Source organism: Streptomyces sp. MBT65 (assembly GCF_016612545.1).
In the GTDB taxonomy this organism is placed as follows: Bacteria; Actinomycetota; Actinomycetes; order Streptomycetales; family Streptomycetaceae; genus Streptomyces.
Genome location: NZ_JAENRY010000063.1, coordinates 1 through 57,017 on the forward strand (window position 1 = coordinate 1; position 57,017 = coordinate 57,017).

Annotated in this window: 53 protein-coding genes (1 of these 53 running past the window's edge); 13 read left to right on the forward strand and 40 right to left on the reverse strand. The window is 70.4% G+C overall.

The annotated features are described in order from the left end of the window. Positions 1-121: 121 nt before the first annotated feature. From JHN63_RS16565 to proS, 15 genes are all read right to left on the reverse strand, one after another. Entirely contained in the window at positions 122-1,747 is a 1,626-nt protein-coding gene (locus tag JHN63_RS16565) for a YifB family Mg chelatase-like AAA ATPase (RefSeq protein WP_200681837.1), read from the reverse strand. A gap of 1 nt (position 1,748) precedes the next feature. Further along, on the reverse strand, positions 1,749-2,111 hold the full coding sequence (locus tag JHN63_RS16570) for a YraN family protein (RefSeq protein WP_200681838.1): 363 nt from the start codon (positions 2,109-2,111) through the stop codon (positions 1,749-1,751). A 143-nt stretch (positions 2,112-2,254) separates the two neighbouring features. Then, positions 2,255-2,563, reverse strand: coding sequence for a DUF2469 domain-containing protein (locus JHN63_RS16575; RefSeq protein WP_003965949.1), 309 nt, complete (start codon positions 2,561-2,563; stop codon positions 2,255-2,257). 56 nt (positions 2,564-2,619) lie between these two features. Next, complete coding sequence (locus JHN63_RS16580) at positions 2,620-3,159, reverse strand: NUDIX hydrolase (RefSeq protein ID WP_200681839.1); 540 nt, start codon at positions 3,157-3,159, stop codon at positions 2,620-2,622. Further along, entirely contained in the window at positions 3,149-3,928 is a 780-nt protein-coding gene (lepB, locus tag JHN63_RS16585; RefSeq protein ID WP_200681840.1) for a signal peptidase I, read from the reverse strand. Before lepB (JHN63_RS16585) ends, JHN63_RS16580 begins: the two co-directional genes overlap by 11 nt. A 78-nt stretch (positions 3,929-4,006) precedes the next feature. Beyond that, positions 4,007-4,981, reverse strand: coding sequence for a signal peptidase I (lepB, locus tag JHN63_RS16590; protein WP_200681841.1), 975 nt, complete (start codon positions 4,979-4,981; stop codon positions 4,007-4,009). Further along, a complete protein-coding gene (gene lepB, locus JHN63_RS16595) occupies positions 4,869-5,981 on the reverse strand; it encodes a signal peptidase I (RefSeq protein WP_200681842.1) in 1,113 nt (370 codons plus the stop codon). The genes lepB (JHN63_RS16590) and lepB (JHN63_RS16595) overlap by 113 nt, the downstream gene beginning before the upstream one ends. Next, positions 5,974-6,690, reverse strand: coding sequence for a signal peptidase I (gene lepB, locus JHN63_RS16600; RefSeq protein WP_200681843.1), 717 nt, complete (start codon positions 6,688-6,690; stop codon positions 5,974-5,976). Before lepB (JHN63_RS16600) ends, lepB (JHN63_RS16595) begins: the two co-directional genes overlap by 8 nt. A gap of 45 nt (positions 6,691-6,735) precedes the next feature. Further along, complete coding sequence (gene rplS / locus JHN63_RS16605) at positions 6,736-7,086, reverse strand: 50S ribosomal protein L19 (protein ID WP_148010680.1); 351 nt, start codon at positions 7,084-7,086, stop codon at positions 6,736-6,738. A gap of 133 nt (positions 7,087-7,219) precedes the next feature. Further along, positions 7,220-8,053, reverse strand: a complete 834-nt coding sequence (gene trmD, locus JHN63_RS16610) for a tRNA (guanosine(37)-N1)-methyltransferase TrmD (protein WP_200681844.1) — start codon at positions 8,051-8,053, stop codon at positions 7,220-7,222. Beyond that, positions 8,050-8,640, reverse strand: coding sequence for a ribosome maturation factor RimM (rimM, locus tag JHN63_RS16615; protein ID WP_200681845.1), 591 nt, complete (start codon positions 8,638-8,640; stop codon positions 8,050-8,052). Before rimM ends, trmD begins: the two co-directional genes overlap by 4 nt. Positions 8,641-8,722: 82 nt before the next feature. Continuing rightward, positions 8,723-8,962 (reverse strand): RNA-binding protein, encoded by a 240-nt coding sequence (locus JHN63_RS16620; protein ID WP_005479813.1) that lies wholly within the window; start codon positions 8,960-8,962, stop codon positions 8,723-8,725. Positions 8,963-8,964: 2 nt separating this feature from the next. Then, the gene (gene rpsP, locus JHN63_RS16625) at positions 8,965-9,384 is read right to left on the reverse strand and encodes a 30S ribosomal protein S16 (RefSeq protein WP_200681846.1); all 420 of its coding nucleotides are present in this window, start codon (positions 9,382-9,384) and stop codon (positions 8,965-8,967) included. Between the two features lie 287 nt (positions 9,385-9,671). Continuing rightward, positions 9,672-10,268 (reverse strand): hypothetical protein, encoded by a 597-nt coding sequence (locus JHN63_RS16630; protein WP_019058697.1) that lies wholly within the window; start codon positions 10,266-10,268, stop codon positions 9,672-9,674. 260 nt (positions 10,269-10,528) lie between these two features. Further along, positions 10,529-11,944, reverse strand: a complete 1,416-nt coding sequence (gene proS, locus JHN63_RS16635; RefSeq protein ID WP_200681847.1) for a proline--tRNA ligase — start codon at positions 11,942-11,944, stop codon at positions 10,529-10,531. Between the two features lie 198 nt (positions 11,945-12,142). On the opposite strand from proS, the gene JHN63_RS16640 reads away from it, so the two are divergent. After that, positions 12,143-13,000: a class I SAM-dependent methyltransferase gene (locus JHN63_RS16640; RefSeq protein WP_200681848.1), complete on the forward strand. Its 858-nt coding sequence runs from the start codon at positions 12,143-12,145 to the stop codon at positions 12,998-13,000. 33 nt (positions 13,001-13,033) lie between these two features. Here JHN63_RS16640 and ftsH read toward each other — a convergent pair whose 3' ends face one another. The 6 genes from ftsH to JHN63_RS16670 form a co-directional block, all read right to left on the reverse strand. After that, positions 13,034-14,971 carry an ATP-dependent zinc metalloprotease FtsH gene (gene ftsH / locus JHN63_RS16645; protein WP_200681849.1) on the reverse strand — a complete coding sequence of 646 codons (1,938 nt, stop codon included), beginning with the start codon at positions 14,969-14,971 and terminating at the stop codon, positions 13,034-13,036. A gap of 147 nt (positions 14,972-15,118) precedes the next feature. After that, positions 15,119-16,675 carry a signal recognition particle protein gene (gene ffh, locus JHN63_RS16650; protein WP_200681850.1) on the reverse strand — a complete coding sequence of 519 codons (1,557 nt, stop codon included), beginning with the start codon at positions 16,673-16,675 and terminating at the stop codon, positions 15,119-15,121. A gap of 81 nt (positions 16,676-16,756) precedes the next feature. After that, the gene (locus tag JHN63_RS16655; protein WP_200681851.1) at positions 16,757-19,207 is read right to left on the reverse strand and encodes a [protein-PII] uridylyltransferase; all 2,451 of its coding nucleotides are present in this window, start codon (positions 19,205-19,207) and stop codon (positions 16,757-16,759) included. A gap of 25 nt (positions 19,208-19,232) precedes the next feature. Further along, entirely contained in the window at positions 19,233-19,571 is a 339-nt protein-coding gene (locus JHN63_RS16660) for a P-II family nitrogen regulator (RefSeq protein WP_003997576.1), read from the reverse strand. Further along, entirely contained in the window at positions 19,568-20,902 is a 1,335-nt protein-coding gene (locus JHN63_RS16665; RefSeq protein WP_200681852.1) for an ammonium transporter, read from the reverse strand. Before JHN63_RS16665 ends, JHN63_RS16660 begins: the two co-directional genes overlap by 4 nt. A gap of 561 nt (positions 20,903-21,463) precedes the next feature. After that, a complete protein-coding gene (locus JHN63_RS16670) occupies positions 21,464-22,948 on the reverse strand; it encodes a hypothetical protein (RefSeq protein ID WP_200681853.1) in 1,485 nt (494 codons plus the stop codon). A 446-nt stretch (positions 22,949-23,394) separates the two neighbouring features. Between JHN63_RS16670 and JHN63_RS16675 the strand changes: the two genes are divergently transcribed. Continuing rightward, positions 23,395-24,060: a bifunctional DNA primase/polymerase gene (locus JHN63_RS16675; RefSeq protein WP_200681854.1), complete on the forward strand. Its 666-nt coding sequence runs from the start codon at positions 23,395-23,397 to the stop codon at positions 24,058-24,060. A 185-nt stretch (positions 24,061-24,245) separates the two neighbouring features. Here JHN63_RS16675 and ftsY read toward each other — a convergent pair whose 3' ends face one another. After that, positions 24,246-25,448: a signal recognition particle-docking protein FtsY gene (gene ftsY, locus JHN63_RS16680; RefSeq protein ID WP_200681855.1), complete on the reverse strand. Its 1,203-nt coding sequence runs from the start codon at positions 25,446-25,448 to the stop codon at positions 24,246-24,248. A gap of 360 nt (positions 25,449-25,808) precedes the next feature. On the opposite strand from ftsY, the gene JHN63_RS16685 reads away from it, so the two are divergent. Beyond that, positions 25,809-26,780: an LLM class flavin-dependent oxidoreductase gene (locus JHN63_RS16685; RefSeq protein ID WP_200681856.1), complete on the forward strand. Its 972-nt coding sequence runs from the start codon at positions 25,809-25,811 to the stop codon at positions 26,778-26,780. Between the two features lie 70 nt (positions 26,781-26,850). Then, positions 26,851-27,210, forward strand: coding sequence for a hypothetical protein (locus JHN63_RS16690; protein WP_234477108.1), 360 nt, complete (start codon positions 26,851-26,853; stop codon positions 27,208-27,210). A 105-nt stretch (positions 27,211-27,315) separates the two neighbouring features. Here JHN63_RS16690 and JHN63_RS16695 read toward each other — a convergent pair whose 3' ends face one another. The 4 genes from JHN63_RS16695 to JHN63_RS16710 all read right to left on the reverse strand — a co-directional run bounded on the left by JHN63_RS16695 (position 27,316) and on the right by JHN63_RS16710 (position 33,689). Continuing rightward, on the reverse strand, positions 27,316-28,737 hold the full coding sequence (locus tag JHN63_RS16695; protein ID WP_200681858.1) for a sugar porter family MFS transporter: 1,422 nt from the start codon (positions 28,735-28,737) through the stop codon (positions 27,316-27,318). 228 nt (positions 28,738-28,965) lie between these two features. Continuing rightward, a complete protein-coding gene (smc, locus tag JHN63_RS16700) occupies positions 28,966-32,595 on the reverse strand; it encodes a chromosome segregation protein SMC (protein WP_200681859.1) in 3,630 nt (1,209 codons plus the stop codon). 216 nt (positions 32,596-32,811) lie between these two features. Then, positions 32,812-33,015: a hypothetical protein gene (locus tag JHN63_RS16705; protein ID WP_019058680.1), complete on the reverse strand. Its 204-nt coding sequence runs from the start codon at positions 33,013-33,015 to the stop codon at positions 32,812-32,814. A 392-nt stretch (positions 33,016-33,407) separates the two neighbouring features. Beyond that, the gene (locus tag JHN63_RS16710) at positions 33,408-33,689 is read right to left on the reverse strand and encodes an acylphosphatase (protein WP_200681860.1); all 282 of its coding nucleotides are present in this window, start codon (positions 33,687-33,689) and stop codon (positions 33,408-33,410) included. A gap of 155 nt (positions 33,690-33,844) precedes the next feature. Between JHN63_RS16710 and JHN63_RS16715 the strand changes: the two genes are divergently transcribed. Next, positions 33,845-35,104, forward strand: coding sequence for a CAP domain-containing protein (locus JHN63_RS16715; protein ID WP_200681861.1), 1,260 nt, complete (start codon positions 33,845-33,847; stop codon positions 35,102-35,104). A gap of 93 nt (positions 35,105-35,197) precedes the next feature. Continuing rightward, on the forward strand, positions 35,198-35,599 hold the full coding sequence (locus JHN63_RS16720) for a helix-turn-helix domain-containing protein (protein WP_200681862.1): 402 nt from the start codon (positions 35,198-35,200) through the stop codon (positions 35,597-35,599). Between the two features lie 207 nt (positions 35,600-35,806). Here JHN63_RS16720 and mutM read toward each other — a convergent pair whose 3' ends face one another. The 8 genes from mutM to recG form a co-directional block, all read right to left on the reverse strand. Next, complete coding sequence (mutM, locus tag JHN63_RS16725; RefSeq protein WP_200681863.1) at positions 35,807-36,661, reverse strand: bifunctional DNA-formamidopyrimidine glycosylase/DNA-(apurinic or apyrimidinic site) lyase; 855 nt, start codon at positions 36,659-36,661, stop codon at positions 35,807-35,809. Positions 36,662-36,740: 79 nt separating this feature from the next. Beyond that, positions 36,741-37,583, reverse strand: a complete 843-nt coding sequence (gene rnc / locus JHN63_RS16730; RefSeq protein WP_234477117.1) for a ribonuclease III — start codon at positions 37,581-37,583, stop codon at positions 36,741-36,743. Between the two features lie 19 nt (positions 37,584-37,602). Then, positions 37,603-37,776 carry a 50S ribosomal protein L32 gene (gene rpmF / locus JHN63_RS16735; protein ID WP_015657589.1) on the reverse strand — a complete coding sequence of 58 codons (174 nt, stop codon included), beginning with the start codon at positions 37,774-37,776 and terminating at the stop codon, positions 37,603-37,605. Positions 37,777-37,778: 2 nt separating this feature from the next. Further along, on the reverse strand, positions 37,779-38,432 hold the full coding sequence (locus JHN63_RS16740; protein WP_200681865.1) for a DUF177 domain-containing protein: 654 nt from the start codon (positions 38,430-38,432) through the stop codon (positions 37,779-37,781). Positions 38,433-38,566: 134 nt separating this feature from the next. Then, a complete protein-coding gene (locus tag JHN63_RS16745; protein ID WP_200681866.1) occupies positions 38,567-39,643 on the reverse strand; it encodes an ATP synthase F0 subunit B in 1,077 nt (358 codons plus the stop codon). A gap of 99 nt (positions 39,644-39,742) precedes the next feature. Next, entirely contained in the window at positions 39,743-40,222 is a 480-nt protein-coding gene (coaD, locus tag JHN63_RS16750; protein WP_200681885.1) for a pantetheine-phosphate adenylyltransferase, read from the reverse strand. A 26-nt stretch (positions 40,223-40,248) separates the two neighbouring features. Next, complete coding sequence (gene rsmD, locus JHN63_RS16755) at positions 40,249-40,836, reverse strand: 16S rRNA (guanine(966)-N(2))-methyltransferase RsmD (protein ID WP_200681867.1); 588 nt, start codon at positions 40,834-40,836, stop codon at positions 40,249-40,251. 113 nt (positions 40,837-40,949) lie between these two features. Beyond that, the gene (recG, locus tag JHN63_RS16760; RefSeq protein ID WP_200681868.1) at positions 40,950-43,157 is read right to left on the reverse strand and encodes an ATP-dependent DNA helicase RecG; all 2,208 of its coding nucleotides are present in this window, start codon (positions 43,155-43,157) and stop codon (positions 40,950-40,952) included. A gap of 168 nt (positions 43,158-43,325) precedes the next feature. On the opposite strand from recG, the gene JHN63_RS16765 reads away from it, so the two are divergent. Beyond that, a complete protein-coding gene (locus JHN63_RS16765) occupies positions 43,326-45,152 on the forward strand; it encodes an HSP90 family protein (protein ID WP_200681869.1) in 1,827 nt (608 codons plus the stop codon). Further along, entirely contained in the window at positions 45,152-48,091 is a 2,940-nt protein-coding gene (locus JHN63_RS16770; RefSeq protein ID WP_200681870.1) for a tetratricopeptide repeat protein, read from the forward strand. Before JHN63_RS16765 ends, JHN63_RS16770 begins: the two co-directional genes overlap by 1 nt. 21 nt (positions 48,092-48,112) lie before the next feature. On the opposite strand, the gene JHN63_RS16775 is transcribed toward JHN63_RS16770, so the two are convergent. Beyond that, positions 48,113-49,852 (reverse strand): DAK2 domain-containing protein, encoded by a 1,740-nt coding sequence (locus JHN63_RS16775; RefSeq protein ID WP_200681886.1) that lies wholly within the window; start codon positions 49,850-49,852, stop codon positions 48,113-48,115. Positions 49,853-50,109: 257 nt separating this feature from the next. Here JHN63_RS16775 and rpmB point away from each other — a divergent pair, with 257 nt between their 5' ends. Next, positions 50,110-50,295, forward strand: a complete 186-nt coding sequence (gene rpmB, locus JHN63_RS16780; protein WP_003973430.1) for a 50S ribosomal protein L28 — start codon at positions 50,110-50,112, stop codon at positions 50,293-50,295. Positions 50,296-50,439: 144 nt separating this feature from the next. Here rpmB and thiD read toward each other — a convergent pair whose 3' ends face one another. Together thiD and JHN63_RS16790 are read right to left on the reverse strand one after the other, a co-directional pair. After that, positions 50,440-51,234, reverse strand: a complete 795-nt coding sequence (gene thiD / locus JHN63_RS16785; RefSeq protein ID WP_200681871.1) for a bifunctional hydroxymethylpyrimidine kinase/phosphomethylpyrimidine kinase — start codon at positions 51,232-51,234, stop codon at positions 50,440-50,442. After that, on the reverse strand, positions 51,231-52,196 hold the full coding sequence (locus JHN63_RS16790) for a thiamine-phosphate kinase (RefSeq protein ID WP_200681872.1): 966 nt from the start codon (positions 52,194-52,196) through the stop codon (positions 51,231-51,233). The genes thiD and JHN63_RS16790 overlap by 4 nt, the downstream gene beginning before the upstream one ends. Positions 52,197-52,399: 203 nt before the next feature. Here JHN63_RS16790 and JHN63_RS16795 point away from each other — a divergent pair, with 203 nt between their 5' ends. Continuing rightward, positions 52,400-52,633 carry an Lrp/AsnC family transcriptional regulator gene (locus JHN63_RS16795; protein WP_003997603.1) on the forward strand — a complete coding sequence of 78 codons (234 nt, stop codon included), beginning with the start codon at positions 52,400-52,402 and terminating at the stop codon, positions 52,631-52,633. Between the two features lie 20 nt (positions 52,634-52,653). Further along, complete coding sequence (locus tag JHN63_RS16800; protein ID WP_200681873.1) at positions 52,654-53,145, forward strand: DUF3515 domain-containing protein; 492 nt, start codon at positions 52,654-52,656, stop codon at positions 53,143-53,145. A 19-nt stretch (positions 53,146-53,164) separates the two neighbouring features. Here JHN63_RS16800 and JHN63_RS16805 read toward each other — a convergent pair whose 3' ends face one another. From JHN63_RS16805 to JHN63_RS16815, 3 genes are read right to left on the reverse strand one after another with little or no spacing between them, the layout of a single operon-like run. After that, entirely contained in the window at positions 53,165-54,322 is a 1,158-nt protein-coding gene (locus JHN63_RS16805) for a D-alanine--D-alanine ligase family protein (RefSeq protein ID WP_200681874.1), read from the reverse strand. 59 nt (positions 54,323-54,381) lie between these two features. Next, entirely contained in the window at positions 54,382-55,392 is a 1,011-nt protein-coding gene (locus tag JHN63_RS16810) for an NAD(P)H-dependent glycerol-3-phosphate dehydrogenase (RefSeq protein ID WP_200681875.1), read from the reverse strand. Then, positions 55,389-56,198, reverse strand: a complete 810-nt coding sequence (locus JHN63_RS16815) for a 1-acyl-sn-glycerol-3-phosphate acyltransferase (protein WP_200681876.1) — start codon at positions 56,196-56,198, stop codon at positions 55,389-55,391. The genes JHN63_RS16810 and JHN63_RS16815 overlap by 4 nt, the downstream gene beginning before the upstream one ends. Before the next feature lie 144 nt (positions 56,199-56,342). Between JHN63_RS16815 and cofC the strand changes: the two genes are divergently transcribed. Continuing rightward, entirely contained in the window at positions 56,343-56,981 is a 639-nt protein-coding gene (gene cofC / locus JHN63_RS16820) for a 2-phospho-L-lactate guanylyltransferase (RefSeq protein ID WP_200681877.1), read from the forward strand. Between the two features lie 29 nt (positions 56,982-57,010). Continuing rightward, positions 57,011-57,017, forward strand: partial view of a hypothetical protein gene (locus JHN63_RS16825; protein ID WP_033282688.1) — the start only. The gene runs 197 nt beyond the window's last position; only the first 7 of its 204 coding nucleotides appear in the window; the start codon lies at positions 57,011-57,013; the stop codon falls past the right edge of the window.

The window sequence follows — 57,017 nt, forward strand, 5'->3', positions numbered from 1 at the left end:
CCATCAGCCCCGGCCCGACCACGGCTCCCGGCCCAGCCACCGACCCCCGCCCAGGCACCAGCCCCCCTCCGGTCATCAGTCCCACTCACGTCACCAACCCGGGTCCGGTCATCACCCCCGCTCACGTCATCGCCCCGATAGCCATAGGCACCCCCCGCGGCACCCCCGTACGCAGTTGCAGCGCGAGGGCGACATCCGTCGTGCCGGGGCGGTCGTGGCCGACCAGATCCGCGACCGTCCAGGCGACGCGCAGGACCCGGTCGAGCCCCCGCGCGGTGAGCGCGCCGCGCTCCAGGCTGCGCTCGGCCTCGTCCATCGCACCGCGTTCGGCGTGCCAGCGGCTGCGCAGTTCGCGGCCGGGGACCTCGCTGTTGGTGCGCCACGGTGTGTCCGCGAGCCGGGCCGCTGCCCGCTCCCTGGCCACCCGGACGCGGTCCGCGACCGTCGCGGTGGACTCGCCCCGCGAGCCGCGTCCGGTGAGCTGGTCGCGCGTGACGCGGTCCACCTCCACCCGGAGGTCCACCCGGTCGAGCAGTGGTCCGGAGAGCCGGGCCTGATACCTCCGGATCGACATCGGCGCGCACTCGCACAGGTCGTCGGCCTGCGAGAAACGGCCGCACGGACAGGGGTTGGCCGCGAGCACCATCAGGAACCTCGCCGGGAACCGGACGACACCCGCACTGCGCGCGATCACCACATGGCCGGCCTCCAGGGGCTGCCGCAGCGCATCGAGGGCCTGGCCGCTGAATTCTGGGGTTTCGTCAAGAAAAAGCACCCCTCGATGTGAAAGCGACACCGCCCCGGGGCGCGCGATCCCCTGTCCGCCCCCGACGAGGGCCTGCATCGTGGCCGAGTGGTGCGGGGCGCAGTAGGGGGCGGTGTCGATCAGGGGTTTGCCAGGCGGCAGCAGGCCCGCCACCGAGTGCACCGCCGTGACCTCCAGGGATTCCTGCCGGCCGAGCCTGGGCAGCACGGCGGGCAGACGTTCCGCGAGCATCGTCTTGCCGGCCCCCGGCGGGCCTTCGAGGAACAGATGATGGCCGCCGGCCGCCGAGACCTCGACCGCCGTCCGCGCCGAGTACTGGCCGACCACATCCGCGAGATCGTGCCCCGCGTCGTGCTGGGCGGCGCCCATGCTGTGCATCCCCGTGGCAGCGCCCGTACCGGGCATGCGCAGCCCGGCGAGCAGCGGATCCGGACGTCCCAACTCGTCGGGTTCCTCATCCGGTACGGGCTCGTCGGCGAGTACGGCGATCAGCTGCCGCAGCGTGCGCACGCCCAGCACGGACACCCCGGGCACGAGCGACGCCTCTGCTGCGGCGCACTCCGGCACGACGACCTGCTCGTATCCGGAGTCCGCGGCGGCCAGCACCGCGGGCAGGATGCCCCGGACCGGCCGGACCCGCCCGTCCAGGCCCAGTTCGCCGATCATCACGATGTCGGCGAGCACGCGCGGATCGATCCGCTCGGCCGCGCCGAGCACGGCCGCCGCCACGGCGAGGTCGAACCCGCTGCCGCTCTTGGGCACCGACGCCGGGCTGAGCCCGACGGTCAGCTTCTTCTGCGGCCAGGGCGCGCCCGAGTTGACGACCGCGGCCCGCACCCGGTCCTTGCTCTCCGTCAGGCTCTTGTCGGGCAGTCCCACCAGCGTGAACGCGGCGACGCCCGGTTCGAGGTCGGCCTGGACCTCGACCACCACGCCCTCGACGCCCACCAGCGCCACCGAACACGTACGAGCGAACCCCATCTCAGGCCACCCCCCGCGCATGCTCGACCACGGGCCCGCCGCGTCGGGGCAGGACGACACCCACCAGGTCGATACGGACCCCTCCCGGTGGGGCTCCGCCGTGCGCGTGGATCCACCGCTCGGCGAGGCCTCGTAGGCGCTCCGCCTTCTCTGGTGTCACGGCGGCCATCGGGTGCTCGAAGGCACCGGCCCGCCGGGTCTTGACCTCGCAGACGACCAGGACGTCCCCGTCCCGCGCCACGATGTCGATCTCACCGGTCCTGCCACAGCGCCAGTTGCGCTCCACGACCGTCATTCCGGCCTCCGCCAGCCGTCGTGCGGCCAGCGTCTCGCCGTACTTGCCGAGTGCACTGCGTGCGTTCATGTCGGCACCACCTCCGGCACCAACCGTCACGCGGAACGGTCCACCAAGTGGATCTTGGTGGACCGTTCAGTGATTGTGGAGAACTCCGCCACCCACACGAGTGAAAGGCGCCCTGCGGCCGGCCGCCGTCACCCGCGCCGCCGTCACCCGCCCGGCAGCTCCAGATCGCTCTTGTTCAGCTCCTCGATATTCACGTCCTTGAACGTGAGAACGCGGACCTGTTTCACGAAGCGGGCCGGTCGATACATGTCCCACACCCAGGCATCCGCCATGGACACCTCGAAGAACACCTCGCCCTGGACCGAGTGCACCTGCATCTCGTAGTCGTTGGTGAGGTAGAAGCGCCGTTCGGTCTCGATCACATATTTGAACAGACCGACGACATCGCGGTACTCCCGGTAGAGCTTCAGCTCCATCTCGGTCTCGTACTTTTCGAGGTCCTCGGCGCTCATGGCATGTTCCCCTTCAGCCGTGCGATCCCACCATTGTGCGCCAGTCCCGTACGCCCCTAGACGATTTCGGTGTCAAGGATCACGGGCCCGGCCGGGGGACCTTCGTCGAGCAGCCTGCGGAGCAGCTCGGCGAGTCTGGTCGGATACACCGTCTCATGCGCCCGGTCCAGTTCCCGGCACGTCCACCAACGTGCTCCGGAGACGCTGCGTCGCTCCAGTTCCGTGAGGGCCGTGGCGCCGGGCACGCCCTCGGCCGTGGCGGACGTCCTGGCCAGGTAGTACCACTCGTCCTGGTCCCAGCGGCGGCCCGCGAACGGGAAGGAGCACGTCCGGGTCCACAGCACCGGGCCGAGTTCGACCTGGGTGATGCCGGTCTCCTCCGCGAGTTCCCGTAGCGCGGCCTCCTCGTGGGTCTCGTCGCCCTCCAGGCCGCCGCCGGGCGTGAACCACCAGTCGTCGGTGGGATCGTCGGGCTCATGGCCGTGGAGCAGCAGGATGCGGTCCTGCGGGTCGAGGAGGACGACCCGGGCGACCTTGCGCAGCCCGCCCTCGTGCGAGTCGCCGTACGCGCCCTCCTCGGTGGCCTCAGCGGGCACCGGCGGGCTCCGTGCGGGTGCGGGTGCGGCGGCCGGCCGCCAGCTTGGCGATCGGGCCGTAGGCGCCGCCGCCGAGGACGAGGACCGCGCCCGCGACGATCAGGGCGACGATCGTGCGCAGCGGGCCGGGGTGCGAGAGGCCGCCGAGTTCCTCGAAGCCGGTGGGGCGGGCCAGCATGCCCTTCATGGGCCAGACGACGGCATCCACGCGGGCGCTCACGGCGCTGATCGCCACGGTGCCGCTGGCGACGTCCGTGAGGTGGGCGCTGGAGTCCAGGGAGCCCTGGCGTTCGTCGCCGAGCAGGAACAGGCGGCCCTTGGGGACCTTCACCGCCGGGATCGTCTTGATCTCGGCCGGGCCGCCCTTGAGGTAGCTCTCGGCGATCTCCTTGCCGTTGACGACCAGCTTGCCGTTCGTGCAGCAGGAGACGGTGTCCCCGCCGACGGCGACCACCCGCTTGACCACGGGGGCGTTCGTCACCCAGGTCGAGTCGGTGAAGACCACGACGTCGCCGCGACGCACCTCGTCGCCGTCGACCCGCTGGGCCAGCACCCGGTCGCCCGCGTCGATCGTCGGTGTCATCGAACCGGTCGGCACCGTGTACGGCCGGTAGACCACCGCTCCCCAGCCGAATCCCCCGAGGAACAGCACAAGGCCCAGCGCGACGGCCAGTCCGGACAACCGCTGTCCGGTCCGGCTGCCCACCGGGCCCTTGCCAGTGCCACCGCCGGTACGCGGGGCCGTACGTGTTGCGCTCTCGCCACCCATGGGTCCGCACCCTACCCGGCGGTACCGAGGGTGGTCAGCCCTTCCTCCGGGACCAAGGTCACAAGCTCTACAAGGCCTTTACCCGACCTTGGCGTACCGCCTGCGGCGCCACAGGGCCAGCGGCAGTACGCCGATGAGGGCCAGGCCCTCCGGAGCTGCCGTCAGGATGCGGGAGGCCGAGGCCCGGGTGTTGATGCCCGCCTGGTCGAAGGTGTCCGGGATCGGCAGCGTGCCCCAGCGGTTGATGGGCCAGGCCTTGACGATCGCACGGCCGACGACGTCCTTCACCGGGACCATGCCGTGGTGCTTGTCGGACTGGTTGTAGCGCGAGTCCCGCGAGTTCTGCCGGTGGTCGCCCATCACCCAGATGTCGCCCTTGGGGACCTTGACGGTGAACTGGCCGCCCTGGTCGTCGTTGGTGCACGGGGTGTTGCCGGGGTAGACGTACGGCTCGTTCAGCGCCTTGCCGTTGACCGTCAGCGGGCCGGTGCCGCTGCAGGAGATGGTGTCGCCGCCGACGCCGATGACCCGCTTGATGAGGTCCTTCTCCTGGGCGGACGGCATCAGGCCGATCCAACTGAGCACCGTCTGCAGGGCGTTGGGGTCGGCCGCGGGCTCGCCCGCCAGCCAGTCGTCCGGGTCGTGGAAGACCACGACCTCGCCGCGCTCGGGCTCGGAGCCGAACCACGGGGTGAGCTTGTCGACCAGGACGCGGTCGCCCTGCTGGAGGGTGTTCTGCATCGAGTCGGACGGGATGGAGAACGCCTGCACCAGGAACGTCTTGATCAGCAGCGCGAGGACCAGCGCGATGACGACCAGGATCGGCAGCTCCTTCCAGAAGGAGCGCGGCTTCTTCGGCTGGGGGGTCGAGTCGCCCGGCCCCTGTTCGTCGGTGCGGGTCGGGTCGCCCGGCGCCGTACCGTCCTCGTCGGCTCCGGAGTCACTCCCGGAGGTCACGGCGCTGTCCGCGGCCGGGACGGGTGCCTCCACGGGGTGACCGTGGTGCTCCTCGCCGTCGTGTCCGGACCGTGCGCCAACCGCCACATCCCCCACGCCAACTCCTTACTCTGTGCCGCCGCCTGCCCCATCCTCGGCGCAGGCCCACCACTCCCATAACGAGCGGGAGTTCCGCAGGGCTCGGGAGTTGGATCGATCCGTTCGGATCGACCGGGGCAACCCTATGCGACAGTTCGGGACCGGCGGTCGTCCCCGACACGGAGTTGGAAACCGATGCGAAGGTTTTAGGTTCGTTCAGGCTGGTCCAGTGGCCCATGGGCCAGGCGATCACCTTGGCCCGTCCCACCACCGAACTGAGCGCGACCGTGCCTCCGTAGCTGGTGTTCTGGTGCGCGCGGGAGTCCGCCGAGTTGCCGCGGTGGTCGCCCATCACCCACAACCGCCCCTTGGGGACGGTGATGTCGAACGCCGTTTCGGACGGGGAGTTCCCGGGATACAGGTAGTCGCCCTCGGTCAGGGGCACCCCGTTGACGGTCACCCGCCCTTGCGCGTCACAGCACTTGACGTGGTCACCGCCGACGCCGATGACCCGCTTGATGAGGTCCTTCTCGTTGTCGGACGGCAGCAGGCCGATGAACTGGAGGCCTTCCTTGAACTGCTTGACGACGATGGGGTCGTTCTTCTTGGTGGTCTGCTCGTCCGCGAGCCAGCCGCCCGGGTCGTGGAAGACGACGACGTCGCCGCGCTTGGGCTCGGAGCCGAACCACGGGGTGAACTTGTCGACCAGGACGCGGTCGCCGATGCGGATCGTCTGCTCCATGGAGCCCGACGGGATCACGAACGCCTGGAGGAGGAAGGTCTTCAGGACGAGGGCTATGAGGACCGCGACACCGACCAGGAGGGGTATCTCCCGGACCGCGCCGCGCCGTCGTCGCCGCTTGACCTTGCGCTGGAGCTTGCGCCGCTCGGCCCGGCTGCGGCCGGCGCCCCCGGCCGGGGCCAGCGCGCCCGCACGCCGGAAGCCGGTCGGCAGCAGGTTCTCGTTCCCGAAGTTGCCGCCTGGCGCAGCGCCGCGCGGCCTGCCGCGGTTACCCATGGGCGCCGTCCGCGGCGGGTACGCGCGCGTAGGCACCGGGTCGGACGAGGTGGGTCCAGTGCCCGGCGGGCCAGACGATCCAATCGGCCCGCCCGATGACGTCACCAACGGGAATCATGCCTCCGCCCGGATCGCCCAGGTGGTCCCGGGAGTCGCTCGAGTCGCCGCGGTGGTCACCGAGGACGAACAGCGTGCCGTCGGGTACGACGACGTCGAAAGCCACGGTGGACGGAGCGTCACCGGGGTACAGGAACGCCGTCTCGTCGACCGACCGCCCGTTCACCTCGAGCCTCCCCTTCTCGTCGCAGCAGACCACGTGGTCTCCCCCCACACCCACAACGCGCTTGATGTAGTCGGCGTCCCCGAAATAGCCGGTGCCGTCGAACACAACGATGTCTCCGCGCCTCGGATGGGCACCAAAACGGTACGCCAACTTATTTACGAGAACGCGGTCGCCGATCCTCAATCCGGATTCCATGGATCCGCTGGGAATCTGGAATGGCTGCAGTAAGAACGTGTTGAGCAGGAGCAGAAACACCAGACAGACCAGGGCAGTCAGGGTGATCCTGCCACCGGGCACCCACTCCGTGACCCGCGACAGCAACGCGAAACGCGACCGGTCCTCCGGTCCTCCGGTGCCCGAGGTGTCCTCGGGATCGGAAGGGCTGGAGGAGCGATCGCGCTCCGTGGGCTGTGCTTCGGTGTCCATCGGAGCCAGATGCTATCCGGCTCCGGTATGAACCCCGTCGCGACCTCAGTTGTCGCGCTTCTCCTTGATCTTCGCGGCCTTGCCGCGCAGGTCACGGAGGTAGTACAGCTTCGCGCGACGGACGTCACCACGGGTCACGAGCTCGATCTTCTCGACGATCGGGGTGTGCACCGGGAAGGTGCGCTCGACGCCGACGGAGAACGAGACCTTGCGGACCGTGAAGGTCTCGCGGACACCGGCGCCCTGGCGACGGATGACTACGCCCTTGAACTGCTGCACACGGGAGCGGTTGCCCTCGATGACGCGGACGTGGACGTTGACGGTGTCACCCGGGCGGAAGGCCGGGATGTCGGTGCGCAGCGAGGCGCTGTCGACAGTGTCGAGCAGGTGGGACATGTCGTCTGCTTTCTTCATCGATGCCACAGGTCACCGACGGGAGATAGGTGTTCTGAAGGATGCCGTGGGTGTCGGGGCGGGCGTCATGTCCCCCTGTGGCAGGGGCGCACGCCGGACGACGCACAACAGCGACCTATTCTTCCACGCCGTCCGGCCCACGCCAAAATCGGCCGTACGGCTCCCCCGCCGGGTCTGGTGACCAGCCCAGGATCGAGAGCATCTCGCGGTCCTTCTTGTCGAAGGTCTTGGGCTCGCAGCGCTCGATCAGGTCGGGCCGGTGGGCGGCCGTGCGCTTCAGCGCCTCGTCGCGGCGCCAGCGGGCGATCCTGCCGTGGTGGCCGCTGAGCAGCACGTCCGGGATCTCCTGGCCGCGCCACTGGGGCGGCTTGGTGTAGATCGGCCCCTCCAGGAGGTTGGCCATGGCCCCGGGCGCGAAGGAGTCGTCGCGGTGGGACTCGGCGTTGCCCAGGACACCCGGCAGCAGCCGCGCCACGGCCTCCGTGACGACCAGGACGGCCGCCTCGCCGCCGGCGAGCACGTAGTCGCCGATGGACACCTCGCAGACGGGCATCCGGGTCGCGTACTCGTCGATCACCCGCCGGTCGATGCCTTCGTAGCGGGCGGGCGTGAAGACCAGCCAGGGCCGCTCGGAGAGCTCCACGGCGAGTTCCTGGGTGAAGGGCCGGCCGCTGGGCGTGGGCACGATCAGCGCGGGCGCGCCGGAGCCCGTCTCGTAGCCGTCGGCCAGGACGGAGTCCAGGGCGTCGCCCCAGGGCTCGGTCTTCATGACCATGCCGGGGCCGCCGCCGTAGGGGGTGTCGTCGACCGTGTTGTGGCGGTCGTACGTCCAGGAGCGCAGATCATGCACGTGCACGTTCAGCTGTCCACGCGCGCGTGCCTTGCCGACGAGGGAGACGTTCAGCGGTTCGAGGTACTCGGGGAAGATCGTGACGACGTCGAGCCTCATGCGTCGGTGTCCTCTACGGAGTCGCCCTCTACGGAGTCGTCCTCTGAAGCGTCTTCCTTGGAGGACACGATCTCGGCCCGGTCGTCGATCAACCCGGGCGGCGGGTCGATGACCGCGCGCTGCTCCTCCAGGTCGATCTCGATGACGATCGACTCGACGAACGGGATCATCACCTCGCTGCCGTCGGGCCGCTCCACGATGAAGAGGTCCTGGGAGGGCAGGTGCGAGATCTCGGTGATCCGGCCGACCTCCTCGCCGTCCTTGGTGACGACGTCGAGGTCCATCAGCTGGTGGTCGTAGTACTCGTCCTCGTCCTCGGGCAGCTCCTCGGGATCGATCTCGGCGATCAGGAGGGTGTTGCGCAGGGCCTCGGCGCCGGTGCGGTCGCTGACGCCCTCGAAGCGCAGGATGAGGCGGCCGCTGTGGACGCGGCCCGTCTCGATGGTGAGCGGTCCCGTCGGGGCGGGGTCCGTGAACAGGACGGCGCCGGGCGCGAGCCTGAGTTCGGGCTCGTCGGTGCGTACCTCGACGGTGACCTCGCCCTTGATGCCATGGGCACGGCCGATCCGTGCGACTACCAGTTGCACGTGTCCACATCTCCTGTTTCATACAGCTCGGGCCGGGGACGGCCAGTGGCCCTCCCCGGCCCGAGCCGGTGTGCGATGAACGTCAGCGGACGTGGTCCACGTCGACGAGGTCGACGCGGACGCCTCGGCCGCCGATGGCGCCCACGACGGTGCGCAGAGCGCGAGCGGTGCGGCCGTTGCGGCCGATCACCTTGCCGAGGTCGTCGGGGTGCACCCGGACCTCCAGCACGCGCCCGCGGCGCAGGTCGCGCGAGGCGACCTGCACATCGTCAGGGTTGTCGACGATGCCCTTCACGAGGTGCTCGAGAGCCTCCTCGAGCATGCTCAGGCCTCGGTCGACTCGGACTCGGCCGCAGCCTCGTCCTTCTTGTCGGCCTTCTTCTTCTGGGTGATCGCCTCACCCTTGCTCGAGTCGTCGCCACCGAGGGCGTCGAACACCGGGCGAGCGGCCTTCGGCGCGGCCACGAGCAGCGGCGCCGGGGCCGGCAGGCCCTTGAACTTCTGCCAGTCGCCGGTGAGCTTCAGGATGGCGAGCACGGGCTCGGTCGGCTGCGCGCCGACACCCAGCCAGTACTGCGCGCGGTCCGTGTCGACCTCGATGCGCGAGGGGTTCTGCACCGGGTGGTACAGACCGATCTCCTCGATGGCCCGGCCATCACGGCGGGTACGGGAGTCGGCGACGACGATGCGGTAGTGAGGCGAACGGATCTTGCCCAGACGCTTCAGCTTGATCTTGACTGCCACGGGAGTGGGTTCTCCTGGTTTTGACGTGGTTGGGCACGGCGAGATGGCCGCGTGGGGTTGCGGTACCCGAGTGCCCGATGGACGCGTCAGCCGGAGGCGAGAGGGTTCCTGTGCGGCTGTCGAGTACAGCTAGCCATTGTGCCACACCCTGGCGGTCCGCCCGACCCGGGAGCATGCCCCCGCATACCCCCGCCCATGCGGAAGCGACACCCGGCGCCGGAAGGTGACCGGCGCGGGTGTGCGCAACCCCGACCCGCGGGATGCGGCTGCCACGAGCAGCCGTGTCCTCAGGCCGCGCCCACGACCTCCGGGATGCGGAAGGGCTTCCCGCAGCCTCCGCACACGATCGGCGCCTGGGCCAGCACCGACGGGACGACCCGTACGTTACGACCGCAGTCGCAGACCGCCTTGACGCGGACCCCGCCACCGGACGAACCGTGCCGGGCGGCCGGGCCGCGGAAGGTGCGGGAGGTGTCCGCCGAGGTGGCGACGGTGTGGGCCTTGAGCGCGCGCTGGAGGCGCTCGATCGTCGGCCGGTAGCGCCGCTTGGCCTCGGGGTTGAGCTGGACCAGCGAGAAACCGCTGCTGGGATGCGGTTCGTCGGGGTGGTCCAGACCCAGCTCCTCGGCGATCGCGAGGAATCTGCGGTTGTGGTAGCGACCGGCACGGGACGTGTCGCGCACGCCGCGCGAAGCGGCGATGCCATGGACTGCCTCATGAAGCAGTCGCTCGAAGGAGAGCTCGTGTCCGCAGGCGGACGACGACTCTCCGATCAGGGACTCGGGCGCGGCCAGATCGGGCAGTTCGGGGTGGTACCGCTGAATATCGGCCCACGCCTCTGCCAGCTCTGCGGCGAGAACAGGTGGTGTCTGTGTCGTGCTCACGTAATGACAACGAGCCGGAGTGCCCCTGTGTTCCGATTCCGGGGCATCCCAAATAATTTGCACGTACCCGTCAGTTGCCGCTGATGCGTCCGGAGGAGGGCGGGTGCGCTGATCTGCGGAGAAGCCTCACAGCTCATACCAAGCTGGTGCGTAGTCCTACGTACGACCCGGCGCGTAGACGATGTCCGCGCGCCGGGGGAGCTGATGTCCGCCGTTGCGCAAGAGACCTTTCGGTCGCTCTGACGGCGGAGCCCGCTGGTTCAGTAAGCGCGCGCGACGACCGCGACGTTACCGGGTGACCGATCGGCGTCCGGGACCGACCCGTCCTCGGCGACCAGACACCGTACGGTCACGGCGTGCTCGGCCAGTTCGGCCTCGCCCTCTTCACCGAGGGTCGCCCACGGGATGCGCGCCCAGCCGCCGGCGGTGGCGGCCTCGATCGCCTCCGCGACGGTCGACACCTCCGAGGTGCGCGACTCGCGCCGCTCGCGGGACTGCGTCAGCAGCAGCGCCTGGTCCTCCTCGAGGATGACGGGAAGCAGCTCTACGAGGGAGTCGATCGCCACCGGCTCCTTGCCGCCGCGGATCCGGCGGGCCAGCATCGCGGTGCCGTTCTCCAGGTCACGGGGTCCGACCTCGATCCGTACGGGCACTCCCTTCAGCTCCCAGTCGACGGCCCGGCGCCCGAAGGGGACGTCCGTGCGGTCGTCGACGCGGACGCGGACGCCCGCCGCCTTCAGCCGGGCCCCGATCTCGCGGACCTTGGCCAGAACCGCCTCGTCCCCCTTGATCGCGAGGACGACGACCTGGATGTGCGCCAGCCGGGGCGGCACCCGGAGTCCGTCGTCGTCGCCGTGCATCATCACCAGGGCGCCGATCATGCGCGTGGTGGAGCCCCAGGAGGTCTGCCAGACCAGTTCCTGCTTGCCTTCCCTGGACAGGTACTGCGTATTGAACGCCTTCGCGAAGTTCTGCCCCAGCTCGTGACTGGTCGCCATCTGCAGCGCCTTGCCGTCGCCCATCATCCCTTCCAGGGTGAGGGTGTTGATCGCGCCCGCGAACCGCTCCTTGACCGTCTTGCGACCCGGTACGACGTCCATCGCGAGGACGTTGACCATGAAGTCCTCGTAGACCTCGCGGTGGATGTGCGCGGCGAAGTCACGCGCCTCCTCGTAGGTCGCGTGAGCGGTGTGGCCCTCCTGCCAGAGGAACTCACTCGTACGGAGGAAGAGTCGGGGTCGCAGCTCCCAACGGACCACGTTCGCCCACTGGTTGATCAGCAGGGGGAGGTCGCGGTAGCTCTGCACCCACTTCGAGAAGTACTCGTTGATGATCATCTCGGAGGTGGGCCGGACGACCGCGGGCTCCTCCAGCTCCTTGCCGCCGCCGTGCGTGACCACGGCCAACTCGGGCGCGAAGCCCTCGACATGGTCCGCCTCGCGGGCGAGATAGGACTGCGGGATCAGCAGCGGGAAGTACGCGTTCTCGGTGCCCGTCTCCTTGATGCGGGCGTCCATCTCGGCCTGCATCCGCTCCCAAAGGCCGTACCCGTACGGTCGGATGACCATGGAGCCGCGCACTGGGCCGTTGTCGGCCAGCTCGGCCTTGCTGATCAGATCCTGGTACCAGCGGGGGAAATCGTCCGCCCGGGGAGTGAGCACGGGTGCCTTTGCCATGGCGCGATGGTACGGGCCCACGTTGCCGTCATGTGAATTCTCGCCACTCCCACAGGGAAGCCACAAGCCGGACCCCACAACCCCTGGACGCCGTAGCGCGTGCGGAGTTTGCTGGCATACGGGGGAAGTGCGGGCGCACATCACGGGGGCCTCGGAAACGGGCACGGCCACATCTCTCGGCGGATTGGGGCGCTTTCGATGACACCTACGCTCGTGCGGCACTACCTGCCTCATACGGGGCCCGTGCCCCGTGTGGACCTGGGTGCACGCGCGCGTGACTGGTCCGAGATCCAGGAGCGGATGCTGGTGCCGCTCTACGAAGCGGTCTACGAGCGACTGGAAGTGGGACCCGGCACCCGGCTCCTCGGCCTCGGCTGCGGCTCCGGGCTCGCCCTGCTGATGGCGGCCTCCAGAGGCGCGACGGTCACCGGTGTGGAGCGCTTCTCCCCCGAACGGCTGGCCCTCGCCCGCGAGCGACTGCTGCCGGCCGTCTGGTCTACCCGCGCGCGTGCGCACACCCGGCTCGTCTACGGCTCCCCCAGGGACGCGGCCGACGCGGAGACGCCCGCGTACACCCTGGTGACCGCCTTCGAGCCCATCGGGTGTCTCGCGGGCGACTCGGAGGGACTAGGCGACGTGCTCGCGGGTGCGACACCGCTCGCCGCGCGCGGGACACCCGTGGTGCTGACGGGCTGGGGCCCGCCGGAGCGCTGCGCGACCTCGTCCGTGCTCCGGGTGGCGACCAGACTGGCGGACCCGCTGCGCGGCACGGGCAGCCCGCGCCCGGTCCTGCGCGACGACCTGGAGGAGGTCGCCCACCGCGCGGGCCTCAGGCCGGACGGCTCGGGACGGGTGGCCTGCCCCTTCGGGTACGCCGACGTCGAGAGCGCCGTACGGGGGCTGCTGTCGACGGGGCTCTTCGACGCGGCGATCGTCGCGACGGACCAGGCGCAGGTGGACAAGGAGTTGGCGGAGGCGTTACATCCGTATCGTCGGAAGGACGGCACGGTGTGGATGCCGAACGTCTTCCGGTATCTGATCGCGCGTACGACCTGAGGATGACCCGTTGCGCGTACGACCGGAGGATGACTACGGCTCTTCCTTGAAGAGGCGTGTGACACCCGCGATGCGATAGGCGTCCGTCTCCTCCAGGGTCTCGTTCTCCAGGAGGGCCGCCGCGAGCGCGTCCAACTGGTCGCGGTGGTCGCGGAGTTTGCGGATCGCCTCCTCGTAGCACTCGTCGACGATGCGGCGCATCTCGTCGTCGATCACGTCCAGGGTCTGCGGTGCGGCGGCAAGGCCGTAGGCCTGCTGGGCGTCGTTCGGGAGGGCGGAGAGGCGGCCGACGCGCTCGCTCATGCCCCAGCGGGCGACCATCCCGCGCGCGATGTTGGTGACCTGTTCGAGGTCGCTCTCGGCGCCGGTGGTGATCACTCCGTAGACGACCTGTTCCGCGGCCATGCCGCCGAGGGCACCGATGATCCGGCCGCGCAGATACTCCTCGGTGTACGCGTACTTGTCGGAGTCCGGGGTGGAGAGCGTCACGCCGAGTGCCCTCCCGCGCGGGACGATGGTGATCTTGCGGACGGGGTCGGCGCCGGGTTGGAGCATGCCGAGGAGGGCGTGGCCGCTCTCGTGGTACGCGGTGCGCCTGCGCTCCTCCTCGGGCATCACCAGCGGGCGTTCCGCGCCCAGTTGGACCTTCTCCAGGGCTTCCGAGAGGTCGGCCTGGGTGACCTCGCTCTGCTTGCGCTTGACCGCGAGGAGGGCGGCCTCGTTGGCGAGGTTGGCGAGTTCGGCGCCGGTCATTCCCGGAGTCGTACGGGCGACCTGGGCGAGGTTCACGTCGTGCGCGAGCGGGATCTCGCGGGTGTGGATCTCCAGGATCGCCTTGCGGCCGCCCCGGTCGGGCGGCGAGACCACGACCACCCGGTCGAAGCGGCCGGGGCGGGTCAGCGCCGGGTCCAGGACGTCGGCGCGGTTGGTCGCCGCGATGACGATGACGCCCTCGGAGCCCGAGAAGCCGTCCATCTCGGTGAGGATCTGGTTCAGGGTCTGCTCGCGCTCGTCGTGACCGCCCATGCCGGAGCCGCCGCCGCGGGCCCGGCCGATGGTGTCGATCTCGTCGATGAAGATGATCGAGGGGGCCACCTTGCGGGCCTCCGCGAACAGTTCACGCACGCGTGAGGCACCGACACCGACGATCATCTCGATGAACTCGGAGGCCGAGGCCGAGAAGAACGGCACCCCCGCCTCCCCCGCGACTGCCCGCGCGAGCAGCGTCTTGCCGGTGCCGGGCGGGCCCGCGAGGAGCACGCCCCGGGGCATCTTGGCGCCCATCTTGCGGTACTCGTCGGGGTTCTTGAGGAAGTCGACGACGTCGTTCAGCTCGCCCTCGACCTCGTCGATGCCGGCGACGTCCTCGAAGGTCGTGCGCTGCTTGCCCGGCTCCAGCTCGACCGGCTTCGGCGGGGCCTTGCGACCGAGCATGCCGCCCGCGCCGCCGAGCCCCGAGCTCATCCGGCGCGCGATGAACAGCCACAGGACGACCAGCAGCAGCATCGGGGCCAGCGAGATCAGCAGGTTGGCCAGAAAACTACGGTGTTGTACGACCGGCTCGGCCGTGACCGTGACGTTGTGCTTGGTCAGGTCCTCCCAGAGCTGGTCGTCCGCGAAGGTCGGCCGCTCGGTGTCGAACTTGGTGTACTTGCCGTCGCCGTCCGGGTTGTCCTGGCTCTTCTTGAGCTGGCCCTGGATCGCGTTGCCCTTGGCGTAGATCTTGGTGACGTTGCCCGCGTCGACCTGCTTGCTGAACTCCGTGTACGAGATCGTCGGCTCGTCGCCCTCGTTGAAGAAGGAGAGGATGAGGTTCGCGACGAGGTACACGACCAGCGCGGTGAGGATCAGGCTCCACCAGCCGCCGCGCATCTTCTTCCCGCCCGGCGACGGCTTCGGGGGCTCGTCGGGGGTGCCCTCGGTACGCCAGGGCTGGTCGGGAGACTTGCGCGGCGGCGCGGGGTTGGTCATACCGGCAAGTTACGACACGGGCCAGGCGTCGGCACGCCCAGCATGCGCCGAGGGCGCCCCTTCCGGAAAGGGGCGCCCTCGGTGACGTAGAAGACGGGTTGTCAGCCCATGAACTCTCTGAAACTCAGCTCATGAACTCTCTGCGGCTCAGCCCATGAACTTCTTGAACTCGTCCGGCAGCTCGAAGTCCTTGCCGCCCTGCTCGGGCAGCCCGAACGCGTTGCCGCCCTGGGCCGCGCCGGCCTCGCGGCGCTGGGCCTCTTCCAACTCCTGCTGCTTGCGCTTCATCGGGTTGCCGGAGCGCTGCTTGCCCTTGGCCTGCTTGGGCTGCTTCTTGCTGCGGCCCGGACCGCCGCCCATGCCCGGCATCCCCGGCATGCCGGGCATCCCGCCGCCCTGCGCCATCCGGGACATCATCTTTCGGGCCTCGAAGAACCGTTCGACCAGGCCCTTCACGGCGCTGACCTCGACGCCGGAGCCCTTGGCGATACGGGCGCGGCGCGAGCCGTTGATGATGGTCGGCTCGGCGCGCTCGGCCGGGGTCATCGACTTGATGATCGCGGCCGTGCGGTCGACGTCCCGCTCGTCCAGGTTGTTGATCTGGTCCTTGATCTGGCCCATGCCGGGGAGCATGCCGAGCAGCTTGCTGATGCTGCCCATCTTCCTGACCTGTTCCATCTGGGACAGGAAGTCGTCGAGGGTGAAGTCCTGGCCCTTCTTGGACGCCAGCTTCGAGGCCATCTTCTCGGCCTCTTCTTGGCTGAACGTCTTCTCCGCCTGCTCGATCAGGGTGAGCAGGTCACCCATGTCGAGGATGCGGGAGGCCATCCGGTCCGGGTGGAAGGCGTCGAAGTCGTCGAGCTTCTCGCCGTTCGACGCGAACATGATCGGCTTGCCGGTGACCGAGGCGATGGAGAGCGCGGCACCACCGCGGGCGTCGCCGTCGAGCTTGGAGAGCACCACGCCGTCGAAGCCGACGCCGTCGCGGAAGGCCTCGGCGGTGTTGACCGCGTCCTGGCCGATCATCGCGTCGACGACGAACAGGATCTCGTCCGGCGAGACCGCGTCGCGGATGTCCGCGGCCTGCTGCATCAACTCCTGGTCGATACCCAGGCGGCCCGCGGTGTCCACGATCACGATGTCGTGGACCTTGGCCTTCGCGAACTCGATGGAGTCCTTGGCGACCTTGACCGGGTCCCCGACGCCGTTGCCCGGCTCGGGCGCGTAGACCGCGACACCGGCGCGCTCGGCGACGACGCTGAGCTGGTTCACCGCGTTCGGGCGCTGGAGGTCGGCGGCGACGAGCAGCGGCGAGTGCCCCTGGTCCTTGAGCCACTTGCCGAGCTTGCCCGCGAGGGTCGTCTTACCGGCACCCTGGAGACCCGCGAGCATGATCACGGTCGGCGGGTTCTTGGCGAACCGCAGCCGCCGGGTCTCGCCGCCGAGGATCGTGACGAGTTCCTCGTTGACGATCTTCACGACCTGCTGGGCCGGGTTGTTCAGCGCCCGGTTGAGGTCGGCGCCGAGAGCACGTTCCTTGACGTTCTTGATGAACGTACGGACGACGGGCAGCGCCACGTCCGCTTCGAGCAGCGCGATCCGGATCTCACGCGCGGTGGCGTCGATGTCCGCCTCGGAGAGCCGTCCCTTGCCGCGCAGGTTCTTGAAAGTGGCTGAGAGGCGATCAGAGAGAGTATCGAACACGGCGCTCGCGGTCCTCGGGGTCGGTGGCTATTGGGGAATCGCCCTCCAGGGTATCCCGGTCCCACAAGACCGGGTCACGGGTCAGGCCCGCAGGGTTTCCTCCAGTTTGCGTGCGACCGCCGTGGCCTCGTCGCCCGGCAGGGGTGTCCCCTCCGCCCCGGTGACATAGAACGCGTCGACCGCGTTCGACCCCAGCGTGCTGACGTGCATGCTCCGCACCCGGACCTTCGCCTCGTCCAGCGCCCGCCCGATCCGGTGCAGCAGCCCAGGTGCGTCGTGCGCGCGCACCTCGATGACCGTCGCGTGCCGGGAGGCGGCCGCGGCGACCGTCACGCGGGCCGGCGGGGCCACGACACCCCGGCGGCGCGGATACGCGGCTTCCCGCTCCGCCAGCCGCCCCGCGATGTCCAGCGACCCGTCCAGGGCCCGTACGAGATCGGCGCGCAGCCGGGCCGCCTGGGGCAGGGAGCCGTACTCGGCGGCGACCCGCCAGTTCAGCAACAGGACCGAGCCGTCCACGCCGGCCGGGAGGTCGAGCGCGCGCAGTTCCGCCGTGCGGACCGTCAGGCGGTGCATCGCCAGGACGCCGGCCACCGCGGGGAGTACGCCCGGCTGGTCGGGTACGGCGATCAGCAGTTCCACGCCGAGGGGTTCGGGGTCGCCGACGGGCTCGTCCTCGGAGGGGGGTTCGGTCTGGGCGCGCAGCGCCAGCACCGGGCCGCCGGTCGCGACCGCCTCGATCGCGAGCCGTTCCTGTTCGGCGGTGGCCGCGCCCGCCTCTGGCTCCTCGGGGGCGTCCCCGGAGAGGACGGCGGCGACCCGCTTCACCAGGTCGGTGACGAGGCCGGCCCGCCAGGAGGACCAGGCGGCCGGGCCGGTGGCCAGCGCGTCCGCCTCGGTCAGCGCGTGCAGCAGCTCCAGGGTGCTCGTCGTACCGACCGCCTCGGCGACCGAACGGACCGTCGCCGGGTCCTCCAGGTCGCGCCGGGTGGCCGTGTCGATGAGGAGGAGGTGATGCCGTACGAGAGTCGCGAGCACGGCGACGTCCGCGCGGTCGAAGCCGATGCGGGCGGCCACGTCCTTGGCGATGATCTCGCCGGCCACGGAGTGGTCGCCGGGCCAGCCCTTGCCGATGTCGTGCAGCAGCGCGGCGACCAGCAGGAGGTCGGGGCGGCTGACGCGGCGGGCGAACTCCGAGGCGCGGACGGCGGTTTCGATGAGGTGCCGGTCCACGGTCCAGATGTGCACGGCGTTGCGCTGCGGCCGGCAGCGGACCCGCTCCCAGTCGGGGAGCAGCCGGGTGATCAGCCCTTCCGCCTCCAGCGCCTCCCATACGTCGATGGTGGGCTGGCCCGAACCGAGCAGCGTCACGAGCTGCTCACGCGCCTCGGCGGGCCAGGGCGTGGGCAACGGGCGTACCCCGGCCGCCATGCGCCGTACGGCGTGCAGCGAGAGCGGGAGACCGGCCTGCGCGGCGGCAGCGGCGGCGCGCAGCGGGAGGACCGGGTCGCGTTCGGGGCGGGCGGCGCGGGCGAGCACCACCTCGCCGTCCTGCTCGACCACGCCCTCGGCGAGCGGGGAGCGCTCGGCGGCGGGTTTGGCGCCCCCGCCGAGCATGGCCCGCAGCCTCGGCCGCACGGCCCGGGACCGCAGCACGCGCCCCACCTCACGCCAGGTGACATCACTGGCGTACGACACGACGCGCGCCGCTTCGTAGACCTGCCGCAGCAGGGTGTCCGCGTCGAGGAGGCCCAGCTCGGCGGCGACCTGGTCCTGCTCCTGGAGTGCGAGCCGGTCGGTGGCGCGGCCGGTGGTGAGGTGCAGGGCGTCGCGCACGTCGAGGAGGCGGCGGCGGGCGTCGGCGAGGCCCTCGCGGGGGGCGTCGGCGAGCCAGGAGGCGGCTACGGCGCGCAGCGCGGTGGCGTCGCGGAGGCCGCCGCGGGCCTCCTTGAGGTCGGGTTCGAGGAGGTACTGCAACTCGCCCTGGCGCTCGGCGCGTTCGGCGCAGAGTTCCTGGAGTTCGGGGAGGCGCTTGGGCGCCTGGTTGCGCCAGTCGGCGAGGACGGCCGTGCGCAGGGAGGCGGTCAGGCCGAGGTCGCCGGCGATGTGGCGGGCGTCGAGGAGGCCGAGCTGGACCTTGAGGTCCTCGCCGGCGGTCTTGCGGGCCTCGGCGGGCGTACGGACGGAGTGGTCGAGGGCGAGGCCGAGGTCCCAGACCGGGTACCAGATGCGGTCGGCGAGCGCGGCGACCGCGCCGGAGTCGCCGCCGTCGTGCAGGAGGAGCAGGTCGAGGTCGCTGCGCGGGGAGAGTTCGCCGCGGCCGTAGCCGCCGACGGCGACCAGGGAGACGCCCTTGAGGGCTTCGTTGCCGGCGGCGAAGAGGCCGGTCAGCCAGTCGTCGGTCAGTTCGGCGAGGGCGGCACGGCGCGGCGGCCCGGACCGCGCCCCCTCAGTGAGGAGGCGCAGCCGGGCCGCCGCGTAGCCGCTGGGTCCGGAGTCCTCTGCATCCTTGCGCACGTCCGTACTCGTCACCCAGCGACTCCTGTTCTGTTTCTTTTTAGAGCGCGTCCGGTCCGCGCTCGCCGGTCCTGACCCGGACGGCCGTCTCGACCGGGAGGGACCAGACCTTGCCGTCACCGATCTTGCCGGTGCGGGCGGCCTTGACGATGACGTCGATCAGCTGCTCGGCGTCGTCGTCCTCGGCCAGCACCTCGATGCGGATCTTGGGGACCAGGTCGACCGTGTACTCGGCACCCCGGTAGACCTCGGTGTGTCCCCGCTGACGACCGTAGCCGCTCGCCTCGGTGACCGTCAGACCGTGGACCCCGAAGGCCTGGAGGGCTTCCTTGATCTCGTCGAGCCGGTGGGGCTTCACGACGGCGGTGATGAGCTTCATGCGTCCACCTTCTTCGTCTCCGTGGCGGTGGTGACAGAGCTGCCGCCGAAGCCGCCGCCGGCGCCGCTGAAGTCGTATGCGGTCTCGGCGTGCTCGGCCTGGTCGATGCCGGCGACCTCTTCGTCCTCGGTGACCCGCATGCCGATGGTCTTGTCGATGAGGAAGGCGAGGACCGCGGAGGCGACCAGGGAGTAGCCGAGGACCGCGCCGACACCGGCGAACTGCTTCCACAGCTGGGTGAAGGAGTGGTCGCCGTAGAAGACGCCGGTCGCGGTGGACTGGCCCTTGCCGGTGGCGAAGAAGCCGATGAGCAGGGAGCCGAGGATACCGCCGACCATGTGGACGCCGACGACGTCGAGGGAGTCGTCGATGTTGAACTTGTACTTCAGGCCGACGGCCGCGGCACAGCCGACACCGGCGATGGCGCCGACGGCGATCGCGCCGAGCGGGGAGACCGCACCACCGGACGGGGTGATGGCGACCAGACCGGCGACGGCACCCGAGGCCGCGCCGAGCGTGGTGAACGCGCCGTGACGGATCTTCTCGTAGGCGAGCCAGGCGAGCATGGCGGCGGCGGTGGCGACCTGCGTGTTGACGAACATCAGCGCGCCGACGCCGTCGTCGTTGCCGAGCCACGAACCGGCGTTGAAGCCGAACCAGCCGAACCACAGGAGACCGGCACCGAGCATGACCAGCGGAAGGCTGTGCGGACGCATGGGGTCACGCTTGAAGCCGACGCGCTTGCCGATGACCAGGATGACGCCGAGGGCGCCGGCACCGGCGTTGATGTGGACCGCGGTACCACCGGCGAAGTCGATCACACCGAGCTTGAAGGCCCAGCCGTCGGCGCCCCACACCCAGTGGGCGACGGGGACGTAGACGACCGTCAGCCACAGGGCGACGAAGAGCGACCAGGCGGAGAACTTCACGCGGTCGGCGATGGCACCGCTTATCAGGGCCGGCGTGATGACCGCGAACATCATCTGGAAGACCATGAAGACGAAGATCGGGATGGTGTAGCCGTCCCAGAGTTCCGTCAGTCCGACGTTGCTCATGCCGAGCCAGTCGGAGTTGTAGCCGATGAAGCCGTTGCTCGAACCGAAGGCGAGCGAGAAGCCGTAGAGCACCCACAGGATGGTGACGATCCCGATGCTGATGAAGCTCATCATCAGCATGTTCAGGGTGCTCTTGACGCGGACCATGCCTCCGTAGAAGAAGGCGAGTCCCGGTGTCATGAGCAACACCAGGGCGGAACAGATGAGCATGAAGCCTGTGTTCGCGGAGGACAGTTTGGGTGCCTCCGCGGCAAGCGTGATGGCGGCTGATGCCATCGGCGTCTCCTCGTCGGTTGTACGGCCCCGTGCGGGCGAAGCCTGGATGCGGTCCGGTCAAGGCGGGGGGTCCGGTTATGCGCCATGAGATTGGCGCAGCGCGGTTTCGGTCGAAGCCCCTCGATGTTTCACCGGGGTGACGAAGGCGCCGTACGTGTTACGCGTCGATGAACCGCCGGATCTCCGGCCGGGCGATCGTTATCGTGGCGCAACCTTTCCCGGCGGGGGGAAACCGGCCGCGCCCGGCGATCCGGCGGCCCGGCACGGGGGCGCCGGGGCATGGGGCTGGGGCCGTCCGGCGCCCGGTCGGGAGCCTCCCGGCGCGGTCGACGTTTTCGGCCGGAGGGCCGGCACCGCGCGCCACCCTGTGGACGGTCTTTCGAATACGAGTCCCAAAGGGCCGAGAGGTCCTCCGACCACCCGGCCCTCACCCGTCCCTCCGCCGCCGCCCGATCGGCGGCCGGACATGAAACCGACCACGGTCGGCCTTCCGATGACCTGGCATGGGGGAGCCGAGTCGGGCGGTTCGGGAAGGCCGGCCGCGGCCGGGGTTCGGGGTGTTCAGACCGCTTCGGCGGACTCCGGCAGCTCGATGGCGAGCCGCTCGGTGAGGTCGACGACATCGGCCAGATCGCCGAAGTCACGGACCGCGGTGTCGACCGTCTTTCGGATACGAGTGTTGACGCGCTCGGAGCGCACCTTCTTGGCGACGGTCATCGCCTCCGTCGCCAGCACCGCGCTCTGCTCGGGTTCGCGGCGCAGCAGGTGCACGGTGGCCATGCCGATGAGATTGAGTGCGTACGACCGCTGGTGCACCTCGTCCTTGGCGAAGAGGTCCACCGCCCGCTGCATGACGGGCTCGGCCAGCGAGGCGTAGGCGGGGCTGCGGCCGGCGACGTAGGCGAGGTCGCGATAGGAGTGCGAGTTCTCGCCGTACAGCTCGGCCTCGGAGAAGAAACGGATCCAGTCCGGGTCCGGGTCGTCCCAGTCGTGTACGTCCCCGAAGGTGTCCTCGGCCATCCGGACCGCCCGCTTGCACTTGCCGGGCTGGCCCATGTTGGCGTAGGCGCGGGCCTCCATCGCATACAGCATCGACTGGGTGCGCGGACTCGCGCAGTCCCGGCTGCCGTACTGCGCGAGGTGGATCAGCTCCAACGCGTCGTCCGGCCGACCGAGATGGATCATCTGGCGGCTCATGCTGGACAGGACGTACGACCCGAGCGGCTTGTCGCCGGCCTCCTTGGCGGCGTGCAGCGCGAGGACGAAGTACTTCTGGGCGGTGGGCTGGAGCCCCACGTCGTACGACATCCATCCGGCCAGCTCGGCGAGTTCGGCGGCGACCTTGAACAACGTGCGGTTGGTTGCCTCGGGTTGGGGCTCCTGGAGGAGGTCCGTCACCTCGTGCAGCTGTCCTACGACCGCCTTGCGGCGCAGGCCGCCGCCGCACTGGGCGTCCCACTTGCGGAACATCGCCGTGGTGGACTCCAGCAGCTCCAACTCGGGCCGGGAGAGCCGGCCTTGATGCCGGGAGGCGCTCGCGGGCTCGGGCTCCGGCTGGTGGGCCGAGGGGCCGGGGACCAGCCAGCGCTGCATGGGCTCGATGAGGGAGGGTCCCGCGGACAGGGCCAGGGACGCGCCGAGGAAGCCGCGCCGGGCCAGCATGAGGTCGCTGCGGGAGAACTCGCTGAGCAGGGCCACCGTCTGCGGGGCGGTCCAGGGCAGGTCGACACCGGACACGGAGGGTGCCTGGCGGGCCGCGCGCAGCCCCAGGTCCTCGACCGAGACGACACAGCCGAAGCGCTCGGAGAACAGCTCCGAGAGGATCCTCGGGATCGGCTCGCGCGGGTTCTCACCGTCCAGCCAGCGGCGCACGCGCGAGGTGTCCGTCGAGATGTGGTTGGCCCCCAACTGCCGGGCCCTGCGGTTGACTTGACGCGCCAACTCACCCTTGGACCAGCCGCTGCGCACGAACCACGAGCCGAGCAGCTCATTGGGGCGCTTGTCCGTACTGGCCGCGGTTGTCCCGCCTCCGCCGTTGCCGCCCACTGGAACGCCCCCATCCCTGGAACCACTTGTCGCCGCTGTGCGCCAAGCCCTATCAGAATGCCGGTAAATACGGCTTCCCGTCCCGCACTTGTCACCCTTCGAACGAGATGACGAGTTGCCTCCGGCATACCCACGAGCGCATGTGCCCCGAGGGCTTGTGCACTCAAAGTAATCCTACGATCACCCGTCCAGCCACGGCGATCCCGGAAACGCCACCATTCGCCACCCCTTCGAATGAACCTACGGTTGCCCGCGCACGATTCACTTGACATAGGACGGACGGAGGTGGGCGCAGCGGTGCACGCAGGGGCGCGTGCCGCGGAGCACACCACCCGAGGTGCTCCTGGACGCCGCCTGGATCCCGCGGCACCGGGTAGGCGTGGACGCAGAGTGACGATCCGCATCCGTCTCGTAACCACCGGTGCGTCGGACCCGTTGGAGGGGGCATGGGCTTCACGATCGGCAGCAGCCGGGGTATCCGCGAGATCCGGTCCGGCACGCGCCGCCGCGGCCGCGCGTCGGAGTGCACGGCGGTGGCCGAGTTCACCGGCCTGTGGGGCTGGGACGTGGTCGCGGGCGCCCGGGCCGCGGGCGGCGCGTGCTCCTGCGGCGACACGCAATGCCGTACGCCGGGCGCGCATCCGCTGACCTTCGCGCCCGAGGTGCGGGCCGGCGCGACCCTGGACGAAGTGACCGCGGCCTGGGCCGAGTTGCCCGGCGCCTCGATCATGCTGCCGGTGGGACGCGCGTTCGACGTCATCGAGGTGGCCGAGCCCGCCGGGCGCCGTGCGCTGGCCCGCCTGGAGCGGATGGGCCTCCCGCTCGGCCCGGTCGCGGCGACCCCCGACCACCGCGCCCACTTCTTCGTGGCCCCCGGCGCCGCCGCCGAACTCCCCACCCTCCTCTACCGCATGGGCTGGGACGACCCCACGTCCCTGGACCTGCGCGGCCTGGGCCCCGGCAGCCACATCACGGCCCCGCCCTCCGACCGGGGAGGCCTGGGCCCGGTCCGCTGGCTCCGCTCCCCCGCGCTCGACTCGGCGACGAAGCCGCCGGCGGCGAGGCTGCTGCTGGGCACGCTGGCGTATGTGGCCCACAGGTCGCGGGCGTAGCCGTGGAACGACGAAGTGCCCGTCCCCAACGGTGAGTTGAGGGACGGGCACTTCTTCGACGGGGGCTACGGCGCTCCCGCAGGCGGCGCGGGGCTGTGACATGTGCGGCTCCGCCGCGTGGGCGCGACCGGCCCCCACCGGCCCCCACCGACCCGCAGCGAAAAACCCACGCGACCCGCGGAACGTCAGTCGCCGATAAGGGCGTCAACAAATGCCTCCGGCTCGAACGGCGCGAGATCGTCCGCCCCTTCGCCGAGGCCGATCAGCTTGACCGGTACGCCCAGTTCGCGCTGTACGGCGATGACGATGCCGCCCTTGGCCGTACCGTCCAGCTTGGTCAGCACGATGCCGGTGATGTCGACGACCTCGGCGAAGACCCGGGCCTGCACCAGCCCGTTCTGCCCGGTGGTGGCGTCGAGCACGAGCAGCACCTCGTCGAGCGGCGCGTGCTTCTCGACCACCCGCTTGACCTTGCCCAGCTCGTCCATGAGCCCGGTCTTGGTGTGCAGTCGCCCGGCCGTGTCGATGAGGACGACGTCGACCCCCATCTCCTTGCCCTCCTTGACCGCGTCGAACGCGACGGAGGCGGGGTCACCGGCCTCGGGCCCGCGCACGGTGTGGGCACCGACCCGCTCACCCCAGGTCTGCAACTGGTCGGCGGCGGCGGCCCGGAAGGTGTCGGCGGCACCGAGCACGACGGTACGGCCGTCGGCCACGAGCACGCGGGCGAGCTTGCCGGTGGTGGTGGTCTTGCCGGTGCCGTTGACCCCGACGACCATCACGATGCCGGGCTTGCGGTCCTCGGGCTCGGTCTTCACGGTGCGGTCGATGTCGGTGCCGACCAGCTTGAGCAGTTCCTCGCGGAGCAGGGTGCGCAGCTCCTGCGGGGTGCGGGTGCCGAGCACCTTCACGCGGGCGCGCAGTCCGTCGACCAGTTCCTGGGTGGGGGCCACGCCGACGTCGGCGGTGAGGAGGATGTCCTCGATCTCCTCCCAGGTGTCCTCGTCGAGGTGCTCGCGGGACAGCAGCGTGAGCAGCCCCTTGCCGAGCGCGTTCTGCGAGCGGGAGAGCCGCGAGCGCAGCCGGACGAGCCGTCCGGCGGTCGGCTCGGGGACGTCCAGTACGGGGACGTCCGGTACGGGGGGTTCCTCGACGGCGACCGGGGCCGAACCGTCCGGAAGATCCACCTCCTCTATCGTCCGGCGCGCTTCGTCGCGCGGCGTCTCGGCCTCGTCGCCGACGTGCGGCTCGGCCGGCGGGGCGGTGATGTCGGGCACGGAGGTGGGCGGCGGGGGCAGCGGCTTCTTACGCCGACTACCGACGACGAGCCCACCGAGCACACCGAGCACGACCACGGCGATGACTACAGCAAGGATGACGGTTTCCATAACCCACCCAGTATCAGCCATGGGTCTGGCCGGGGCCCAGCTTGGGCGCGGCCGGGGTTCGGAGCGGGTTCGGAGAGGGTTCGGGGTGTGTCCGGACCGGGGTCCGGGACCTGTCCGGAGCAGGGTCCGGGACCGGTGCCGGGCTCGGGGGAGGGCGGGCGAGGCGGGGAAGGCCGGGCAGGCGAGGCAGCCGTGACGAACCAGGCACCGCCCACGCCCCCGCACACGCCGAGACGCCCGGACGCCCACGGCAACGGCAACGGCAACGGCAACGAGCATGCCCACGGCCACAGCCACACCCATGGCCATCTGATGTCCCGTCAGCTACCGTCCCCCACCACACACGAAGGGGGACCTCCCATGCCCGTCTCGGTCGTACGTTTCAATCTCGTCGAACCCGGCGCGACCCCCGCCTCGCTGAGCGCCCGCTACCGGGCCGCCCTGGAGATGGCCGCGTACGCCGACGAGCACGGGATCACCACCGTGCAGACGGAGGAGCACCACGGCGTCGCCAACAACTGGCTGCCGTCGCCCTTCGCCTTCGCGGGCGCGGTGTTCGGCGCGACCCGGCACATCGCCGTGACCGTCTCCGCGGTCATCGGCCCGCTGCACGACCCGCTGCGGCTGGCCGAGGACATCGCCGTACTCGATCTGCTGAGCGGCGGCCGGCTGGTGACCGTGGCCGGGATCGGGTACCGGCCCGAGGAGTACGCCCAGTTCGACGTGGACTGGAAGCGCCGGGGCAAGCTCCAGGACGAGCTGCTGGAGACGGTCCTGAAGGCGTGGTCCGGCGAGGAGTTCGAGTACCGCGGCCGTACCGTACGGGTCACCCCGCGCCCCTTCTCCGACCCGCACCCCCTGCTGCTGGTCGGCGGTTCCTCGAAGGCCGCCGCGCGTCGGGCCGCCCGGCTGGGGCTGCCCTTCTTCCCCAGCGCGCACCTTCCCGACCTGGAGGCGTACTACAAGGACCGGCTGGTGGAGTACGGCACCGAGGGGTGGACCATGATGCCGGGCCCGGAGACCCCCCTGCTGCACATCGCCGAGGACCCGGACCGGGCCTGGGCCGAGTACGGCGCGCACTTCCTGCACGAGGCGCGGACCTACGCCTCCTGGCAGTCCGGGGAGATCCGCTCGGCGGTGAAGTCGGGGGCCACGACCGTGGCGGAGCTGCGCGCGGAGGGCGTCTACCGGATCCTCACCCCGGACGAGTGTGTGGCACTGGGCCTCGACAATCTCGTACTGCATCCGCTGTCGGGCGGGATGCCGGTGGACGAAGGATGGCGCAGCCTGCGGCTGTTCGCGGAGCGGGTGCTGCCGCGGCTCGGGGAGTGACCCCGACTCGGAGAGTGACCTTTACCCGCAACCGGTGGACCGGCCGGTCGACCGGTGGTCCACTGCGGTCATGACCTTGGCTGTGGATGTGTTCCTGCGTGACGCGGACGGCCAGTGGAACGTGCTCGACGTTCCGGAGGGCTGCAACGACTCGGCCGGTTTCGAGAACTGGCGCGAGACCGTGTGGGGCTCGGCGCCCGTACGCGCGCTGGGCGCCACGTACCTTCCCGTGCTGGCCTCCAGCGACCTGTACGTCGAGGCCTCTGACGTACCGGACTTCCTGCGCGAGCTCGCGCTGCTGCGGGAGCATCTGGAAGCTGTCGTCGCGGCGGTCGGTGAGCGTACCGACCTCGTGGAGAGCCGCCTGGACAACATCGAGGCCGCCGCTCTCCGGGCCCGGGAGATCGGCGGCGGCGTCCTCATCTGGTGAGCCCACGGACGTGGAAAGGTCACCGACGCAGGAACGGAAAGGGTTTCGGGGAGACGGGCGGCGGGGGATGAAGCCCGCCTCCCCGAGCATAGGGGAGGGGGCCGGTCAGCCCATGTCCTCCAGCTTCTTGCCCTTCGTCTCCTTCACGAACTTCAGGACGAACGGGATGGAGAGCGCGGCGAACACCGTGTAGATCACATAGGTCGCGGAGAGGTTCCAGTCGGCCAGCGACGGGAAGCTCGCGGTGATGGCCCAGTTGGCGATCCACTGCGCGGACGCGGCGACACCGAGGGCGGCGGCGCGGATCCGGCTCGGGAACATCTCGCCGAGGAAGACCCAGACCACGACACCCCAGGACAGGGCGAAGAACAGGACGAAGACGTGGGCCGCGATCAGCGCGGTCCAGCCCTGCGCGGTGGGCAGCTTGCCGTCGACGAGGTGGTAGGAGAAGGCCCAGGCCTCCAGCGCGAGACCGACGACCATGCCGACCGAGCCGATGAGGGCCAGCGGCTTACGGCCGATGCGGTCCACGAAGATCATGGCGATCACGGTGCCGATGATGTTGATGATCGACGTCGTGAAGGAGTAGAAGAACGACTGGGTCGGGTCGACACCGACCGACTGCCACAGCGTCGCGGAGTAGTAGAACGCGACGTTGATGCCGACGAGCTGCTGGAAGGCCGAGAGGCCGATGCCGACCCAGACGATCGGCTTGAAGTAGAAGCCGCCACCGCCGAGCAGGTCCTTGAACGTCGACTTGTGCTCGCTCTTCATCGCGTGCTCGATCTCGGCGACGCGGGCGTCCAGGTCGATGTCGTCGCCCTCGACCTCACGCAGCACGTCGTGCGCGCGGCTCAGCTTGCCCGCGGAGATCAGGAAGCGCGGGGACTCGGGGATGGCGAAGGAGAGCAGGCCGTAGAGGACGGCCGGGACCACCATGACGCCGAGCATGACCTGCCAGGCCTCCAGGCCCATGAGCTTGCCGCGCTGGTCGCCGTCGGCGGCGTTCAGCAGACCCCAGTTGACCAGCTGCGAGATCGCGATGCCGATGACGATCGCGGCCTGCTGGAAGGAGCCGAGCCGGCCGCGGTAGGCGGGCGGCGAGACCTCGGCGATGTAGGCGGGGCCGATGACGGAGGCCATACCGATGGCGAAACCGCCGATGACCCGCCAGAAGGCGAGGTCCCAGAGCGCGAAGGGCAGCGCCGAACCGACGGCGCTGACGGTGAACATCACCGCGGAGATCTGCATACAGCGGATACGGCCGATGCGGTCGGCTATCCGGCCGGCGGTCGCGGCGCCGATGGCACAGCCGATCAGGGCGATCGCGATGACCTGCGCGAGGACCGTGGAGCCTACGTCGTAACGGTCGCGGATCGCCTCGACGGCGCCGTTGATCACCGAGCTGTCGTAGCCGAAGAGGAAGCCGCCCATCGCGGCCGCCGCCGCGATGAAGATGACATGCCCGAGATGTTCGGGATGAGCCGACCCGGCTCCTGACTGAGGTGCCTGCGCAGTGCTGGTCACGTGTAACTCCTGAGGCCACCGGCGTCGCTGCCGGGGTGGGGGGCGACCCTTCCAGTGGCGCACAGCTTCCCGCTGCCCACCACCTGAAGGTAAAAGCAACGCTGAAGAGACTATGCCTTCAAGTTTCGAAGTCAACAGGGGGCCTCATGTGAACTTCAACCCCACAGGCGACAGCCATGCATTCAAGAATTGAACACACGATGGAGGTCCAGGGAACCCTGTGACGGTCTAGCGAAGGCGCTGCGAGATGACCTTCGAGACCCCGTCGCCCTGCATGGAGACGCCGTACAACGCGTCGGCGACCTCCATCGTGCGCTTCTGGTGGGTGATGACGATCAGCTGCGAGGCCTCCTGCAGCTCCTGCATGATCCGGATCAGCCGCTGGAGGTTGGTGTCGTCGAGCGCCGCCTCGACCTCGTCCATCACATAGAACGGACTGGGCCGCGCCTTGAAGATCGACACGAGGAGCGCTACGGCGGTGAGGGACCGCTCGCCGCCGGAGAGCAGCGAGAGCCGCTTGACCTTCTTGCCGGGCGGGCGGGCCTCCACATCCACCCCCGTGGTGAGCATGTTGTCGGGATCGGTCAGGATCAACCTGCCCTCGCCGCCCGGAAACAGTCTGCTGAAGACACCCTCGAACTGGAGGGCCGTGTCCCGGTAGGCCTCGGTGAAGACCTGCTCGACGCGCTCGTCGACCTCCTTCACCACTTGAAGCAGGTCGGCGCGGGTCTTCTTGAGGTCCTCCAGCTGCTCGCTGAGGAACTTGTGCCGCTCCTCCAGCGCCGCGAACTCCTCCAGCGCGAGGGGGTTCACCTTGCCCAGCTGCTGGTACGCCCGCTCGGCCGACTTGAGCCGCTTCTCCTGCTCCGCCCGGTGGAACGTCCGGGGCTGGTTGCGCGGGTCCTCCGGGTCCTCGGGCAGGATCTCGCCCTCGGCGGCGAGCGAGGGCGGCACGAGCTGGTGCGGCCCGTACTCCTCGATCAGCCCCGCCGGCTCGACCCCCAACTCCTCCAGCGCCTTGGTCTCCAGCTGCTCGATCCGCATGCGCTTCTCGGCACCGAGCACCTCACCCCGGTGCACCGAGTCGGTCAGCTTGTCGAGCTCGCCCTTGAGGTCGCGCCCCTGGTTCCGGGCGGCGGTCAACTCCTGCTCGCGGCGCGCCTTGGCGGCATCGGCTGCGGTGCGCTCCGCGTCGGCACGGCCGAGGGACACCTCGACATGCGCGAGCAACTGCCGCGCCCCGAACGCGACGGCCTCGGCGACCGCGGCCTCATGCCGCAACCGCGCGAGCCGCTGCTCCGCCCGAGCCCGCGCCTCCCGCTCGGCCCGAGCCCCCCGATCCAGCGAATCGGCCCGCCCGGCAAGCCCCTTGACCCGCTCCTCATGCGTACGGACCTGAAGCCGCGCCTCCATCTCGGTCTGCCGAGCATTGGCCCCGTCAGCGGCAAGCCGATCCCGCACACTCGTATCGGGCTCCTCCTCGACCGGCAACTCCTCAGCCACAGCCAGCCGTTCAGCCAGCACTTCAGCCTCTTCTACGGCCTTGTCGAGCGCGTCCTGCGCTCGTGCCGCCGCCGCGGTCGACCGCTCGGCCTCGCCGGCGGCGCCCCGCGCCTGTCCGGCCAGTCGGCCCAACTGCTGTGCCACGGCCGACTTCTCGCGTTCCGCGGCTCGGCGGCGCTCCCCCAACTCCTCGACCAGCGCGGCGCATTCCTTGCGGCGCTCGGCCGCGGTCTGCTGGGTGCCGGCCAACTCTTCGCAGCGGACGGCCAGTTCTTCGAGTTCGGCAGCTGCTTCGTCCACGGAGGCCTGGACTTCGAGGAGGCTGGGGGCGCCGGCGGAGCCGCCGTGGGCGAAGTGGGCTCCGAGCAGGTCGCCTTCGGCGGTCACCGCCGTCAACTCCGGGCGCGTGTATACGAGTTGCTCGGCGTCTTCGAGGGTGCTCACGACGACGATGTTGTGGAGGAGGCGGCGGATGGCGGGCATGAGGTCGGCGGGGGCGCGTACCAGGTCTGCCGCGAAAGGCTGTTGGGCGGCTGCGGGTGCGTCGTGGCCGGGCGCGCTCCGCGGCGCGGCCGCGAACGAATCCTGCCCCGCGCTCCCTTGGGGCGCCTCGGCCACCGGCGACGAGATGTCCAGGTCTCCTGCCAGCAGCAGTGCCGCCCGGCCTCCGTCCTGCTTGCGCAGCAGGCGGATCGCGTCGGCCGCCGAGGACGGTGTCGTCACCGCGATCGCGTCCGCCGCCGCGCCGAACGCTGCCGCCAGGGCTGTCTCGTGGCCCGGGGTCACCGTGAGCAGTTCCGCCGCCGGGCCCAGGATTCCGGTGAGGCGGTCGCGGGCGCCCAGCAGTATGCCGGTGCCGTCCTTGCGGCGCAGGCCCAGCGCCAGCGCCTCGTGGCGGGCCTGGGTGGCGGCTCGCCTGCGTTCCGCCGCCGTGGTCGCCTCCCGGGCTGCCGTCAGCGCGGCCTCCGCCTCGGCGAGCTGCCGCTTGACCTGCTCGTGCCGGTCGGAGAGTTCGGCGTCGCCGGCGTCGAGGCCGTCCACCTCGGCCTGGAGGGTCTCGTACTCCTCCTGGGCGGTGACCGCACGTTCCTGGGCCTCGTCGCGGGCGGCGGCGAGGCGGTCGATCTCGGCCTGGGCGGAGGCGGCGCGTGAACGGGCCGCGTTGACCTGGCCGTTGAGCCGGGCGAGGCCTTCACGGCGGTCGGCGATGGAACGGGCCAGGTCCTTCAACCGCCGTTCCTCGGCGGTGAGTTCGCGTTCCAGTTCGGAGCGGTGGGCGACCGTGTCCTCCAGGGCGTGCTCGGCCGCCTCCAAGGCCGCTTCCAACTCGGCCTCCTGCTCGCGGATCCGGGCGGCCTCGCGCTCCATGTCCTCGGGGTCGCGGCCCCGCCGTTCCTCGGGGGGTGCGGAGGTCGCGCTCTTCACTCGGGCGTCGGCCAGCGAGATCGTGCCGCGGACCCGCTCGGCCAGTTGGGACAGCTCGTACCAGGTCTGCTGGGCGCGCTGGAGGCGCGGGGTGAGCTGCCGTACCTCGTCCTCCAGGAGTCCCTCGCGCTGGAGCGCCTTGCGCAGCTCCAGCTCGGCGGCCTCCTTGCGTTCCTTCAGCGCGGCCTCGTCGGCGATCTCCGTGTTCAGCGCCTGGCGCAGTCGTACGAGATCGTCTGCCAACAGCCTCAGGCGCGCGTCTCGGAGATCCGCCTGGATGACGGCGGCGCGGCGGGCGACCGCGGCCTGGCGGCCCAAGGGCTTGAGCTGGCGGCGGAGTTCGTCCGTGAGGTCCTGCACGCGCGCGAGGTTGGCCTGCATCGCGTCCAGTTTCCGCAGCGCCTTCTCCTTGCGCTTGCGGTGCTTGAGGACGCCGGCCGCTTCCTCGATGAAGGCGCGCCGGCCCATGGGGTCGGCGTGCAGGACGGAGTCGAGCTGGCCCTGGCCGACGATGACGTGCATCTCGCGGCCGATGCCGGAGTCGGAGAGGAGTTCCTGGATGTCGAGGAGGCGACACGTGTCGCCGTTGATCTGGTACTCGCTGCCGCCGTTGCGGAACATGATCCGCGTGATGGTGACCTCGGCGTACTCGATGGGCAGCGCCCCGTCGGAGTTGTCGATGGTGAGGGACACCTCGGCGCGGCCCAGCGGAGGGCGGCCGGTGGTGCCGGCGAAGATGACGTCCTCCATCTTGCCGCCGCGCAGCGACTTGGCGCCCTGTTCGCCCATGACCCAGCTGAGCGCGTCCACGACATTGGACTTGCCCGAGCCGTTCGGACCGACGACGCACGTGATTCCCGGCTCGAACCGGAGCGTGGTCGCCGAGGCGAACGATTTGAACCCCCGGAGGGTCAGGGCCTTGAGGTGCACGCCGCTGGACTCTACCTTCCGCCGCTCGCTCTCTCCATGAACGTCCGGTTCCCCGCGGTTTCGCCCTTGAACGTGCAGGGCACACCAAACGTTAAAGAGGGTGGAGGCATACGGGGGAAAGAAAGAAGGGACGCCGAAGCGTCCCTTGCAAACTCTGACAGCTCAGTGGTTGATGCGGGCAGCCCAGCCCCTGTCTGTCATGGTGCGTCGCAGTGATCAGGTGAGCGCGGGCTCAGCCTGGCGTACGTCGATGCTCTCGAGAAGCGAATCGTGAGTTGCGGCAGCCGTCAGTGCGTCGTTCTCGTCCTGGATCCGAACGAGCTCGGATTCCAGGTCCTGGACGCGCTGCTGGAGCCGTCGCATCTCGGCGAGGAGTCGCGGGTCGGAGCCGCCGACGTAACCGAGAAGCGCCTTTGCCATGATGGATGGTCCTCCACACTGAGTGACCGACCGAAGCGGTGTGGGTCGTGAGGGAATCGCACCCGCGATGCTTGACAGTCTTGAGTGTTGTTCTGCTGTTCTTCCATGCCAAACAGCTAAGGTGCGCGGGGCTTTCAGAGTCTCACCAAAAAGTTTGACGGTCAACACGATCACGCCTCGTATTGGCGGGCATCCCGGGGGCACGCGGCCCTGACCGGGCGGCGCTGCGACTCCTGCGGGTCTCGCTGGATATGGCGATCATCCTTAGGTGCGGAGCCTGCCAGAGCGAGCCGTTCTTGGCAACCACCAGGCCATTTCTGCTGTGGGCAGGTGCCGGCGGCATGTCCCGCCGCGTCCGCCAGGGCCGCTTTACACCGTTTCGCAGATTGTGCTCAGCGGATCGCGAAGCCGTCGTAGCCGCCGCGAGGTGTGTCCCAGATCTCGGTGACGCCGTCCACGCGCCCGGGCGTGTCGTGCCCCTGGAGCCAGCCGAGGAGTCCTTCGCAGCCCTCGCGCGATCCCTCCGCGACCACTTGCACGCGTCCGTCGCCCAAATTGAGAGCAAAACCACTCAGGCCGCCGATCTCCAGCGCTTTGGCACGGGTAAACCACCGAAAACCCACACCTTGCACACGCCCTCGCACCCAGGCGACCAACCGCACATCCTCGCTCATGGCTGCAACCTAACCGGCCAATGTCTCTCTGGACACTTGCTCCCCTCGCGCCATGCGGTACCGTCCGCCCCAATGAATCTCATATGAAACTCACTCGATCGAGTGAGCTGGGTCACCGCACGGACGAGTTGACCGCAAGGACGAAAGGCAAGGACATGGGACGCCACCGACGCTCCGCCGCCGGCCGCGCCGCCACGGGCCGCGCCACGGGGGTCACAGAGACGCACGGCTCATACACGAGCGGCTACGACCCGCATGACTCGTACGACTGGAACGACCGCTCCGACCGGAACGACCGCTTCGCCTGGAACCCGGCCGACGGCTCGACGATCGGCATGGCGCCCTATCTCCACCCGGAGGGCCCCGCCGAGTTCCACCAGAACCACCAGGCCCCCGCGGACCACCGGGTCCGCGAGGTGCTCACGAACCACGAGGTCCCGCCGAAGAGCGAGGCCCGGCTGCGGGCGGAGACCCGGCTGAAGGCCGAGTCCAGCCTGAAGAGCGAGGCCTATCTCTTCGCCACCCAGGAGGACTACGCCGTGGTCTTCCCGGAGGCGGCCGGCGCCTCCGCGCGGGGCGACGGCTCACGCTCGGGCCGCGGGCGCCGTCGTAAGCGCAAGACCGTGCCGCCGGCGGTCAAGTCCGGTCTGCTCGGTGTCTCCGCCGCGGTCGCCATCGGTACGGTGGCGGTGGCCGCGGGCGCGATGCCGGGGCTGGACAACTACAAGCTCGGCGGTGGCGGCGGCTCGGACAAGGTGCAGGCCGCCGGTTCACCGAGCAACTCGGCGACCGAGCAGGGCGGCACCTCGGGCAACGCGGAGTCCCGCGACGACGGCTCGTCCACGAGCCGTGACGCGGACCGCGCGGCCTCGCCCTCGGCGGCTCCGACCGAGTCCGCCACCGCGCCCGCCACGAAGGCCCCGGCGAAGAAGCCTGCGGCCACCCCGACCGAGGAGCCGACGACCTCGACCCCCTCGGCGAAGCCCACCACTCCGACGCCTACGCAGTCCGCGGACACACCGGTGACGGTCTCCGCGGAGGCCGCCGCCGAGGCCGAGGTGCTCAAGCTCGTCAACGAGCAGCGGGCGCTTGTCGGTTGCAGCCCGGTGGCCGCCAACAGCTCGCTGACCACGCTGGCCGAGAACTTCAGCCAGCAGATGGCCGACCAGGACTTCTTCGACCACACCGACCCCAGCGGGGCCACCCCGTGGGACCGGGCGGAGAAGCTCGGCATCACCAACCTCGGCGGCGAGAACATCGCCCGCGGCCAGGCCGACGCGGCCGCGGTCATGGACGCCTGGATGAACAGCGCCGGCCACAAGGCCAACATCCTGAACTGCGACTTCAAGACCCTGGGCGTCGGTGTGCACTTCGGCGCCGAGGGCCCCTGGTGGACGCAGGACTTCGGCTACTAGGTCGAGTACCGGCCCGACCGACCACGACAGGGAGCGCTAACCACTGGTTAGTGCTCCCTTCTGGTTAGCGCTGCATTCGCGTACGCTTCTGCCATGGACACCACCCAGGAGCGTACGGAGGAGCAGAACTTCCCGTACAGCGTCTTCGCGAAGGCCTGCCCCTCCCGAGGCACCCTGGAGCACGTCACGGGCCGCTGGGGCGGACTCACCCTGTGCGCGCTGCACGAGGGCTCGCTGCGCTTCAACGAACTGCGGCGCCGCGTCGACGGCGTGAGCGAGAAGATGCTCTCGCAGACCCTGCACGCCCTGGAGCGCGACGGCCTGGTCCACCGCGAGGCCCAGCCGACCAACCCACCGCGAGTGGACTACGAGTTGACCCCACTGGGCCACGGCGTCGCCGAACGCCTCATGGGACTGGTCGACTTCGTGGAGGGCCGCATGGACGAGGTCCTGAAGGCCCGGACACGCTACGACGAGACACGGGACGACCACTAGGTCCGCGACGGCGTCTTGATCCGCCGGCCTTCGCCACCCGCTGGTTCCTTGGCTCCCGCGAGGCTCGCGGGGCCCGCGGGAGCGTCTGGACTCGCTGGCCGTCGCGGCCGACCTGCCCCTCCGCGCCCGCCGACCAATTGCCTCCCGCGAGTCCCGCAGGGCCCCGCGACGGCGTCCGAATCCGCCGGCGCCCTCACCGCTCGCCCCCTAACTCCGCGGCAGCCTCTGGCACTTCGGGCAGAAGTAGCTCGACCGGTTCATCCACGCCTGCCGCTTCATCGGCGTACCGCAGCGTCGGCACGGCAGCCCCTCGCGGCCGTACGCGTCGAGCGAGCGGTCGAAGTAGCCCGACTCCCCGTTGACGTTGACGTACAGGCTGTCGAAACTGGTGCCGCCCACGTCGAGGGCCGCGTTCATCACGTCCCGTGCGTGGCCCAGGAGTTCGGCGGTGCGCGGGCGGGTGAAGGTCGCGGTCGGACGTTCGTAGTGGACGCGGGCCCGCCAAAGGGCCTCGTCCGCATAGATGTTGCCGACCCCGCTGATCAACGACTGGTCCAGCAGGGCCCGTTTGATGGTCGTGCGCTTGCGGCGCAGCGCCTGGTGGAACAACTCGTCGTCGAACAACGGGTCCAGGGGGTCACGCGCGATGTGCGCGATGACGTCCGGCAGCCCGTCCGGGGTGGTGTCGTGCAACGACAGCCCGCCGAAGGTGCGTTGGTCGACGAAGCGGAGTTCCGTACCGAGGCCGTCGGCGAACCGCACCCGGATGCGCAGATGCTTCTCGTCGGGGAACTCGTGCTGCTGGACGAGGAGTTGACCACTCATCCCGAGGTGGGCCAGCACCGCCTGGTGGGTGTCCTCCAGCGGCAGCCACAGGTACTTCCCGCGCCGGCTGGGCGTCCCGATGCGATGCCCCTTGAGCCGATGCGCGAAGTCGTCGGCGCCGGCGACATGACGCCGCACCGCACGCGGATGCAGCACCTCGGCATCGGCGACGGTCCGCTGGGCGACCCAGCGCTCCAGGCCCCGCCGGACTACCTCGACCTCGGGCAACTCGGGCATGGCATCCCCTGCTGGTCACGGGTGAACGATCCGAGCGCCCGCCCCACTCGGGGACGGGCGCTCGGGTCGTACTGCTTGGTCAGGCGGACGCCGACGAAGGGTCGGCGTTCTCCTCGGCAGGCTGCTCGGCGGCCTCGGTGACGACCTCGGCGGGCTGTTCGGCCGCCTCCTTCGCCTTCTTGGCCCGCTCGTCCGCGTCGGCCCGGATGGACCGCCAGGCGGACTCGGCGGCCTGCTGCTCCGCCTCCTTCTTGCTGCGGCCGGTGCCGGTGCCGTACGAGACGCCTCCGACGCGGGCGGCAGCAGTGAAGGTCTTCTCGTGATCGGGGCCGGTCTCCGTGACCAGGTACTCGGGGACACCGAGTCCTTCGGTCGCGGTGAGCTCCTGGAGACTGGTCTTCCAGTCCAGGCCGGCACCGAGGTTCGAGGACTTCTCGATGAGCGGGTCGAACAGGCGGTGCACCAGTTCGGAGGCCGCGTCGAGGCCCTGGTCGAGATAGACCGCGCCGATCACCGCTTCCAGGGTGTCGGCGAGGATGGACGCCTTGTCCCGGCCACCCGTGCCCTCTTCACCGCGGCCGAGCCGGATGAAGGAGCCGAGTTCCAGACCGCGACCGACCTCCGCCAGCGCACGAGAATTGACCACCGCGGCCCGCAGCTTGGCCAGTTGGCCTTCGGGCAGGTCGGGGTGGGTGGTGTACAGCGTGTCCGTGACGACGAGGCCGAGCACGGAGTCCCCGAGGAACTCCAGCCGCTCGTTCGTCGGCAGACCGCCGTTCTCGTACGCGTACGAACGGTGGGTCAGCGCACGCACCAGAAGGGCGGACTCGAGGTGATACCCGAGCCGCCCTTCCAACAGCGTGTGGGACGAGGCCGTGTCCGCCTGTTTCTTGGCGACTGAGTCCGCCTTGACGTCAGACATGGAGCCTCTCACCAGCCGCTCAGACCTCGAGGACCTGGCGCTTGTTGTACGTGCCGCAAGACGGGCACGCGATGTGCTGCTGCTTGGGCTCGTGGCAGCGCTCGCACGCAACCAGAGGGGTGACCGCAGCCTTCCACTGCGACCGGCGGTGGCGCGTGTTGCTGCGCGACATCTTCCGCTTCGGAACAGCCACGGCTACTTCTCCTGCTTCTCGTTGGCGCGCGCCGGTCGGGGCGCTTCGCCACTGATCTCGTCCTTCTCGCCGTCTTCGAGTGAACCGGCGAGTCCCTGCAGTGCCGCCCAACGGATGTCGACGGCTTCGTGGTGGTGGTCCGGGTCGTCCGTGAGCCGTACTCCGCACTCGGAGCACAGGCCCAGACAGTCGTCCTGGCACACCGGCTGCATCGGCAGTGCGAGCACCACCGCATCGCGCAGCACGGGTTCGAGGTCGAACAGGCCGTCCTCGATGAAGAGCCTGTCCTCGTCTTCCTCGGCGTCGTCGACCGGTTCCGCTTTCACACGGCCACGGTCGTCGGCGTCAGGGTACGAGAACATCTCCTGGAAGTCCGCTGCGAGCGACAGCTCGAGCGGCTCCAGACACCTTACGCACTCCCCCTTGGCCAGTGCACGGGCGGTGCCTGTGACAAGCACCCCTTCCATGACGGACTCAAGGCGGAGGTCGAGCTCCACCGGGGCGCCTTCCGGCACTCCGATGACTCCCTGGATACCGAGATCCTTGGGAGCCTCGATCGAACGGTTCAGGCGCTGCAGCGCACCAGGACGCCGACCCAGCTCGTGAGTGTCGAACACGAGAGGGTTGCGGTGGTCGAGGCGGGCGTTCAGAGCCATCCCTGTTCTTTCGGTCTGCTAGCTCAAGAGGACGCTGCCCTTCGGTGCTTCCGGGCAGCGTTGATCGCGGACGTACACGCGACCGAAGAGCCAGGATACTGGACCTTTCGCTCACGGCCCAATCCGGTGGTTCCTTACAGGCCTCGACCCTGCTCGTACGCCCGCAGCTGCTCCGCGCTGATCATGCCGGTGTCGAAGAGGCTGGTCTCGTCGAGCGCGTAGCCCTGCTGGCCCTGGTTCTGCTGCGGGTCGACCTGGGCCTGCTGCATCTGGTTCGGGTCGTACACGGGCTGCTGGCCGGTGTCGTAGCCCTGATAGGCGTACGGGTCCGCCTGCTGGTACCCGTAGGGGTCCTGCTGCTGGGCGTACCCCTGCTGCTGGTAGCCGTACGGGTCCTGCTGCTGGGCGGTCTGCTGGTAGTCGTAGGACGCCTGCGGGGCGTAGTCCTGCTGCTCGGGCTGGAGCGGGGTCGCCGAGACCGGGGTGTCCGTGACGGTGGCGAGGTCGGCGAGGTAGTCGGCGTCGCTGGTGTGCTGGACCTGGTTGCCGTCGTCGTCGAGGGCGAGGGCTCCGAGATCGTCGCTGGCGAGCCGCCCGTGCAGCTTCTGCCGGCCCTTTCCCACGGCTTCCAGGGTCTTGGCGAGGACCGCCTCGAAGGCGCCGAGCTTGACGTCCACGTACGCGTCGGCGTCGCGGCGCAGGGTCTCCGGGTCGTGGCTGCGCTCGGGGGCGTCCTCGTCCTCGTAACCCTGGTCGTCGATGCCGGGGCCCGTGCCGAGCAGCTTCTCGCGGCCCCGCCCGACCGAGCCGAGGGTCTTGGTGAGGACGACCTCGAAGTTGGCGAGCTTGGAGTCGACGTAGTCGTCGGCCTCCGCGCGGACCTCCTCGGCCTCCTGGCGGGCCTCGGCGAGGATGCGGTCCGCCTCGTTCTGCGAGCGGCGGGCGACCTCGGTGTCGGAGATCAGCGAGCCGCGCTCGGCGTGCGCGGTCTGGATGATCCGCTCGGCCTCCTGGCGGGCCTGCTCGACCATCTCGTGCCGGCCGCCGATCAGCTCCTGCGCCTCCGCCAGCGAGTCCGGCAGTGCCGCGCGCACCTCTTCGAGCAGCGTGAGCAGCTCGGCGCGGTTGACCACGCACGAGGCCGACATGGGCATGGACCGGGCGCTGGAGACCGAGGCGACGATCTCGTCGAGCTTCTTCTGCACGTCCACCGTGTGCTCGCCACTCTCTACCGACGTGTTGGAGACGGACGGGTCGACTGTACGACCACTCCCGCCCCGCCCGACACCGGGTGACGCACTGTCAGTCCCTCAGCTCTGGCCGAGCCGCTCGTGCAGCGCTTCCAGGACGACGGCCGGCACCAGGTGGGAGATGTCGCCGCCCCACTGCGCGACCTCCTTGACCAGGGAGGACGACAGGAAGCTGTAGGTGGGGCTGGTCGGGATGAACAGGGTTTCGACGCCCGACAGTCCGTTGTTCATCTGGGCCATCTGGAGTTCGTAGTCGAAGTCGCTGACCGCGCGCAGGCCCTTGACGATGGCCGGGATGTCGCGCTGCTTGCAGAAGTCGACGAGCAGGCCGTGGTACGCCTCGACCTGGACGTTGCCGAACTCGGCGGTGACCTCGCCGATCAGCTCGATCCGCTCGTCGACGGTGAACATGCCCTTCTTCGACTGGTTGATCATCACGACGACGTGCACGACGTCGTAGAGCCTGGAGGCACGGGCGATGATGTCGAGGTGTCCATTGGTGATGGGGTCGAACGACCCCGGACAAACGGCGCGGCGCAACTGAGTTCCCTCGCTCTCCGGTCCGGTCATCGTGCGTCTTCGCACGTAGAGGCGGCGCGACCGTACCAAAAGGTCCCCTCGCCGTAGCGACGGGCCCGGATCGCGTCGAACCCGTCCGGCCACCCGAATTCGCCGCCTCTGGTGCTGCGCTCCACGGTGACGAGCGCGTCCGGCGCGAGCCAGCCCCCCGACCGGAGTGTGAGCAGAATCTCCCGAAGATCGTGATCTGGGACAACATACGGCGGGTCGAGAAAGACGATGTCGTACGGGTCCGTCGGCGCCGGCGTCTGGACGATCTGTTCCGCTTTGCCCGCCCTCACCTCGGCGCCGGGGAGGCCCACGTTCTTGACGTTCTCCCTGATGACGCGGGCGGCCTTCGGGTCGGCCTCGACGAGGAGGGTGTGGCTCGCGCCACGGGAGAGTGCCTCCAGGCCCACGGCTCCGGAACCGGCGTACAGGTCCAGGACCCGTTCGCCGCTCAAGGGGGCGCCCAGGAGGGACTGCCAGGTGGAGAAGAGGCCCTCGCGTGCGCGGTCGGAGGTGGGGCGGGTTCCGGTGCCGGGCGGGACGGCGAGTCGACGTCCGCCGGCTTCACCGGCGATCACGCGGGTCATCTGGGGTCCTTGTCCGTGGGTGAGTGCAGGTCCATTGTGGCTGGTCGCGGCCGCGCGGCGGTAACCGCATGCGGACTACGGCCGCACGCTCCTGGGAGCAGGTCGGCAGGCCGCTAGCCCTTCTCCAAGTACTGCTCCCTCTCCTCGTCCAGCAGCGCGTCCAGCGCCGTACGCAGCCCGGGGAGGTGCTCCAGTTCGGGATCCGCCTCCACCACCTTCGTCGCCTCCTCCCTCGCCTCCGCGATGACCTCCTCGTCCTCGATGACGGACAGCACCCGCAGGGACGTGCGGGCACCGGACTGCGCCTGCCCCAGCACATCGCCCTCCCGGCGCTGTTCGAGGTCGATGCGGGAGAGTTCGAAGCCGTCGAGGGTGGACGCGACGGCGGTGAGCCGTTGGCGGGCGGGGCTGGCCTCGGGCATCTCGGAGACCAGGAGGCAGAGGCCGGGGGCGGAGCCGCGGCCGACGCGGCCACGGAGCTGATGGAGCTGGGAGACGCCGAAGCGGTCCGCGTCCATGATCACCATGGCTGTGGCGTTGGGCACGTTGACGCCGACCTCGATGACCGTCGTCGCGACCAGGACGTCCGTGTCCCCGGCGGCGAAGCGGCGCATCACCGCGTCCTTGTCGTCGGGGTGCATACGGCCGTGCAGCACCTCGATCCTCAGCCCCTGGAGGGGGCCCTTGGCGAGCTGGGCGGCGATGTCGAGGACGGCGAGCGGCGGGCGCTTCTCGGCCTCGTCCTCGGCGGACTTCTTCTTGCCGGCCTTCTTCGGGTCGTCGTCCTCGTCGCCGATGCGGGGGCAGACGACGTACGCCTGATGGCCGTTGGACACCTCCTCGCGGACCCGCTCCCAGGCGCGGGCCAGGAAGTGCGGCTTGTCGGCGGCGGGGACGACATGGGTGGCGATCGGTGAGCGGCCGGCCGGGAGTTGGTCCAGGACGGAGGTCTCCAGGTCGCCGAAGACCGTCATGGCGACCGTGCGCGGGATGGGGGTGGCGGTCATGACGAGCAGGTGCGGAGGCTGCTTGCCCTTGCCGCGCAGGGCGTCGCGCTGCTCCACGCCGAAGCGGTGCTGTTCGTCGACGACGACCAGACCCAGGTCGTGGAACTGGACCTTGTCCTCGATCAACGCGTGCGTGCCGATCACGATCCCGGCCTCGCCGGTGACGAGGTCGAGGAGTGCCTGTCGCCGACCGGCCGTCCCCATGGACCCGGTGAGCAACGTGACCTTGGTCGCCCGCTCGGCCCCGCCCAGCATCCCGCCCTCGGCCAGCTCCCCCATCATCTCGGTGATGGAACGGTGATGCTGCTGGGCGAGCACTTCGGTGGGCGCGAGCATCGCGGCCTGTCCGCCCGCGTCGACGACGGCGAGCATGGCGCGGAGGGCCACCATGGTCTTTCCGCTGCCCACCTCCCCCTGAAGCAGTCGATGCATCGGATGCTCCGTCGCCAGGTCGTCGAAGATCTCCCTGGACACCTTCACCTGCCCGTCCGTGAGGGTGAACGGAAGGCGGTCGTCGAAGGCGGTGAGGAGGCCGTCCGGAGACGGTGTGCGGGCTACGGCGGGGAGTTGGGCGTCGGCGTGGCGGCGGCGGGCGAGGGCGACCTGGAGGACGAAGGCCTCGTCCCACTTGAGGCGGTCGCGGGCGGCGGCGATGTCCGCCTTGGTGTGGGGGCGGTGGATCTTGAGGAGGGCTTCCGGGAGGGAGACCAGGCCACGGCCCTCGCGGAGGGAGTCCGGGAGGGGGTCGACGGCTTCCTGGGCGCTGGGCAGCGCCGTCTGGAGGGCCTTGCCGATCTTCCAGGACTCCAGTTTGGCGGTGGCGGGGTAGATGGGGATCAGGGAGCCCGCCCAGGTCTCGACCGCTTCCTCGGTGTCACCCTTCAGCAACTCGTATGCCGGATGAGCGAGTTGCAGACGGCGGTTGAAGACGGAGACCTTGCCGGCGAACATCGCGCGTGTGCCCGGCAGCAGTTCCTTGTGGGGTTTGTGAACTCCCGAGCCGAAGAAGACGAGTTGGAGCCGGCCGCTGCCGTCCGTGATCGTGACTTCGAGACGCTGGCCCTTGCCCCGGGGGGCCTTGCTGGACGCGAAGGTGTGCAGCCGGGCGTCGGCGACCTGGGCGACCACGGTGACGTGCTCGTCCATCGGCAGCTCGGCGAGGTGCGTGAGCTGGCCCCGCTCCTCGTACCGGCGCGGGTAGTGGTGCAGGAGGTCGCCCACCGTGTGCAGGCCGAGATGCTCGGCCATCACCTTCGCGGTGGCGGGGCCGAGCACCTTTTTCAGTGGTTCTTCCAGTGCGGGCACGAGATCCATTGCACACCACGCCACTGACAATGCCGTATACGTCTTGCGAAACTCCTGGTCAGGTGGGTCGTTCGCGGCCTAGGATGGCGCGCTCCGGCCATCCCCCGCGGTCACCGCCTCACAGGGACCGCCCGACCCTCGCGCCGATCGCACTTCCCCCACCTCGGCGCTGCGACGATGGACTCCCAGACCTCACAGTCATCACAGGCATCCCAGTCACCTCACACGTTCCAGGTCGACCTGCGCGGTCTGGTGGACCTGCTCTCCCATCACCTCTACTCGAGCCCCAAGGTCTATCTGCGCGAGCTGCTGCAGAACGCCGTGGACGCGATCACCGCCCGCCGCGCCGAGCAGCCCGACTCCCCTGCCCTGGTGCGCCTGTACGTCGAGGGCGCCACCCTGCGCGTCGAGGACTCCGGCGTCGGGCTCACCGAGGCGGACGTGCACAACCTCCTCGCGACGATCGGCCGTAGCTCCAAGCGCGCCGACGGGCTCCAGGAGGCCCGCTCCGAGTTCCTCGGGCAGTTCGGCATCGGGCTGCTGGCCTGTTTCGTGGTCGCCGAGCGGATCCGGGTCGTCAGCCGCAGCGCCCGTACGCCCGAGGCGCCGCCCGTGGAGTGGACGGCGACCGACGACGGCTCGTACACCGTGCGGACGCTGCCCGCCGCCGAACACCCCGAACCGGGCACCACCGTGCACCTGGTGGCGCGCGCGGGCGCCGGTGAATGGCTCACCAAGGAGAAGGTCCTGGGGCTGGCCCGGGACTTCGGGGCGCTGCTGCCGTACGACGTCCGGGTGGACGGCGAGGCGATCACCGATCTGCCCGCGCCCTGGGACCGGCCGTACCCGAGTCCCAGCACCCGGCGGGTGGCACTCGCGCGGCACTGTCACGAACTGTTCGGGTTCACACCGTTGGACTCGATCGACCTCTCCGTGCCGCTCGCGGGCATCCGGGGCGTGGCCTACGTCCTTCCCGGCGCCGTGAGTCCGGCGCAGCGGGCCAGTCACCGGGTGCACCTCAAGGGCATGCTGCTGACCGAGCGGGCCGAACAGCTGCTGCCCGACTGGGCGTTCTTCGTGCGCTGTGTGCTGGACACGGACAGTCTGCGGCCCACGGCCTCGCGCGAGTCTCTCTACGAGGACGAGACGCTGGCCGCCGTACGGGAGGCGCTCGGGGAAAGGATTCGCTCCTGGCTGACCGGGCTCGCGGCGGGTGATCCGGAGCGGCTGGCCGCGTTCCTGTCGGTGCACCACCTGGGGGTGAAGTCCCTGGCGCGGCACGACAAGGAGATGCTGCGCACGATGCTGCCGTGGCTCCCGTTCGAGACGACCGACGGACGCGTCTCCCTGGAGGAGTTCGCACAGCGGCACCCGGTGGTGCACTTCACGCGGACCGTCGAGGAGTACCGGCAGGTCGCCCCGATCGCGTCCGCGCAGGGCATCGGCGTGATCAACGGCGGTTACACCTACGACGGCGAGCTGGTCGAGGCGCTGCCGTCGGTGCGCCCGGGGACGGTGGTCGCCGAGCTGGACTCGGACACCGTGACCGCGCACCTGGACTCGGTCGACCCGGCCGAGGAGCTGGCGCTGGCGGACTTCCTGGCCGCCGCGCGGGCCAAGTTGGACCCCCTGGGGTGTGATGTCGTCCTCCGGGCGTTCCATCCGCTGTCGGTGCCCGCGCTGCACCTGGACGACCGCTCGGCCCGGCACGAGCAGGCCCGCGCGGAGGCCGAGGAGCAGGCCGACGACCTGTGGGCGGGCATCCTGGGCTCGCTGCGGGGCAGTGCGCCACGCGCGCGTCTCGTGCTCAACCATCTCAACCCGCTGATCCGGCGCATCAGTTCGCTGGGGGACCGGGACCTGATCGGGACGGCCACGGAGTCGCTCTACGGGCAGGCACTCCTGATGGCGCAGCGACCACTGCGCCCCGCCGATTCGGCACTGCTGAACCGGGCGTTCATCGGCCTCCTGGAGTGGGCCACACACGGGGAGGGCGACCACTGATGACCGGGATCACGGACTTCGACGCGCTGCGCCGGGCGATGGCCGAGAACTCCGAGGAGCCGGAGGGCCCGGCCCGCAACGCGCGCGCGGAGCAACTGCTGGGCGAGGCCGAGAAGTTGGACATCCCGCTCGCCGTCATCGAGGCGCTCGGGCACCAGCTGAAAGTCTACAACTACAGCTCCGAGAAGGACAAGATGTTCGTCCCCTTCGCGCGCCTGCTGCGCATGTGGGACGAACGGCCGGAGGACTTCGACGAGTACGAGGTCCACTCGCTGCACTGGGTCTTCAAGTGGATGTCGTCCGGGATGCTCGGCCAGCCGCACATCCCGCTCGCGTCGATCGAGAAGTGGCTCGGCGAGATGGAGCACCGCTACCGGCTGGCCGGGCACTCCGAACGGGCCGTGCGCAGCGCCGAGTTCAGCGTCGCCTCGCACGTCGGGGACCTCGCGCGGGCCGAGCGGGCGTACGCCGCGTGGCTGGCCGCCGACCGCGACACCATGGCCGACTGCCACGCGTGCGAACTGCACACCCAGGGCGAGTGGCAGGTGCAGCGGGAGCGGGACGCGGAGGCGCTGGAGCTGTGGCAGCCGGTCCTGGAGGGCGAGTTCACCTGCGCCCACGAGCCGCACACCGTCCTCGCGTCCTCCCTGGCCCCACTGCTGCGCCTGGGCCGGGCCGACGAGGCACGCGCGCATCACCTTCGGGGCTTCCGTCTCGTACGGCCCATGGAGAGCATGCGGGGCGCGTACGCGGACCATGTGGAGTTCTGCGCGCTGAGCGGCAACGAAGCGCGCGGTCTTGAGCTGCTCGCGGAACGTCCGGCGTACTTCACGGACTCCGGGAACCCGCGCAGCGGGCTGGACTTCCTGTCCGTGGTGACCCTGCTGATGGACCGGCTGACCGAACTGGGGCTCGGCGACCAGCAGGTGCCCGGGCCGACCGGCCGGGCGTGGACCGCACGCGAACTCGCCGTCCACGCACGCGTGGAGACCCTAGCCCTGGCCGCCCGCTTCGACGAGCGCAACGGCACGACCCACGTCGGCGACGGGGTACGCGCGCGCATGGACCAGCGGCCGCTGGTGGAACGGCTCCCCCTGGGAGTGCGTTCCGCGGGCCGGCCGACCACGGCACCCGTCGTGCCGGGCACGGCGGTCCCGGAGCGGGCCCCGGAGAAGGACCTCGCCGAACTCCTCACGGAGGCACGGCGACTGTCGGACACGCTGCAACCGCACGCCGTGGAGGCCTGGTCGGCGGTCTCGCGTGCCGCCGAGGGCGGCGAGCTGTCCGCCCGCGACCGCGCGGAGATCGCCGACCACCAGGCGATGGACCGGGGTCCCGAGGGCCTCGCCCTCTTCGAGCGCGCGGCCGAGCTGTTCGCGGAGGCGGGCGACCCCGGGGAGGCGTGGGCGGCACGCGCGCGTGGAGCGTACGTACGCGCTCTCACGGGCGAGATCGACGAGGCCCTCGCGGCGATCGCCGAGCCGTACGACGCGGTGCTGGCCCTGTACTCCGAGGACGGCACGGGCGTACGGCAGACGGCGGCCGTGCTGATGAGCCGGGCGCGCGTCCTGATGCGGCGGGTCCACGGGGAGTCCCCCGAGGACACCCCCGGTGCCGAGGACCTGGCCGCCGCCGAGGCCGCCGTACGGGAGGTGCTGGCGCTGGTCGAGGGGCACACAGGGGATGACGTACGACTGGCCGCGCGGGGCGCCGAGGGGCAGGCGATGCTGGCCGAACTCGCGGTGCGGGGCGGGGACTTGGAGACGGCCGTGCGGCTGTTCTCGAAGGCGTCGACGGCGTTCGTGGTCGCGGGGCTGCCGTGGTTCGCGGTGGAGTACGAGGCCCGGTTGGCCGGGCTCGCCCATCACCTCGGCGACATCGCGGAGGCGGAGCGGGCGCTGCAGGCCGCCCTGGAGCACGGTGGGCCCTATCTGGAGGCGCCAGGACGGGCTCAGCTGCATCTCCAGCTCGCCGAGGTGCTCGGCGGCCGGGGACGGTCCGAGGAGGCCGCCGAGCACGCCCTGGAGGCCGCGCACTGGTCCGACGAGGCGGGCGAGGGCCCGACGCTGGGCGCCTGGGCCCGCCACCAGCTCGGCGGTTTCCTGCTGCGGCAGGGCCGCTGGGCCGAGGCCGCCGAGGTGCTGGAGTCGGCGCTGCCCGACCTGAGCGTCGAGACGCACGGCGACGGCGCGATCGTCCAGACGCAGTGGTGGCTCGGTGACTGTCTGAGCGAGCTGGGCGAGCACCGGGCGGCGGCCGAACGGCGGTTGCAGGCGGCCGAGATCGCCCGGCACTGGCCCGAGCAGAACGACCACGCGACGCTCGCCCATCTCGCCGCCGAGTCGCTGGGCCACGCGGAGCTGCCCGCCGAGGCGGACCAGGCCTACGAGCGCGCGGGTGATCTGTGGCGGTCCCTGGGGAACGTGCACGGGCTCGTCCGCTCGCTGCGCGCCCGCGCGTGGCTGGCGTTGCGCGCGGACCGGGGTCCGGACCGGGCGCGGGAGCTGATGGCGGGCGCGATCGAGGAGTGCGAGGCCGCGCTGCTCGTGACGGACGACCAGGAGGCACGGCAGCGGCTCACCGGTGAACTGGGCCACACCCACCGGCAGTTCGGCGAGCTGCTGGCCCGTTCCGTCGCCGAGGAGGCCGAGGACAGCGCGATCCAGGCCGCGTTCGAGGACGCCCTGGCGCAGACCGCGGAGGCGGTCACCGTGTTCGCCGCCCTCGGCGAGGGCGCGGTGCACACCCGCACCGGCGCCGAACTCGCCGCGGGCTGGCTGGAGGCCGACCTCAGCCGCCCCGCCGACGCGGCCGCACGCGCGCGTGGCGTGCTGAAGGCCTACGAGGGTGCCGACGACGGCGACGAGACGGTACGGTCCCGTCGCGCCGAGGCGGAGCAGCTCCTCCAGCTGATGGAGGAGCAGAACGACAACAAGTAGTCCCCGGTCAGCGGACGGGCCCTACTCGACGCCGATGAGCAGCAGGGCGCCCTGCCGACCGCCCCGGTAGACCACCGTGTCGACCGCGAGGTACGACTCCCGGACGTGCACCTCCAGGATGTCGGCGACGCTCGCGGGGGCCTCGTCGCCGAGGACGAGCGTGACGAGCTCGCCGCCGGCCGCGAGCATGCGGTCGAGGACGGCCCGGGCGGTGGCGGTGACATCGGCGCCGATCACGGCCACGTCGCCGTCGACGAGCCCCAGGACGTCCCCGGCCTGGCAGATGCCGGCCATGGTCCAGGACTGGCGTTCGGCGACGGCGACCTCGGCGTAGCGGGTCGCGCCCGCCGCCGAGGTCATGGAGACGACGTCCTCGTCGAAGCGGCGCTCCGGTTCGTGCACGGCGAGCGCGGCGATCCCCTGGACCGCGGAACGCGTCGGGATCAGCGCGACCCGGATGCCCTCGGCACGGGCCTGCTCGGCGGCGGCAGCGGCCGTGTGGCGCAGGTCGGCGTCGTTGGGCAGCAGCACGACCTCACGCGCGTGTGCCCGCCGCAGGGCCGCGACCAGTTCCCCGCTGGCGGGCGGCTCCCCGGGGCGCGCGAGGACGGTGGTCGCGCCGGCCTCGCCGTAGAGCCCGGCCAGGCCCTCGCCGGGGACGACGGCGACGACGGCCCGCTGGGCGCGCTCCCTGGGCGGCCGTTCGGCACCAGTGGTGTGGACGTCGCCGAGCCCGAAGTGGGTGATCCGGATCCGGTGCGGCCGGCCGGCCTCGACACCCGCCTCCACGGCGGCGCCCGCGTCGTCCACGTGCACGTGGACGTTCCACAGGCCGTCGCCGCCGACCACGACGAGCGAGTCGCCCAGGGCGTCGAGCCGCTCCCGCAGCCGGGTCACGGCCGAGTCGTCGGCCTCCAGGAGGTAGATCACCTCGAAGGCGGGGCCGCCTTCGCACGGGGTGCCTTCGGGGGCGCCCGGAGCATCGAGAGCGTCGGAAGCGTGGGAGTCCTGCGAGGCATGGGGGTCATGGGGGTCATGGGAGACGAAATCGTCCTCCACGCGTGCGTGCGTCTCCACCCCCGTGAAGACCGGCCCGTCCCCCGTGAACGTCTCCACCAGCGCGGCCAGCACCGCGACCAGCCCGCGCCCGCCCGCGTCGACGACTCCCGCGCGCTCCAGGACGGCCAGTTGCCCCGGGGTCGCGGCCAGCGCGGCGCACGCTCCCTCGTAGGCGGCCCGTGCGACGGTCCCGCAGTCGTCCCCGCCGTCCTCCCCGCTGTCGTCGGCCGCGTCCGCCGCCGCCGAGGCGACCGAGAGGACCGTGCCCTCGATCGGGTGGGCCACCGCGTGCCGGGCGGAGTCGGCCGCGCGCCGTAGGGCCAGCCGTAGTCCCTCGCCATCCGTGTGAGCCGTCTCACCGTCGGCGGCGAGCACCTGGGCCATGCCCCGCAGCAACTGAGCGAGGATCGTCCCGGAGTTCCCGCGCGCCCCTATGAGCGCCCCGTGGGCCATCGCGCGGGCGGCGTCGGCCAGCGGCGGTTTCTGCTGGGTCAGGGTGCCGTGTCCGTCGAACACCGCCTCGACCGCGGCGACCGCGGACTCCATGGTCAGGTACAGGTTGGTGCCGGTGTCCCCGTCGGCCACCGGGTACACGTTGATCGCGTCGATCTCCTCGCGCGCACGCCCCAGCGCCCGCAGCGCGAGACCGCACCAGGTGCGCACCGCGAGAGCATCGAAGAATGTCTGCGGCACCTGCGGCACCTGCGCCTCCTTGAGCTGCTGGACTGGCACGCAGCGTAGACCTTGGGACGGCCCGGGCCCGAGGAGGGCCGGAGCGGGCCCCCGACCAGGCATGGTAGTTTCGTTGTACTGGCGCAGTCGTTGTATGCTGCTCCGGTTGCCCGATCCCGATCGGGCCATCCCCCCTGGCAGCGCCACTCAGATCTTACGATCTCGATTCCGGCATGCCGGGATCATCCGTAAGTGCATCTGTGCATCTGAAGTCTTTGGAGTGACCCGTGGCTGCCAACTGCGACGTCTGCGGCAAGGGGCCGGGCTTCGGCAACAACATCTCGCACTCGCACCGCCGTACGTCCCGTCGCTGGAACCCGAACATCCAGCGCGTCCGTACCGTGGTCAGTGGGACGCCGAAGCGCGTGAACGCTTGCACCTCGTGCATCAAGGCCGGCAAGGTCTCGCGCTGACGCACTGCTGAGCGCGCGGCCACTGCTGGTTCGCTGCATCGAGCCGGTCCACCTCGTGTGGGCCGGCTTTTTGCCGTGCCCTGTCAACAAACCGGCGCTTCAGAAACCCACGCTTCAGAAACCCGCGCAACAAAAACCTGCGCTTCAGGAATCCGCACTCCGTAGCGCCCACCCATGATCCACCGGCCCGATCCCGCCCCCCAGCGCGAACCCCGCCGCGATCGCCCCCGTGACATACGCCTTCGCCGCAGTCACCGCCTCCGGCACCGAGTCGCCCTTGGCCAGCTGCGAGGCGATCGCCGAGGCGAGCGTGCAGCCCGTGCCGTGGGTGTGCCGGTTGTCGTACCGGGGTGCGCGCAGCCAGTGTTCCTCGGCGCCGTCGGTCAGCAGATCCACCGCGTCCCCCGGCAGATGACCGCCCTTGATCAACACCCACCGCGGCCCGTACGCCAGCACGGCCGCCGCGGCCTCCCTGAGCCGCTCCTCCGAGTCGACCCGGACACCGGTCAACTGCGCCACCTCGTCGAGGTTCGGCGTCGCGACGGTCGCCACGGGCAGCAGTTTCGTGCGTACGGCGTCCAGCGCGGAGTCCGCCAGCAGCGAGTCCCCGTGCTTCGAGATGCCGACCGGGTCGACGACCGCCGGAGCGTCCGTCCCCGCGAGCAACTCCGCGACCGTCTCGACGAGTTCCGCCGACGCGAGCATCCCGGTCTTCACGGCCTGTACGCCGATGTCGTCGACCACACTGCGGTACTGGGCGCGCACCGCCTGTGACGGAAGTTCCCAAGCCCCTTGTACTCCGAGGGAGTTCTGCGCGGTGACCGCGGTGACGACGCTCATGCCGTGCACCCCGAGCGCGAGCATCGTCTTCAAGTCGGCCTGGATTCCCGCCCCTCCACCGGAGTCGGAGCCGGCCACCGTCAGCACCAGGGGCTTCACGACTCGATGTCCCCGAAGTGGTCCCAGCCGCCCTTGCTGGTCCACGGCGCCCCGTCGACCGTCACCTGGGGCAGCGCGGAGGGGTTGAGGACCTCGCCGATGACCTTCCAGCGGGCGGGCAGCTTCACGTCCGGGGCGAAGGTCGCCACGATCGCGTGGTCCTCTCCCCCGGTGAGCACCCACTGGATGGGGTCGACACCGACGGCCTGCCCGATGTCGTGCATCTGCGTCGGCACGTCGATCGCGCCGGACCGGATGTCGATGCGCACCTTGCTGGCCTCCGCGATGTGCCCGAGGTCGGCGATCAGCCCGTCGCTCACGTCGCACATCGAGGTCGCCCCGAGCCCGGCCGCCGCCGGACCCGCGTGGTACGGCGGCTCGGGGCGCCGATGCGCCTCCACGAACGCGCGCGGCGAGCGGAAGCCCCGCGACAGCACCGCGAACCCGGCCGCCGACCAGCCCAGCCAGCCGGTCACCGCGACCACGTCACCGGGCTGCGCGCCGGCCCGGGTGACCGGCTCCCGGCCGCGCAGATCGCCGAGCGCGGTGATCGACACCATGATCGTGTCGCCTCGTACGACATCGCCGCCGACCACCGAGGCGCCCGCGACCTGGCACTCGTCGCGCAGCCCGTCCATCAGCTCCATGGGCCAGGTGACCGGGAGTTCGGCCGGCACGACCAGGCCGAGGAGCAGCGCGGTCGGTACGGCGCCCATCGCGGCGATGTCCGCGAGGTTCTGCGCGGCGGCCTTGCGCCCGACGTCGTAGGCGGTGGACCAGTCGCGGCGGAAGTGGCGGCCCTCCAGCAGTATGTCGGTGCTCGCCACGACCCTGCGGTCGGGCGCGGCGACGACCGCGGCGTCGTCGCCGGGGCCGACCCGGACCGCGGGGGTGGTGGTGAGCCGGGAAGTGAGCTCCCTGATGAGCCCGAACTCCCCCAACTCACCGACGGTGCCCTTCATCGTTCGTCCTCTTCTCGTGACGGCAGCGCCCGGTCGCGAGCCGTCGGTGTGCTCGGTACGGTCGAGGTGACCGTCGACTTCAGTCGTGCCCGTGCCCCGGCACGGGGGCAAGCGCCTCCGCGGGTCTCCCCGCGGCGAGCGGCGACGCGATACCGTGGCGTTCCTTTTCCCCACATGATCCTCGTGGCCGCCCTGGAGGTTCCGTGGTACAGGCGTACATCCTGATCCAGACGGAGGTCGGCAAGGCGTCGACCGTCGCCGAAACGATCAGCAAGATCCCTGGAGTGATCCAGGCCGAGGACGTGACAGGACCGTACGACGTGATCGTGCGCGCCCAGGCCGACACGGTCGACGACCTCGGCCGCATGGTGGTCGCCAAAGTCCAGCAAGTGGACGGCATCACCCGCACCCTGACCTGCCCGGTGGTGCATCTGTAGCCCCCGTCTACCCTTGGCCGGTGAACTCTCTCCGTCACCGGCACCGTTCTGTCATCGGGCTGTCCGTGCTCGCCGCGTTGATCGCCGTCGCGGGCTGCTCCTCAGCAGACGACAGCGTGTCGGCGGCGGTTCCCTCGCCGGGCGCGAAGGTCACCGGGCTGTGCCGGAACCTGGACAAGATGCTGCCGTCGAAGGTCGACGACCGGGGCCGCCGGGATCCCGAGCCCGCGTCCGCGCTGACCGCGGGCTGGGGGAACCCGGCGATCATACTGCGCTGCGGTGTCGTCAGACCCGCCAAGATGAACGACCCGGAGGCCGACGGCGTCGAGGTGAACGGGGTCGGCTGGCTGCTGCAGAAGCAGGAGGACGGCTCGTTCCGTTTCACCACGACGCTGCGCAAGGCCTACGTGGAGGTGACCATCCCGAAGGAGCGCACCGGGGACGGCATGGCGCCCCTGGTCGATCTCGCGAAGGCCGTGAAGAAGGCGATCCCCGAAGGGATCGCCGACTAGCGGTACCGGAGCGACCGGCTCAGCGCAGCCCGGTCGAGCGGCGCAGGGCCGCCTGCACCAGGAGGTCCACCAGCTCCCCGTAGGAAACGCCGCTGGCCTGCCACATCTGCGGGTACATCGAGATCGGCGTGAAGCCGGGCATGGTGTTGATCTCGTTGATGACGAACTCGCCGTCTTCGGTAAGGAAGAAGTCCGCCCGCACCAGCCCCTCGCAGGAGGCCGCGTCGAAGGCGTCCACCGCGAGCCGCTGGACCTCGGCGGTCTCCTCCGGCGTCAGCGGGGCGGGCACGATACCGGGGGTCGAGTCGATGTACTTCGCCTCGAAGTCGTAGTACGCGTGCTCCTGGGGCGGCGGGATCTCGGCGGGCACGCTCGCGCGCGGCCCGTCCTCGAACTCCAGCACCCCGCACTCGATCTCGCGGCCACGCAGCGCGGCCTCCACGAGGATCTTCGGGTCGTGCCGGTGCGCCTCCTCGATCGCCTCGTCGAGTCCGGCCAGGTCGTCGACCTTGGTGATGCCGATCGACGAGCCCGCGCGCGCGGGCTTCACGAACAGCGGCCAGCCGTGCTCACCCGCGAAGTCGACGATCTTCTTGCGCGCGGCGGACTCGTCCCGCTCCCACTCGCGCGGCCGGATCACCACGTAGGGGCCGACCTTGAGGCCGAACGAGGTGAACACCCGCTTCATGTACTCCTTGTCCTGGCCGACGGCCGAGGCGAGCACACCCGCGCCCACGTACGGCACACCGGACAGCTCCAGAAGTCCCTGGAGGGTGCCGTCCTCGCCGTAGGGGCCGTGCAGGACGGGGAAGACGACGTCGACCTCGCCGAGGGCCTTGGGCACGGATCCCGGTTCGCTCAGGACGACTTCGCGGTTCCCGGGGTCGAGCGGGAGCACCACACCGCCCTCGCTCGACTCGGTGAGCTGCTCGACGTCGGGCGTACGGCGGTCGGTGATCGCCATGCGTTCCGGTGCGTCGGCGGTGAGGGCCCAGCGGCCTTCGCGGGTGATGCCGATCGGCAGGACGTCGTACTTGGTCCGGTCGATGGCCCCGAGGACGGCGCCGGCGGTGACCACGGAGATCCCGTGCTCGGAGCTGCGGCCGCCGAACACGACGGCCACACGCGGCTTGCGAGGCGGCTGCTCAGGGTTCTGGGAGAGGTTCTCGGTGCTCATATCGCGATGAGAGTACCCGGTGGTACCGCTTTGAGTCAGCGTCCGTTGACCCGCGTTGCTCACCGTCGCTCGGGCTTCGCGCTGCGCGACATCAGCTCCTTGAGGGCGACCACCGGCGGCTTCCCCTCGTGCACGATCTCGAAGACCGTCTCCGTGATCGGCATGTCGACGTCGTGTCTGCGGGCCAAGTCCAGCACGGACTCACAGGACTTGACGCCCTCCGCGGTCTGCTTGGTGACCGCGATCGTCTCCTGGAGGGTCATCCCCTTGCCGAGGTTCGTACCGAAGGTGTGGTTGCGCGAGAGCGGCGAGGAGCAGGTCGCCACCAGGTCGCCCAGGCCCGCGAGCCCGGAGAAGGTGAGCGGATCCGCGCCCATCGCGATGCCGAGCCGGGTCGTCTCGACGAGCCCGCGGGTGATCAGCGAACCCTTGGCGTTGTCCCCGAGCCCCATGCCGTCCGCGATGCCGACGGCGAGCCCGATCACGTTCTTCACCGCGCCGCCGAGCTCGCAGCCCACGACATCGGTGATGGTGTACGGCCTGAAGTATGGGGTGTGGCAGGCGGCTTGGAGCCGGCGGGCCACGGCCTCGTCGGTGCAGGCGACCACCGCGGCGGCCGGCATCCGGGAGGCGATCTCCCGCGCGAGGTTGGGCCCGGAGACCACGGCGATTCGGTCCCGGCCGACCTTGGCGACGTCCTCGATGACCTCGCTCATCCGCATGACGGAGCCGAGCTCGACGCCCTTCATGAGCGAGACGAGGACCGTGTCGGGCGCCAACAGGGGTGCCCATTCGGCCAAGTTGGCGCGCAGCGTCTGCGAAGGGACCGACAGGACGGTGAAGTCGGCGCCGTCGGCGGCCTCGGCGGGGTCGGTGGTGGCCCGCAGGTTCTCCGGGAGTTCGACGCCGGGGAAGTAATCGGGGTTCGTACGCGTGGAGTTGATGGCCTCCACGACCTCCGCGCGACGCCCCCACAGCGTGACCTCGCAGCCCGCGTCGGCGAGCACCATGCCGAACGCCGTGCCCCACGAACCGGCGCTGAATACGGCCGCCTTGACCGGCTTGCTCACGTGCCCTGCCCCTCTTCCTGCTCGACCCTCGGCTCGCTCGCCGACTCGGTCCGAGACTCCAACTCGTGGGTTTCCGCGGCCGTTCGGCGCCGCTGCTCGATCCGCTCGCGGCGCGGGTCGTAGGGCGTCACGGGCGCCTTCGTGCCGCGGATCTGCTCCAACAGGCGGGTGATGTCGGCCATGATGACCTCGGTCGCCTCCTTGAGGAGGTCCGGGCTCATCTCCTTGCCGTAGAACCGCGTGAGGTCGACCGGCGGGCCCGCGAGCACATGGCTGGTCTTGCGCGGAAGGACGCGCAGCTTCTTGGCGTACGGCGGGAGCAGTTCGTTGGCGCCCCACTGGGCCACGGGAATCACCGGGCACTGGGTCTGAAGGGCCACCCGCGCGGCGCCGGTCTTTGCGGTCATAGGCCATTGGTCGGGGTCCCGGGTGATCGTTCCCTCGGGATAGAACGCGACGCACTCGCCTCGCTCCACGGCGTCGATCGCGGCGCGGAAGGCACTCAACGCGTCCGTGGTCTCGCGGTAGACGGGGATCTGTCCGGTGCCGCGCATCGCGGCACCCACGAATCCCTTCCCGAAAAGACTGCTCTTCGCCAGGAATCGCGGAACACGTCCGGTGTTGTACTGAAAGTGTCCGTATGCGAAGGGGTCCACTTGTGAATTGTGGTTCACCGCGGTGATAAACCCGCCCTCGGCCGGAATGTGTTCCATTCCACCCCAGTCCCGCTTGATCAGAAGCACCAGCGGCGGTTTGCAGAGGACCGCTGCGAAGCGGTACCAGAACCCGATTCTGCGGCGGGGCACGCGAACACCTTCCTCTAGGACCTGGGGGGCCGCACAAGTGTCGCCCCAGGCCGCCGGTCTGTCGAGAACACCGTACGCCCCGCCACCGACACCGCCAGGGGTGCCGGGTGACAATGGCCGCGACAAGAGAGGGACGGAACGCCCGTGCAGTGGACCTTGGTCATACCCCTGAAGCCTCTGGCGCGAGCCAAGAGCAGGCTCTCGGACACCGCGGGCGACGGGCTGCGCCCGGGCCTGGCCCTCGCCTTCGCCCAGGACACCGTGGCGGCCGCGCTGGCCTGCCCGGCGGTCCGCGATGTGGTGGTCGTCACGGACGACGCCCTGGCCGGCCGCGAACTCGCCGCGCTGGGCGCCCGTATCGTCGCGGACGAGCCGGGAGGCGGCCTGAACGCCGCGCTGCGGCACGCGGCGGCGGTCGTGCGGGTTTCCCGCCCCGAAAGCGCGGTCGCGGCCCTGAACGCCGATCTGCCGGCGCTGCGGCCGGCGGAATTGGCCCGGGTCCTGGACGCGGCCGCCGAATTCCCCCGCGCTTTTCTCCCGGACGCGGCCACAATCGGTACCACGTTGCTCACCGCCCGAGAGGGCCGCGAATTGCGCCCGGCTTTCGGCACGGATTCCCGCGCCCGCCATCACGCCTCCGGGGCGGTCGAACTCACCCTGGACGCGGTGGATTCCGTACGGCAGGACGTGGACACCGGCGAGGACCTGCGGGCGGCGCTGACCCTCGGGGTCGGACCGCGCACGGCGGAAGCGGCGGCGGGGCTGCTGATTCCCGGGCAGTAGCCGGCGGTCGGCGGCAGTAGGCTGCGGCCATGCAGG

Bases quoted from the DNA above. Each gene is read 5' to 3' on its own strand.
- JHN63_RS16565 (WP_200681837.1), bottom strand. From the start codon at position 1,747: ATGGGGTTCGCTCGTACGTGTTCGGTGGCGCTGGTGGGCGTCGAGGGC.
- JHN63_RS16570 (WP_200681838.1), bottom strand. From the start codon at position 2,111: ATGAACGCACGCAGTGCACTCGGCAAGTACGGCGAGACGCTGGCCGCA.
- JHN63_RS16575 (WP_003965949.1), bottom strand. From the start codon at position 2,563: ATGAGCGCCGAGGACCTCGAAAAGTACGAGACCGAGATGGAGCTGAAG.
- lepB (WP_200681840.1), bottom strand. From the start codon at position 3,928: ATGGGTGGCGAGAGCGCAACACGTACGGCCCCGCGTACCGGCGGTGGC.
- lepB (WP_200681842.1), bottom strand. From the start codon at position 5,981: ATGGGTAACCGCGGCAGGCCGCGCGGCGCTGCGCCAGGCGGCAACTTC.
- lepB (WP_200681843.1), bottom strand. From the start codon at position 6,690: ATGGACACCGAAGCACAGCCCACGGAGCGCGATCGCTCCTCCAGCCCT.
- rplS (WP_148010680.1), bottom strand. From the start codon at position 7,086: ATGTCCCACCTGCTCGACACTGTCGACAGCGCCTCGCTGCGCACCGAC.
- trmD (WP_200681844.1), bottom strand. From the start codon at position 8,053: ATGAGGCTCGACGTCGTCACGATCTTCCCCGAGTACCTCGAACCGCTG.
- JHN63_RS16620 (WP_005479813.1), bottom strand. From the start codon at position 8,962: ATGCTCGAGGAGGCTCTCGAGCACCTCGTGAAGGGCATCGTCGACAAC.
- proS (WP_200681847.1), bottom strand. From the start codon at position 11,944: ATGGCAAAGGCACCCGTGCTCACTCCCCGGGCGGACGATTTCCCCCGC.
- JHN63_RS16640 (WP_200681848.1), top strand. From the start codon at position 12,143: ATGACACCTACGCTCGTGCGGCACTACCTGCCTCATACGGGGCCCGTG.
- ftsH (WP_200681849.1), bottom strand. From the start codon at position 14,971: ATGACCAACCCCGCGCCGCCGCGCAAGTCTCCCGACCAGCCCTGGCGT.
- JHN63_RS16660 (WP_003997576.1), bottom strand. From the start codon at position 19,571: ATGAAGCTCATCACCGCCGTCGTGAAGCCCCACCGGCTCGACGAGATC.
- JHN63_RS16665 (WP_200681852.1), bottom strand. From the start codon at position 20,902: ATGGCATCAGCCGCCATCACGCTTGCCGCGGAGGCACCCAAACTGTCC.
- JHN63_RS16675 (WP_200681854.1), top strand. From the start codon at position 23,395: ATGGGCTTCACGATCGGCAGCAGCCGGGGTATCCGCGAGATCCGGTCC.
- ftsY (WP_200681855.1), bottom strand. From the start codon at position 25,448: ATGGAAACCGTCATCCTTGCTGTAGTCATCGCCGTGGTCGTGCTCGGT.
- JHN63_RS16685 (WP_200681856.1), top strand. From the start codon at position 25,809: ATGCCCGTCTCGGTCGTACGTTTCAATCTCGTCGAACCCGGCGCGACC.
- JHN63_RS16690 (WP_234477108.1), top strand. From the start codon at position 26,851: ATGACCTTGGCTGTGGATGTGTTCCTGCGTGACGCGGACGGCCAGTGG.
- JHN63_RS16705 (WP_019058680.1), bottom strand. From the start codon at position 33,015: ATGGCAAAGGCGCTTCTCGGTTACGTCGGCGGCTCCGACCCGCGACTC.
- JHN63_RS16710 (WP_200681860.1), bottom strand. From the start codon at position 33,689: ATGAGCGAGGATGTGCGGTTGGTCGCCTGGGTGCGAGGGCGTGTGCAA.
- JHN63_RS16715 (WP_200681861.1), top strand. From the start codon at position 33,845: ATGGGACGCCACCGACGCTCCGCCGCCGGCCGCGCCGCCACGGGCCGC.
- JHN63_RS16720 (WP_200681862.1), top strand. From the start codon at position 35,198: ATGGACACCACCCAGGAGCGTACGGAGGAGCAGAACTTCCCGTACAGC.
- mutM (WP_200681863.1), bottom strand. From the start codon at position 36,661: ATGCCCGAGTTGCCCGAGGTCGAGGTAGTCCGGCGGGGCCTGGAGCGC.
- rnc (WP_234477117.1), bottom strand. From the start codon at position 37,583: ATGTCTGACGTCAAGGCGGACTCAGTCGCCAAGAAACAGGCGGACACG.
- JHN63_RS16740 (WP_200681865.1), bottom strand. From the start codon at position 38,432: ATGGCTCTGAACGCCCGCCTCGACCACCGCAACCCTCTCGTGTTCGAC.
- rsmD (WP_200681867.1), bottom strand. From the start codon at position 40,836: ATGACCCGCGTGATCGCCGGTGAAGCCGGCGGACGTCGACTCGCCGTC.
- recG (WP_200681868.1), bottom strand. From the start codon at position 43,157: ATGGATCTCGTGCCCGCACTGGAAGAACCACTGAAAAAGGTGCTCGGC.
- JHN63_RS16765 (WP_200681869.1), top strand. From the start codon at position 43,326: ATGGACTCCCAGACCTCACAGTCATCACAGGCATCCCAGTCACCTCAC.
- JHN63_RS16770 (WP_200681870.1), top strand. From the start codon at position 45,152: ATGACCGGGATCACGGACTTCGACGCGCTGCGCCGGGCGATGGCCGAG.
- JHN63_RS16790 (WP_200681872.1), bottom strand. From the start codon at position 52,196: ATGAAGGGCACCGTCGGTGAGTTGGGGGAGTTCGGGCTCATCAGGGAG.
- JHN63_RS16805 (WP_200681874.1), bottom strand. From the start codon at position 54,322: ATGAGCACCGAGAACCTCTCCCAGAACCCTGAGCAGCCGCCTCGCAAG.